Annotated in this window: 43 protein-coding genes and 1 pseudogene; 25 read left to right on the forward strand and 19 right to left on the reverse strand. The window is 62.3% G+C overall.

Features of this window, described 5'->3' with window-relative positions:
- Positions 1-415: pseudogene (locus AB7I51_RS09325) on the reverse strand (PQQ-dependent dehydrogenase, methanol/ethanol family); the annotation flags it as partial.
- 292 nt (positions 416-707) lie between these two features.
- Between AB7I51_RS09325 and AB7I51_RS09330 the strand changes: the two are divergent.
- The 7 genes from AB7I51_RS09330 (at position 708) to AB7I51_RS09360 (ending at position 6,882) form a co-directional block, all read left to right on the forward strand.
- Complete coding sequence (locus AB7I51_RS09330) at positions 708-1,631, forward strand: quinoprotein relay system zinc metallohydrolase 2 (RefSeq protein ID WP_428404022.1); 924 nt, start codon at positions 708-710, stop codon at positions 1,629-1,631.
- A 167-nt stretch (positions 1,632-1,798) separates the two neighbouring features.
- Complete coding sequence (locus AB7I51_RS09335) at positions 1,799-2,584, forward strand: quinoprotein dehydrogenase-associated SoxYZ-like carrier (protein ID WP_428404021.1); 786 nt, start codon at positions 1,799-1,801, stop codon at positions 2,582-2,584.
- Between the two features lie 236 nt (positions 2,585-2,820).
- Positions 2,821-3,114: a hypothetical protein gene (locus tag AB7I51_RS09340; RefSeq protein ID WP_428404020.1), complete on the forward strand. Its 294-nt coding sequence runs from the start codon at positions 2,821-2,823 to the stop codon at positions 3,112-3,114.
- 275 nt (positions 3,115-3,389) lie between these two features.
- Complete coding sequence (locus tag AB7I51_RS09345; RefSeq protein WP_428404019.1) at positions 3,390-3,839, forward strand: host attachment protein; 450 nt, start codon at positions 3,390-3,392, stop codon at positions 3,837-3,839.
- 254 nt (positions 3,840-4,093) lie between these two features.
- Positions 4,094-5,305, forward strand: a complete 1,212-nt coding sequence (locus AB7I51_RS09350) for an alpha/beta hydrolase (protein ID WP_428404018.1) — start codon at positions 4,094-4,096, stop codon at positions 5,303-5,305.
- A gap of 135 nt (positions 5,306-5,440) precedes the next feature.
- Positions 5,441-6,331, forward strand: a complete 891-nt coding sequence (locus tag AB7I51_RS09355) for a hypothetical protein (protein ID WP_428404017.1) — start codon at positions 5,441-5,443, stop codon at positions 6,329-6,331.
- A 47-nt stretch (positions 6,332-6,378) separates the two neighbouring features.
- The gene (locus AB7I51_RS09360) at positions 6,379-6,882 is read left to right on the forward strand and encodes a TspO/MBR family protein (RefSeq protein WP_428404016.1); all 504 of its coding nucleotides are present in this window, start codon (positions 6,379-6,381) and stop codon (positions 6,880-6,882) included.
- Here the strand turns inward: AB7I51_RS09360 and AB7I51_RS09365 are convergent.
- From AB7I51_RS09365 to AB7I51_RS09380, 4 genes are all read right to left on the reverse strand, one after another.
- On the reverse strand, positions 6,879-8,006 hold the full coding sequence (locus AB7I51_RS09365) for an alpha/beta hydrolase domain-containing protein (RefSeq protein WP_428404015.1): 1,128 nt from the start codon (positions 8,004-8,006) through the stop codon (positions 6,879-6,881). The two genes, AB7I51_RS09360 and AB7I51_RS09365, sit on opposite strands and share 4 nt — an antisense overlap.
- Positions 8,007-8,187: 181 nt before the next feature.
- Entirely contained in the window at positions 8,188-9,948 is a 1,761-nt protein-coding gene (locus AB7I51_RS09370; RefSeq protein WP_428404014.1) for a di-heme-cytochrome C peroxidase, read from the reverse strand.
- 238 nt (positions 9,949-10,186) lie between these two features.
- Positions 10,187-10,735 carry an RBBP9/YdeN family alpha/beta hydrolase gene (locus tag AB7I51_RS09375; RefSeq protein ID WP_428404013.1) on the reverse strand — a complete coding sequence of 183 codons (549 nt, stop codon included), beginning with the start codon at positions 10,733-10,735 and terminating at the stop codon, positions 10,187-10,189.
- On the reverse strand, positions 10,735-12,420 hold the full coding sequence (locus AB7I51_RS09380) for a lysine--tRNA ligase (RefSeq protein ID WP_428404012.1): 1,686 nt from the start codon (positions 12,418-12,420) through the stop codon (positions 10,735-10,737). The genes AB7I51_RS09375 and AB7I51_RS09380 overlap by 1 nt, the downstream gene beginning before the upstream one ends.
- A gap of 234 nt (positions 12,421-12,654) precedes the next feature.
- On the opposite strand from AB7I51_RS09380, the gene AB7I51_RS09385 reads away from it, so the two are divergent.
- Together AB7I51_RS09385 and AB7I51_RS09390 are read left to right on the forward strand one after the other, a co-directional pair.
- Positions 12,655-12,981 (forward strand): hypothetical protein, encoded by a 327-nt coding sequence (locus AB7I51_RS09385; RefSeq protein WP_428404011.1) that lies wholly within the window; start codon positions 12,655-12,657, stop codon positions 12,979-12,981.
- A gap of 363 nt (positions 12,982-13,344) precedes the next feature.
- A complete protein-coding gene (locus AB7I51_RS09390; RefSeq protein ID WP_428404010.1) occupies positions 13,345-14,652 on the forward strand; it encodes a carbohydrate porin in 1,308 nt (435 codons plus the stop codon).
- Between the two features lie 100 nt (positions 14,653-14,752).
- Here AB7I51_RS09390 and AB7I51_RS09395 read toward each other — a convergent pair whose 3' ends face one another.
- The 10 genes from AB7I51_RS09395 to AB7I51_RS09440 form a co-directional block, all read right to left on the reverse strand.
- Entirely contained in the window at positions 14,753-15,073 is a 321-nt protein-coding gene (locus tag AB7I51_RS09395) for a hypothetical protein (RefSeq protein ID WP_428404009.1), read from the reverse strand.
- Between the two features lie 157 nt (positions 15,074-15,230).
- Entirely contained in the window at positions 15,231-16,106 is an 876-nt protein-coding gene (locus tag AB7I51_RS09400; protein ID WP_428404008.1) for an NAD(P)-dependent oxidoreductase, read from the reverse strand.
- Entirely contained in the window at positions 16,106-17,143 is a 1,038-nt protein-coding gene (gene moaA, locus AB7I51_RS09405) for a GTP 3',8-cyclase MoaA (protein ID WP_428404007.1), read from the reverse strand. The genes AB7I51_RS09400 and moaA overlap by 1 nt, the downstream gene beginning before the upstream one ends.
- Positions 17,144-17,266: 123 nt before the next feature.
- Entirely contained in the window at positions 17,267-18,271 is a 1,005-nt protein-coding gene (locus AB7I51_RS09410; RefSeq protein WP_428404006.1) for a sulfotransferase family protein, read from the reverse strand.
- 43 nt (positions 18,272-18,314) lie between these two features.
- Positions 18,315-19,964, reverse strand: coding sequence for a methanobactin biosynthesis FAD monooxygenase MbnF (mbnF, locus tag AB7I51_RS09415; RefSeq protein WP_428404005.1), 1,650 nt, complete (start codon positions 19,962-19,964; stop codon positions 18,315-18,317).
- The gene (mbnM, locus tag AB7I51_RS09420) at positions 19,961-21,262 is read right to left on the reverse strand and encodes a methanobactin export MATE transporter MbnM (protein WP_428404004.1); all 1,302 of its coding nucleotides are present in this window, start codon (positions 21,260-21,262) and stop codon (positions 19,961-19,963) included. Before mbnM ends, mbnF begins: the two co-directional genes overlap by 4 nt.
- On the reverse strand, positions 21,259-21,840 hold the full coding sequence (gene mbnC / locus AB7I51_RS09425; protein WP_428404003.1) for a methanobactin biosynthesis protein MbnC: 582 nt from the start codon (positions 21,838-21,840) through the stop codon (positions 21,259-21,261). The genes mbnM and mbnC overlap by 4 nt, the downstream gene beginning before the upstream one ends.
- On the reverse strand, positions 21,818-22,645 hold the full coding sequence (gene mbnB / locus AB7I51_RS09430; protein ID WP_428404002.1) for a methanobactin biosynthesis protein MbnB: 828 nt from the start codon (positions 22,643-22,645) through the stop codon (positions 21,818-21,820). Before mbnB ends, mbnC begins: the two co-directional genes overlap by 23 nt.
- Positions 22,646-22,724: 79 nt before the next feature.
- Positions 22,725-23,531 (reverse strand): methanobactin precursor domain-containing sigma factor, encoded by an 807-nt coding sequence (locus AB7I51_RS09435; protein WP_428404001.1) that lies wholly within the window; start codon positions 23,529-23,531, stop codon positions 22,725-22,727.
- Positions 23,532-23,659: 128 nt separating this feature from the next.
- Positions 23,660-23,995 carry a hypothetical protein gene (locus AB7I51_RS09440; protein WP_428404000.1) on the reverse strand — a complete coding sequence of 112 codons (336 nt, stop codon included), beginning with the start codon at positions 23,993-23,995 and terminating at the stop codon, positions 23,660-23,662.
- Between the two features lie 371 nt (positions 23,996-24,366).
- Between AB7I51_RS09440 and AB7I51_RS09445 the strand changes: the two genes are divergently transcribed.
- From AB7I51_RS09445 to AB7I51_RS09470, 6 genes are all read left to right on the forward strand, one after another.
- On the forward strand, positions 24,367-24,780 hold the full coding sequence (locus AB7I51_RS09445; protein WP_428403999.1) for a DUF2946 family protein: 414 nt from the start codon (positions 24,367-24,369) through the stop codon (positions 24,778-24,780).
- A gap of 172 nt (positions 24,781-24,952) precedes the next feature.
- Complete coding sequence (locus AB7I51_RS09450) at positions 24,953-26,029, forward strand: MbnP family copper-binding protein (RefSeq protein ID WP_428403998.1); 1,077 nt, start codon at positions 24,953-24,955, stop codon at positions 26,027-26,029.
- A complete protein-coding gene (locus AB7I51_RS09455; RefSeq protein WP_428403997.1) occupies positions 26,026-27,204 on the forward strand; it encodes an MbnH family di-heme enzyme in 1,179 nt (392 codons plus the stop codon). The genes AB7I51_RS09450 and AB7I51_RS09455 overlap by 4 nt, the downstream gene beginning before the upstream one ends.
- A 30-nt stretch (positions 27,205-27,234) precedes the next feature.
- A complete protein-coding gene (locus tag AB7I51_RS09460) occupies positions 27,235-29,709 on the forward strand; it encodes a TonB-dependent receptor family protein (RefSeq protein ID WP_428403996.1) in 2,475 nt (824 codons plus the stop codon).
- A gap of 208 nt (positions 29,710-29,917) precedes the next feature.
- Entirely contained in the window at positions 29,918-31,783 is a 1,866-nt protein-coding gene (locus tag AB7I51_RS09465) for an extracellular solute-binding protein (RefSeq protein WP_428403995.1), read from the forward strand.
- Between the two features lie 76 nt (positions 31,784-31,859).
- On the forward strand, positions 31,860-32,234 hold the full coding sequence (locus tag AB7I51_RS09470) for a gamma-butyrobetaine hydroxylase-like domain-containing protein (protein ID WP_428403994.1): 375 nt from the start codon (positions 31,860-31,862) through the stop codon (positions 32,232-32,234).
- A 54-nt stretch (positions 32,235-32,288) separates the two neighbouring features.
- Here the strand turns inward: AB7I51_RS09470 and AB7I51_RS09475 are convergent, their stop codons facing one another.
- Positions 32,289-32,912, reverse strand: coding sequence for a L,D-transpeptidase (locus AB7I51_RS09475; protein ID WP_428403993.1), 624 nt, complete (start codon positions 32,910-32,912; stop codon positions 32,289-32,291).
- A 183-nt stretch (positions 32,913-33,095) separates the two neighbouring features.
- Positions 33,096-34,682, reverse strand: a complete 1,587-nt coding sequence (gene serA / locus AB7I51_RS09480) for a phosphoglycerate dehydrogenase (RefSeq protein WP_428403992.1) — start codon at positions 34,680-34,682, stop codon at positions 33,096-33,098.
- A 176-nt stretch (positions 34,683-34,858) separates the two neighbouring features.
- On the opposite strand from serA, the gene AB7I51_RS09485 reads away from it, so the two are divergent.
- Both AB7I51_RS09485 and AB7I51_RS09490 read left to right on the forward strand, forming a co-directional pair.
- On the forward strand, positions 34,859-35,116 hold the full coding sequence (locus tag AB7I51_RS09485; RefSeq protein WP_428403991.1) for an antitoxin: 258 nt from the start codon (positions 34,859-34,861) through the stop codon (positions 35,114-35,116).
- A gap of 9 nt (positions 35,117-35,125) precedes the next feature.
- Positions 35,126-35,536, forward strand: coding sequence for a PIN domain-containing protein (locus AB7I51_RS09490; protein WP_428403990.1), 411 nt, complete (start codon positions 35,126-35,128; stop codon positions 35,534-35,536).
- A gap of 16 nt (positions 35,537-35,552) precedes the next feature.
- Here the strand turns inward: AB7I51_RS09490 and AB7I51_RS09495 are convergent, their stop codons facing one another.
- On the reverse strand, positions 35,553-36,731 hold the full coding sequence (locus tag AB7I51_RS09495; RefSeq protein ID WP_428403989.1) for a phosphoserine transaminase: 1,179 nt from the start codon (positions 36,729-36,731) through the stop codon (positions 35,553-35,555).
- 33 nt (positions 36,732-36,764) lie between these two features.
- Entirely contained in the window at positions 36,765-37,061 is a 297-nt protein-coding gene (locus AB7I51_RS09500; protein ID WP_428403988.1) for a BolA family protein, read from the reverse strand.
- 86 nt (positions 37,062-37,147) lie between these two features.
- On the opposite strand from AB7I51_RS09500, the gene AB7I51_RS09505 reads away from it, so the two are divergent.
- The 8 genes from AB7I51_RS09505 (at position 37,148) to AB7I51_RS09540 (ending at position 42,818) form a co-directional block, all read left to right on the forward strand.
- Positions 37,148-37,750, forward strand: a complete 603-nt coding sequence (locus AB7I51_RS09505; protein ID WP_428403987.1) for a J domain-containing protein — start codon at positions 37,148-37,150, stop codon at positions 37,748-37,750.
- 66 nt (positions 37,751-37,816) lie between these two features.
- Positions 37,817-38,815: a cobaltochelatase subunit CobS gene (gene cobS / locus AB7I51_RS09510; protein WP_428403986.1), complete on the forward strand. Its 999-nt coding sequence runs from the start codon at positions 37,817-37,819 to the stop codon at positions 38,813-38,815.
- 288 nt (positions 38,816-39,103) lie between these two features.
- Positions 39,104-39,331 (forward strand): FmdB family zinc ribbon protein, encoded by a 228-nt coding sequence (locus tag AB7I51_RS09515; RefSeq protein WP_428403985.1) that lies wholly within the window; start codon positions 39,104-39,106, stop codon positions 39,329-39,331.
- 176 nt (positions 39,332-39,507) lie between these two features.
- Complete coding sequence (locus AB7I51_RS09520; RefSeq protein ID WP_428403984.1) at positions 39,508-39,756, forward strand: hypothetical protein; 249 nt, start codon at positions 39,508-39,510, stop codon at positions 39,754-39,756.
- Between the two features lie 70 nt (positions 39,757-39,826).
- Positions 39,827-41,755, forward strand: a complete 1,929-nt coding sequence (gene cobT, locus AB7I51_RS09525; RefSeq protein WP_428403983.1) for a cobaltochelatase subunit CobT — start codon at positions 39,827-39,829, stop codon at positions 41,753-41,755.
- Positions 41,756-41,843: 88 nt separating this feature from the next.
- Positions 41,844-41,984 carry a hypothetical protein gene (locus tag AB7I51_RS09530; RefSeq protein WP_409980521.1) on the forward strand — a complete coding sequence of 47 codons (141 nt, stop codon included), beginning with the start codon at positions 41,844-41,846 and terminating at the stop codon, positions 41,982-41,984.
- A gap of 261 nt (positions 41,985-42,245) precedes the next feature.
- Complete coding sequence (locus tag AB7I51_RS09535; protein WP_428403982.1) at positions 42,246-42,383, forward strand: hypothetical protein; 138 nt, start codon at positions 42,246-42,248, stop codon at positions 42,381-42,383.
- 36 nt (positions 42,384-42,419) lie between these two features.
- Positions 42,420-42,818 (forward strand): carboxymuconolactone decarboxylase family protein, encoded by a 399-nt coding sequence (locus tag AB7I51_RS09540; RefSeq protein ID WP_428403981.1) that lies wholly within the window; start codon positions 42,420-42,422, stop codon positions 42,816-42,818.
- Positions 42,819-43,157 lie beyond the last annotated feature (339 nt).

Here is a 43,157-nt window from a genome sequence, read left to right on the forward strand (position 1 = left end):
ACATCACCGGCACGACGGACGGGTCCTGCTTGGGCTCAAACTTCCAGAGAATCTTGTGGTCCGGATCCTTCAGGTCGAGCGCATAAACGATGTTGGGGAACGGCGTGTGCAGATACATCACGTCGCCGACGACGAGCGGCGCGCCTTCATGGCCGCGCAGAACGCCAGTCGAAAACTGCCAGGCCGGCGCGAGCTTGCCGACATTCTCGGTCGTGATCTGCTTGAGAGCGGAATGGCGCTGGTTGGCGTAATCGCCCGTCGGCATCACCCACTGCTTCGCGTCCTTCTGCAGAGTCAGCAACTCGTCCGAGCCGCCAGTCGGCGCCGCGCCACTGGGCATGCCCCAGGTTTGCGCATTCGCAGCGCCGGCGAGCGCGAGTACAGCCACCGAAGTCGACAACAACAGTTTGTGCATGAGCTTTTCCTCCTAGCGACGCCCGGCGCGCATTATCGTTGCGCCGCCGCCGACGTCGCGCCTCCTAGGCGCCTCGACATTGGGAAGGCGATTTCCGTTTATGTCTCATGCCAGCAGGACAAAACGTCCGCCAGCGGCGAGAAGCTCCCGGTTCCCGTCCGGGAGACATCTTTTAACTCGGAAACGGCCGGATAATATGTCGCTAAAGCTTGAATCGCAATCGCAAAAAACGTTGGCGCCGCCGGGCGATGCGTCGCATCCTGCAACCCGTAAAACAGCCAAGGCGAACAACATGTTGCGCTTCTTGCTGGGGCTCGTCGGGGCGATCGCGCCGCTCTTTGCCGCGCAGGCGGCGCCCGGCTTCTCCCTAAAGGAAATTGCGCCGGGGGTATACGCGCATCAGGGGAAAACTTCCCTGATGACAAGGGAGAATCTCGGCGACATCGCCAATCTCGGCGCGATCGTCGGCGACGGTTCCGTCGCGGTGATCGACACGGGCGGCAGCCTGATCGAAGGCCGCGCCTTTCTCGCCGCTTTGCGCGAAAAGACGCAGAAGCCGATCCGCTATGTCATCAACACCCATGCCCATCCAGACCATACGTTCGGCAATGGCGCCTTCGTCGAAACCGGCGCGACATTTGTAGGGCACAAGAATTTGCCACGGGCGCTTGCGGCGCGGGGGCCGCATTATCTTTCCGCCTTTCGCGATCAGATGGGCGACGCGCTCGACGGGGTCGCCATCGTGGCGCCGAGCGTGACCGTCGACGAGATGATGACGCTCGATCTCGGGCATCGCGAGATCGTCCTTCAGGCGTGGCGCACGGCGCATAGCGAATGCGATCTGACCATTCTCGACGAAAAGAGCGGCGTGCTCTTTTCGGGCGATCTGCTGTTCCTTCAGCATGTGCCGGTCGTCGACGGCAGCCTCCTCGGCTTTCTCGACGTCGCCGACAGGCTCGCGGCGATCAAGGCGACGCTGGTTGTCGCCGGCCATGGACCGATCCCGGCCCCCTGGCCGAAGGCGCTTGAAGATGAGCGCGCCTATCTGATGCGGCTCACCGCCGATCTTCGCGCCGCGATCAAAAAGGGCGACAGCGTCGCGGCCGCCGCCAAGACCGCCGGCGCCGAAGAGCGCGAGAAATGGCGGCTCTTCGACGATTACAACGCCCGCAACGCCACGGCCGGCTTCGCGGAACTGGAGTGGGAAGGACCGTAAATGACTTTGTCACGTGACGCCGATGGAAGCGGCGCTTATTCTCGTCCGCAGATCAGCGCTCTTGCCGTCATTGCGAGAAGCGCAGCGACGAAGAAATCCAGCTGAGCCTTGCCACTCTGGATTGCTTCGCTTCGCTCGCAATGACGAATTTGTTGGGAGGATGCCGGATGAATAGAGCAGCCCTTTGCGCCGCCGGCGCCCTCTTCGCGCTCGTCGCGACCGGCGCCCGCGCGGAAAGCGGGCCAGACCCCTGGCCGGGTCTCGTCACCGACATTTTCCAAAACCGCCCGATCGCGGCGGCTGACGGCGTCATCGCGCTCGAAGCGCCCGTGCGCGCCGAGGACGCGGCGATCGTGCCGATGACCATGCGCTTTTCAAACCCCGAGCAGATCAAAGTCGCGACGCTCGTCATCGACCAGAATCCGATGCCGATGGCGGCGGCCTTCACGCTCGGCGATAAATCCGGCGTCGGCTTCATCGAGACCCGCGTACGGGTGAATTCCTACTCCAACGTCCATGCGGTGGCCGAGACAAGCGACGGAAAGCTGCGCGCCGACGCCAAATTCGTCAAAGCCTCGGGCGGCTGTTCGGCGCCCGCCGTCAAGGACGAGGACGAGGCGGTCGCCAATCTCGGCAAGATGAAATATCGCGAATTCAAAAGCGCCGATCCGGCAAAGCGGGAAGCGCAGATCATGATCCGCCATCCGAACGCTTCGGGCATGCAGATGGACCCCGTCTCACGCGCCTATCTGCCGGCGCATTTCATCGACAAGGTCGAAGTCTTTCAGGGCGACGCGCCGATTTTCACGATGGAGGGCGGCATTTCGCTCTCAGAAGACCCCACCTTCCGCTTCACCTATGCGCCAAACGGCGCGAAGACGATCCGCGTGGAGGCGCATGACAATAAGGGCGGCGTCTATAAGGGCGAATGGCCGATCGGCGACGCCTCCTGATCGGCGCGCAACGGGTCTCGGCAAGATAATCGACGATAGCCGCCGCGCCGGTAAGCGCGGTCGCGCCGACACGCGCGTTTTCTGCCTAAATTCAAGGCAGTGCGCCAATTTGACCGAGCCGCGCCGATTGACGCGAGACATGCTGCTTCGCACAATCCTTGCAATGTACCTGCGCTACACGATTCGACGGAGGGGCGTGCGCCGCGAATCGCATGCAGGGCGGCAAGGAGGTCTTAATGGAATCGGTCAGGCAGTGGTTTCAGGATTGGTCGGACGCTTGCGAATACGCCAAGGAATGCGCCCCCGACTTCTCCTTCCTCTCATCCTTCACCCTTCGCGAACCCTATACGGCGCTGCTGAGCATTCTGGGCGCGTGCTGGCTTCTCTGGGCTTTCAATGAACGCTCGATCAGGCGGAGCGCCGCCGCCCTGCGCCGGCAAATGGCGCAGAGCGCCGCACTCTCCGGCGCGCGCGACGCGCTGCAGGAGATGAAAGGCCCGACCGGCAAGGAAGAAAAACTCGCCGCATAGACCCCGGTTTTTCGCACAGCATACGCCGCCACAGGCTTTCGAATCGGTTCGCGTCATTTACAATTGGCCGATTGCGACCAATTCAACACGATCCTGTCGCAACGGGCGATTTGAGAGCGCCCGGCGGCGCGCTATCCTTAAACGAGAGCCGACCGGCGCGAACCCGCGCCGGCGGGACAAGTTCGTCCGCCCAAGCGCCAAAAAGGAGCAACCAAGAAGAACAAACCGCCAAGCACCAAGAACAATGCGAACAATGTAGAAGGCGAGGATACATCATGGTCGAATTTTCCGTCGGCAACGGCGCTTGGGTTCTGGTCGGAGACGGCCGCCGCGCGCTCTTTTTCCAAAACCATGGCGACGCCGATCTGCTTGATCTTCGGGTCATCGAGACCCGCATCGACGAAAACCCGCCGACGCATGAGCAGGGAACCGACAAACCCGGCCGCAGCTTCACCTCCTTTTCGCCCGGCCGCAGCGCCGTGCAAAACGTCGATTGGCACGAACTGGAGGAAGAGCGCTTCGCCCGCGCCATGGCGGACCGCATCAATCAGGCGGCGGAATCCGGCGAATTGCACGCCATCGCGATTGTCGCGCCGCCGCGCGCCCTGGGCGAAATCCGCAAGGACCTGTCGGCCAAGGCGCAGAGCAAAGTGGTCGGCGAACTCGCCAAGGACCTCACCCGCCATCCGCTCAAGGACATCGAAAAAGCGCTGACCCGCGGCTGAGAGAGGCAGGGGAAAGTCGTCAAGACTCTCCCCTGCACAGACGGAGGCGAATCGTCCCAGCCCCGCCTCCGACGCTCGACTCTCGTGCGAGCTTGGCGATAATGCCGCATTTCTCCCAAGAAATCAGTGCGCTTTCGCACAATTCAGATAAAAGGCCGAATGTGACGCCGCATTTGCGCCGCAAAAATGACGCAGTGAAGCGTAGTTAGCTTCTGTTCGGCTGCGGCGCGACTATTTTCGAAGACGGCGGTCTTATGGGGCGAAGAAGGATCATAGTGGCGGCGTTTTTCGCGCTCGCCGTCAGCGCTTGCGCCAGCCGTCCGCACGGAACGCTCGTCGCGACCAACCAGGTTGCGCCCGGCGCGAGCGTCGTCGACCTGCTTGTCGTCACGACCAGGGCGCCGGACCCGTCGGAGCCAGGCGTCATCTTCTCCGGCGAACGCGGCCGGGGCGTCCACTTCGCCGACATCGCCGTTTCGATTCCGCCGGACGCCGCCCGCGTTATCGGCGAGGTGCAATGGCCGCAAGCGCCCGTTCCCGATCCCGCCACCCAATTCGTCGCCGTTCACGCCGACGTTCTCAGCAGAGAGGCGGCGATCGCGGCGTTCAACGCCCGCATCCGCAAGACGCCGAAGCGGCAGGTGCTGCTCTTCGTTCACGGCTACAACACGCGTTTCGAGGAAGCCGTCTATCGTTTCGCGCAGATCGTCCATGACTCGGGCGCCGACGTGACGCCGGTGCTCTTCACCTGGCCGTCGCGCGGCCGGCTGCTGCAATATGGCTATGATCATGAGAGCGCCAGCTATTCGCGCGACGCCCTGGAAGGCGTTCTTCAGGCGTTGCAACGCGACCGGGACGTCGGCGAAATTTCGATCCTCGCGCATTCCATGGGCAATTGGGTGACGCTCGAAGCGCTGCGCCAGATGGCGATCCGCAACGGCAAGATCGGATCGAAAATCGAGAATGTCATGCTTGCCGCGCCCGACGTCGATTTCGACGTCTTCAGGCGCCAGATTGCCGAAATCGGGATTCGGCCTTCCGTCTTCACGCTGTTCGCCTCAAGGGACGATGACGCGCTCGCCGCGTCGCGCCGGTTCTGGGGCAATACGCGGCTGGGGGCGGTCGATCCGAACGCGCCGCCCTATCGGGACGTCCTCGATCGCGATCAGGTCAAAGCCATCGATCTGACCAATGTCGCGTCGAGCGATCGTTTGGGGCACAGCACCTTCGCCTCCTCCCCCGAGGTCGTGCGTTCGATTGGCGTGAGACTTGCGCAGGGGCAGCCGCTCAGGGAAGGCCAGGCGGGTGTCGGCGATCGGCTAGGGCTGATGACCTCTGGCGCGGTTTCGGCGGTCGGCGGCGTCGCCGGCGCGGCGGTCGCGGCGCCCTTCGCCATCGTCGATCCGGCGACTCGCGAGAATTTGAGCGAACATCTCAACGCCGCCGGCCAAAGCCTTGATCCGTAATATTAACCGAGCAGCGATTTCGGCTTCGAAAGCGCCTCTATTTTAACGTTCTGTTGCGACAATGTAACAGCCAACGAGGCTGATCGTCGTTAGGGTCAAGCGCTCGCGACGATCATCGCACGGGACATCACTCAAATGTCGTTTAAGCGTCAGCTTCTCGCCGTTCTGGCGGTCGCCTTCTGCGTGTCTTCAGCGCGAGCTGAAAATGCTCCTTCCTGGTGGAAGCCGCCGATATCGGAACGGCCCGCCTCGAAGCGCGCGGTCGACGGCGTCAACGGCAAGCTCGAAGGATTCGGCGGCGGCTCGGACTGGCTCGGCTTCGCGCGTTTGAACAACGCCTCGGCCGGCGGGGCCGGGTCGATTACCGCCCCCGTCGGCGACCGTTTCGGCTTTCAGATCGACACGCTCGCGGCGGCGCATCGCGGCTTCTTCGTCGCCGCCGGCGCCGGGCACGCCTTCTGGCGCGATCCGAGCGTCGGTCTTCTCGGAACTTATGGATCGATCGGCAACGACAAGCGTCTTGACGACACGCGCTTCCGCCTGGGCGCGGAAGGCGCTTATTATTACGGACCCTTTTCGCTCGCCAGCGTCGCCGGCTACGAGGAGAGTTCCGGACATTTTTTCACGCCGCTGGGCTATGGGCCAGGGGTTCTCGCCTATCAATGGCAGCCGCGGCGCGGGCGCTTCTTCGACATGTTCGATATCAGCGTCTATCCGACCTACAACGTTAAAATTTCAGTCGGTCACCGTTACGTCGGCGGGCGTCACGCGGCGGCGCTCAGCGGCGAGGCTCTCGTCTGGAATCTCGGCAATTCAGCGGTCACCGGCTTCGTCGAAAGCCGCGTCGGCGAAAATGATTACAAGGCCGTCTGGGGCGGCATTCGCATCTATCTCGGCCAGAGCGACAAAACTCTCATCAGCCGGCACCGTGAAGACGCCGCGCCGAACTGGCTGAAGGACGACATGTTCGCCTCGCAGAACAGCGTCCGCACCGGCGCGACGCCCGTGTTTTTCCCCAGGCCGTAGAACCGGCTTCTCATTCTCTGCGCTGCGACAACCGCGTGAGGAAGCGCATGAGCGATTCGACGTCTGATCCCGGTCGTATGTCGCCGCGCATCGCGGCGCTCGCCGCCGCGGCGCCAGTGCTCACCGCCGCGCTGCTCGGCAATTTCGCCACGACGCCGAATATCGCGCCCTGGTACGACGTGCTCGCCAAGCCGGCGCTGACGCCGCCGAACTGGCTGTTCGGTCCGGTCTGGACCGCGCTGTACGTCTTGATGGCCTATGCCTTGTACCGCATCCTGCGGCTTGCGCCGGAGACGCCAGGGCGGCGCGCCGCGATCTTCATCTTTTTCGCGCAGCTCGGCTTGAATGCGGCCTGGTCCTTCGCTTTCTTTTCGGCGCGAAGCCCTCTGCTCGGACTCGCTGTCATTCTGCCGATGGAGGCGATTCTCGTCGCGACGACCATCCACTTCTATCGGCTTGACCGCATTGCCGGATATTGTCTCGCGCCTACCGCATTCTGGGCGGCCTTCGCGATCTATCTCAACGCGGGAATATTTGTCCTCAATTCTTAGAAAGGCGCCGATCGCGCGGCCGCGACATAGGCGTCGGCGTCCTTCTGCAAGAGCAGCCGCTCCTTGACGAGCTTGTCGGCGACGATCCGCATCGTCGCGACGAAATAGGCGCGCGATCCATAGCGCTCGACGAGCGACGCGCGCGGATCGGCGTTCTTCTCGCGATCCGCCTTCGTCGCGGCGAAGGGAAGCGCCGCGCCAGCGACACAGCGTCGTCCCTTCTTGTCCCTTTGCGCATTGAAGCCGGCGAAGGTCGCGATCGGGAGTGCGAGATCGGGCAGGCGCAGGCCCGCGATCTCATTGCCGTCGACGTCGATTTTCGCAACGTGGCGGTCGCCTTGCGGCGGCGACGGCAAAGCAGGGATTTTCGGCCATTTCAACTCCTGCGCCGGCGCCAGATCCGAGTCGAGCGGCGCGCGCGAGGCTGGCGGCGCGACGCCCTTCGCCGTCCATTCGTCGAGCGCGACGAACAGCGCGCGCTGCGCCGGGGCCGACGCGCGCGCGTTAATCGGCGCGACGCAATTCGTCGCGGTCGTCGAAGAGACAAGTCCGGCGAGATAGAAGCGTCGGCCATTCGGCGGCGCGCTTTTGACGAATTCGATGCGCGGCTTCTCACGCCAATAGGCGTCGGCGCCCCAGGTCGCGATGAAGCGCGTCGGCGCAGCGGGCTCGCGGGTGGCGTCTTCGAGCAACAGCCCGTCGAACGCCGAAGCCGCGCCCGACATGGCGTCGGCGTCGGCACCTTGCGCCCGGCCGAGGATGCGCTTCATCTTTAGCGCGCCGCGAAGATGGCCGAGGACATCGCGCAGCGCCGGCTCCCTGGCTTTGTCGGGGAGCTTGGCGAGATCGAGGGTCAGCACGGCGAGCCCGTGCTCAAGCGCGAGCGGCTTCACATTGTCGCTTGGCTGCATCTCGATCAGAATCGATTTTGTGCTGGCTAGCGGCTGAGCCGGCTTCAAAAGCGTTCCCGCTATCTCATATGACTCGCCGTCGAGTTTCACCGTCGCGGAAACCGCTTCTTCTGCGCCATTTGTACGGGTCTCGAATTTTACGAACTCGGCATGCGCCCCGCCGGCAAAGGCCAGCGACGCAAGCAGCGCGGCGCGCCTGGCGCGCGCGCGCATGTTTGTCAATCCAGCTCGCGATTTTGCGCAGATCCGCGATGAAGCTTCGCCCTGCTTGGCGCTTATCCGATTCATTCTTCAAGCGTAGCAGAGAAGGCGGATTCCGTCGCCGACGGTCGAACGCGCCTGGGTGGAAGAGCTGATGTCGGATAGAATCGTCTCGGGACGGAAGACGCTCCGGTCAAAGCGTCTTCAAATATTCGAGCAAGGCGCGCTTTTCCGCATCGCTCAGCGCCGTTCCATAGTCGTGGCCGCAATGGCTGACGCCCGAACCTCTATTGCAATCCGTTGTCATCGGGAAAGCCGACGCCGGCTGCTCAGCGGCCAAGCCGACAGCGGAAATATCATAGGCCGGACCGACCTTGAAATCATTGACGCGCGCCTGCGGCGGCTTCAACAATTCTGCGAGCGACGGCACAGAGGCGTTGTGCAGATAGGGCGCCGCGGCCCAAATCCCTTCAAGGACGCGGGCTTCGTATTTGATCTTGCCATCGGGTTGCGGCGCGCGACGGCAGGCCCAACGTCCGGCGCCCGGCGTGCCGGGGATCTTGAAGACGCCCTTCAGCTCTTCGATGAGCGGCTGCAGTATCGCCATCGTCACATCGGCCCTCTTGCGTTCGAGCGCATTCATCGTGATCGGCATGAAATGTTGCAGCATCGCGCCGCGCGTCGCGGTGGCGAGAACCGAGACCGGCGCGTCGTTCTTCTCAAGCGGCTGCGACACGAAGGGGATGGAAGCGCCCGTCAGCACGCCTGTGTCGACCTTCCAGTCGGGCGCGAAATATTGATATTCGCGCGCATCGGTGCCGACGTCCTGAACCGGGGTGCACCAAGTGTCCGGATTGAGCAGTCGCGGCTGTCCCTGATCAATGCCATGGCAATCGGCGCATCCGCCCTTTTCATAGGGACGCTGGTAGATGAGCTTGCCTTGGCCGGCGAGCGTGAGGTCGACGGGCCATGGCCATTTCGGCGGCCCGATCCGCTCGGTGAGATGCTCCAGTTCGATCAGCCCTTTGAAGTCGACTGAATTGGCTTTGACGTAATTGAAGCCGAGGAGATGCGAGGCGTCCTTCTCCGGGAAGAATTCGCCGAAGACGCCATAGACCTGTCCGACGTTTCTCGACATGGCGAGGATAGCGTCGCCATTATCGGCGAACCCCGGCCATTGCGTATGGTCCTGCCGCGGCGCGTTCCAAAGGAACGGCGGCCGCACCGGCGCGTCGGCCTTTCGCATGTTGTCGGGAATCATGTGCGTCGGCCCCGGCCCGATATCGAGGCCGGCGATGCGGTTGAGGATCATGCCGACGGCGTCGATCCGTCCGGCGCCCCAGGGCTTGTCCTTGGGCAGGCCCTTTTCGGTGATGGCGTGATGGCGCGCATACCACAGCTCGACTTCGGCGCGCAGCTTGGCTTCTTTATGCGGATCATAGGCGGTTCCGAGGACGGCCTTAGCGAAGTCCGTAAACGTCGTCGGACTGCCGAGAACTTTCCCAACGGCCGCGTCGAGATCGGCCCAAAGCGCGCCCAGGTCGGCAAGCGATGGGCCGCCGTCGATGCGATAGGCCTTTCCATCGACCTCGATCTGTCTTGTATGGCAGGCGGCGCATGTCGGCCCCAACACGCCATCGGCGACGACGAAACCGACCGGCAGACCCGGGGTCGGGCTCGCAGGATTGGCGAGATAGCCGTAGCGCGCGAATCCGTCCGCAACGAAGGGCTGGCCGTCGGCCTGTTTGAGCGCCTTGATCCAATCCCAGGGAATGAGGCGCGAGCCCTGGTTCAAACTGTAGTAGTCGTTCCAGGCCTTTTCGTCCCAAGGACCGGCGCCAGGAATGGAAGAGGGCTGTTCGACTCGTTCGAACGCCTGAGAGGCAGCAGGCGAGACTGCGGCGAAAATGACCGCGGCAAGCGCAACGGAGCGGAAGCTTTTGGTCATGCTCATCTCAATTCTTCTCAATGAACAGTCGATGCAAAACTCGAAAACGCTGATGCAAAACGCTTGGGGTCGGCGTGGCGCGCGCCGATGGTCGCCAATAAGCAGTCAATAGTTCGAATTGATGACGCACGCTAGAGCGCGGCCCGCGAAAAAGCTGAACCCGATTTTGCGCATGGCGCAGCGCTCTAAATTTTTGACATCGATCACGTCATTTGCATCGGGGCGATACTGCGCAAATGCAGATCTACAGTTTCGCCATGAAATTCGCGAAGGCGAGCGAACCTTCCGGCCAGGGCCCATGGCCGCTGTCGACATTGATGTGGCCGCTCGCCCCGGCGTCGATGAAATCGGCGCCGATGTCCCGCGCGAGATGTCGCGCGAAAAGAAGATCAGCGTATGGATCGTCGCTGCTACCGACCATCGCCGTCGGGAAGGGAAGCCGCGCGCGGGGAACCGGCAGAAAGGCGGAATCGACCGCCGGCAATTCGCGGATCGCTGCTTCCGATGGCGGCGCGACGAGAAAGGCGCCGGCGATCTTGTCGCCGAAAAGTTGCGCGGCATGCAGAGTCGCGATGACCCCGAGCGAATGCGCGACGATCACCACGGGCCGCGCGCTTGCGAGCGCCTCGCGCGCGATCGTCTCTTCCCATTCGGCGCGGATCGGCTTCTCGAAATCGCGTTGCGTCACGCGCCGCGCTGTCGAGAGCTTCGCCTGCCAACGCGTCTGCCAATGATCGGGGCCTGAACCGCTCCAGCCCGGAACGATCAGGATGTCGGCGTCGGCTGCGCGCATCAGGCGGTTTCGCGCGCGACAAAGGCGCCGGTGAGCGCCTCCTCGATCAGCTTGCGCGTCTCGGCGACGCCGTAAAGCGCGATGAAGGAGCCAAAACGCGGCCCCTTCTTCTCGCCGAGCAGCACTTCATAGAGCATGTTGAAGAAATCATTGGAGACGCCGGGACGCTCGGGCGTCGCGCCCTTGGCGGCGAAGTCTTGATAGCGCGGCACGGCGCGGGCGACATCGTAAAGCGCCGTCTGAATCTCTTCCGCGCTGGCCTGCTCCATGCCGGCGAGCGTCACGTCGATCTTTTGCAGCACTTCGCGTTCGACATCGTCGGCGGCGCGGTAGCTCTTCGCCGGCTTCACGAAATCGCGAAAATAAGCGACGGCGTAGCCGACGAGCTTGTCGAGCCGCGGATGATTCTCGGGCGTCACTGAGGGCGCATAGCGGCGCAGGAAGCCCCAGAGCACGGCCGGGTCTTCGGCGTTGGCGACCGCAGCGAGGTTGAGCAGCATCGAGAAGGAGACGCTGGTTCCCTTCGCCTCGCCCATGTGTACGAGTATTTCCGCTTCCGGCGGATCGCCGGCGTGAATATGCCAGACCGGATTGCCGAGACGATTCTTCCAATCCTGGCGCGGATAGGCATCGAGAAAATTCAGATAATCGTCCACGGCGCGCGGGATCACGTCGAAATAGAGCCGCTTCGCCGCCGAGGGCTTTTGAAACATGAATTGCGCCAGACTCTCTGGGCTGGCGTAAGTCAGCCATTCCTCGATCGTCAGGCCATTGCCCTTCGACTTCGAAATCTTTTGGCCCTTTTCGTCGAGGAAGAGTTCGTAGTTGAACCCTTCCGGCGCCCGGCCGCCGAGCGCGCGCACGATCGCGCCCGAGAGCTTCACCGACTCGATGAGGTCCTTGCCGGCCATCTCGTAATCGACATTGAGCGCATACCAGCGCATCGCCCAGTCGGGCTTCCATTGCAACTTGCAATGGCCGCCGGTGACGGGCGTCGTGAATTTTTCTCCTGTGTCCGGATCGGTCCACGAGATCGTTCCGGCTTCAGCGTCATAAGCGTCGAGCGGAACCTGCATGACGATGCCGGTCTTGGGATGTACGGGTAAAAACGGCGAATAGGTCGCGGCCCGCTCCTCGCGAAAGCTCGGCAGCATGATTTTCATCACCGAATCGTAGCGCGCGAGCATGTGCTTCAACGCCGCGTCGAAACGGCCGCTTTTGTAATATTCCGTCGACGAGGCGAATTCATAGTCGAAGCCGAAGGCGTCGAGAAAGGCGCGCAGCCGCGCATTATTATGCGCGCCGAAACTATCATGCGTGCCGAAAGGGTCAGGCACCTGGGTCAGCGGCTTGCCGAGATTGGCGGCGACGAGTTCCTTGTTCGGAATATTGTCGGGGACCTTACGCAGCCCGTCCATGTCGTCGGAAAAGGCGAGGAGACGCGTCGCGATCTTGCCCTCGGTCATGACCTCGAAGGCGCGGCGCACCATGCTGGTGCGGGCGACCTCGCCGAACGTGCCGATATGCGGCAGGCCGGAAGGGCCATAGCCGGTCTCGAACAGCACGCTCTTCTGACCGCTCGCCTCGACCCGCTTGACCAGCTTTCGCGCCTCCTCGAACGGCCAGGCGGGCGAGACGCGCGCGGCGTCGACGAGTTCGGGCGACAAGAAAAGCTGTGCGGACATGGGAGGCGAGCTGGCCGATCTGGAAAGGGGAGCGCGGCACAGTAGGGAGAGGGGCTTAGCGCGTCAACGAAGAAGCCGGCTGGGTAGCGGGTCGATCTCTACAAAGCGCCAGGAGCGGACATTTCGGGGCTCCAAATGACGGCGCAAAGTTGTTGTAACAGAGTTTCAACGCCCTAAAGTAACTTCCACGGTTGCTCCCAAATTTTAGGGAACAGAAAATTCAGGGAGGGTGGCATGTATCCTAAGCCAACCCAAATATGGGGCTTCATTTTGGGGGCAATATCACTGTCTGCGTGCGGCAGTGGAGAAAAAGACGAAGCGCTCGGGCGTTTATTTACGGATTGCCAGATGTCGGCTCAATATGCGATGGCCGATTTGCCTCCAACGGGCGAAAAAAAGCACGCTGCAATTGGAGCGTACGTTGAACGATGCTTGAGAGAAGGCGGACTGCAACCACAGGCGGATGAGTCTTGCATTGAAACTCCTCAATCAGCGGAAGACGGCAAGAGCTTTGTCAAGCCTCTGAAAAAATGTTGGAAAGACAGCAAATCCTCTAACTGAAACCGTTTCGCTCGAATTGTCACCGAGCGGGAGTGATGACGAATAGCTGGCGTCTCTTCCGCCGAGGCGAAACGATCCATTACGCCAACGTCCGCCTACCCGACGCGACGGAGGCCAAGCGTCACAACCTGAAATTCAAACCGACCCGGCGCCGCCGGCTGAGGCCGGCATGCCGACCCAGCCGCAGCGATCGCCTGAGCCGTTTCGGACAGGAAAGCTCGCGACTGTTGCGCGCCGTCAATAGACAAGCGCGGCGGCGCCGATAAGCTCGACTGCGTATCTGACTCACGATCGGGCTTGCGGGGCCGAAGCGAGATGTGGCGACGGAGAGGATCGAGCGGGCCGGCCGCCCCGAAAGGGCGAGTGAGCTGGCGCAGCTTGATCGCCGCGGCTGGCGCCGGCGTCGCCGTCATCCTTGTGGCGACGATGGGCGCGCCGGCCCTGGCCGAAGACGCCCTCGTCTCCCTCGCCAAGCAGAAGTCACTGACCGACACGCCGGACGGCCCCAAGGACCAGTTGCGCAAGTTCGGGATCGACGTCGACGTCTGGATCACCCAGTTCGAGCAGGGCGTCACCTCCGGCGCGATCAAGCGGACGGCGCGCTACGGCGGCATAATGGACGCATTTCTGCACGTCGATGGCGAGAAGCTCGGCTTCTGGAAAGGGCTCAAATTCAACGCGCAATATGAGCATTACTTCGGCCGCAACGTGAACCGGCAGGATCTGGCGTTGCTGCCGGTCAATGTCGCCCAGGCTTTTATCGAGCGCGACGGCTATCACTCGGCCCTGTCGATGACCCTGACCCAGGAATTCAGCGAGCAGTTCTCGATCACGATCGGCAAGTTCAACATGCTGACGCTCGCCGCGCAGACGCCGCTTGTCGGCGGCGGCGGCATCGAGACTTTCATGAACCGCTCCTTCGCCCTGCCCTCGACCGGCATCGGCGTCAGCTCGCCGGAGAGCGTCGCCGACCGCCTGATCGTCGCCCCGCCCTATCTCCTCGGCGGCGTCGGCGCGCTCAAGACCAAATATTTCGACCTCAAGGTCATGGTCGCCGACCCGCGCAACGCGCAGCAGCCGCGCGTCATCCAGCGGCCGTTCGAGCGCGGCGTCGGCGCCGGGCTGATGCTGACCGTCCCCTTCGAGATCGGCGGGCTCCATGGCTTTCATACGGTTCGCGCCGCCTACAGCAGCGCAAGGGGGTTCGACCTCGAAGACATCGGCGAGAGCCAGAGGATCGCCCGTCTCAGGGGGATCACCAAAAAGGGCTATCGCTTCGTTTCCTACGCGGTCCAGCAATATCTGATGCAGAGCGCCGACGACCCCAAAGTCGGCTGGGGCGTGTTTTCGCTCGCGACCCTCTCGGACGGCAATCCCAATCCGGTCAAATGGAGCGTCGTCGCCGGTCTCGCCGGCAATAATCTGATGACGGGACGCGAAGACGATCGCTGGGGCGTCGGCTACTACCATTATCGACTGAGCCCGCTGCTCCTCTCCGGACTGGCGATGCGGCGGATTTACCGCCGCAGCGAGAGCGGCGTCGAAGCCTTCTACAATTTCGCGGTGACGCGATGGTTCCGGCTTTCAGGCGACGTCCAGATCATCGATCCGTGGAATCCGGTGAGAACGCGCGCGAGCTATCTCGGCCTGCGCCTGCAGACGAAATTTTAGGAAATCGGCTCGCCGGAAACAAAAAGGCGAAGCGTCCGTTTCCGAACGACCTCGCCCAAGGATTGCCCTCTGGCCTAATCCGGGAGCGCGACCTGCAGCGTCAATTCGCGCAGGAGACGCTACGCATATAACGGACTCGACCACGCTCATCAGCTTTCGGCGTGATGATGAGCGTGCAATCTTCATCCTCCGCGCCATAGGCGCGCCCCACTCGGATCGCCGGTCCGCGCGCCAGCGGACGCATGCCCACGTCGTTCAGGCTCACGGCGGCTTGGACGCCAGTGGCGACGGATCGGCTCTTCGGCTCGGATGTCGCCGAGGGCGCGGCCGCGACAGCAGCAACCGCGCAAATGGCGACGGTGAATCCGAGTACGATCCTTGACGTACGGCTTGCGAAAGGGCTTTCGCGCGAAACGGCCATTTAGGGCTCCCCACAGGGTGACCGGGAATTCAACCGCGGATCGCTACGCGAACACTGCGACCCTGGACGTTTCCTCTTTTTGCCGGGGAGAAACGCCGCACCCTGAGAATGGTTCCGCCGCAGTCATGAAATTTTAAGAATTCGCCTTAAATCCGCCTTATCGTTCAAGCCGCGCGATGAGGCTCGACGTATCCCAGCGCCGTCCGCCCATCTTCTCGACCTCGGCGTAAAACTGGTCGACCAACGCCGCGACCGGCAGGCGCGCGCCATTGCGCCGCGCCTCGGCGAGGCAGATCGCCAGGTCCTTGCGCATCCATTCGACCGCGAAGCCGAAGTCGAACTCTCCAGCCAGCATTGTTTTCGTTCTATTTTCCATCTGCCAGGATTGCGCCGCGCCATTCTTCAAGAGATCGATGACGTTTTCGGCGTCGAGTCCCGCGGCGCCGGCGAAATGCAACGCCTCGGCGAGACTCTGAACGAGGCCGGCGATGGCGATCTGATTGACCATCTTGGTGAGCTGCCCGGCGCCGGGCGGCCCCATCAGCCGGCAGGCCCGCGCGTAACAGGCGATCACCGGCTCAGCCTTGGCGAAGATCGACGGATCGCCGCCGCACATGACGGTCAGGGCTCCTTTTTCAGCCCCGGCCTGCCCGCCGGAGATCGGCGCGTCGATGAAGCCAAACCCGCGCTCGATCCCCGCCGCGTGGAGTTCGCGCGCGACCTCTGCCGACGCCGTCGTATGGTCGACGAAGATCGCGCCCGCCGACATTCCTGCGAAGGCGCCCTCCGCGCCGATCGTCACCGCCCGGAGATCGTCGTCATTGCCGACGCAGGAAAAGACGAAATCGGCGCCGAACGCCGCCTCGCCAGGGGTCGAGAACCGCTCCGCGCCGGGGTAGTCGGCGGTGAATTCTTCAGCCCTGGTATGGGTGCGGTTATAGACCCGCACTTTATGGCCGGAACGATGAAGGTGGCCGGCCATGGGATAGCCCATGACCCCAAGGCCGAGGAAAGCGACCGACGCAGATTCCATCAGCCGCCCGTCGTGCTCATGTGGCGGGGGACGGCGGCGGCCGGTGCCGCGCGGTCGATGATGAAGTCGTGGCCCTTGGGCTTGCGCAGGATCGCGGCTTCGATGGCCTCATGCAGCAGCGCGTCGTCGAGGCTTTCGCGCAGCGGCGCGCGCAGATCGGCGGCGTCCTCCTGGCCGAGGCACATGTAAAGCGTCCCGGTGCAGGTGACGCGCACGCGATTGCAGCTTTCGCAGAAATTATGGGTGAGCGGCGTGATGAAGCCGATGCGCCCGCCGGTCTCTCGCGCCCGCATATAGCGCGCCGGCCCGCCGGTGCGATCGTCGATCTCATCGAGCGTGAAGGCTTGGCTCAGACGGTCGCGAACCGCCTGCATCGGCAGATATTGGTCGGCGCGCTGTGGCCCCTCGAGTTCGCCGAGCGGCATCACTTCGATGAAGGTCATGTCCATCCCGCCGCCATGAGCGAAACGCACGAGCGGGACGAATTCGTCTTCATTGATCCCCTTCAGCGCCACGGCGTTGAGCTTCACCTTTAGGCCGGCGGCGCGGGCGGCGTCGATCCCCGCCAGCACCTGTTCATGGGCGCCGGTTCTGGTCAGCGCCCTGAACCGGCCGGAGTCGAGCGTGTCGAGCGAGACATTGACCCGCTTGACGCCGCAGTCGGCGAGTTCCCCGGCGAAGCGCGAAAGTTGCGAGCCATTGGTGGTGAGCGTCAGCTCCTCCAGCGCGCCGGTCGCGAGATGGCGCGACAAAGCGCGAAATAGTTTCATCACGTCGTGGCGCACCAGCGGCTCGCCGCCAGTGATCCGCAGCCTTTTCGTCCCCCGCGCGACAAAGGCGGCGCAGAGCCGATCGAGCTCCTCGAGCGTCAGCAGGTCGCGCCTCGGCAGGAACTGCATGTGTTCCGACATGCAATAGACGCAGCGGAAGTCGCATCGGTCGGTGACGGAGACGCGCAGATAGGAGATCGTCCGCCCGAAGGGGTCGACAAGCGGCGCCGGCGCGAGTGGCGCAGGCATCCTGGCGTGGGCGTTCATCCTCTCCTCGAACCGGCGGAAGTCTCGGGGTCTTCCATATATTGCCGGAACGCGGGCGCGTGAAGCCCGCACGCCGCCGAGCCGCCAGCCAGAGACCAGGATCGAGGCTCGCCAAGCGCCTCTCTATCGAGCGCCCCAGCCGAAATCCTTGTCGAGCAGGGCGTAGAGCTCCTCGTTATAGGGCTGGAAAAACGCGGCCAAATCCTCCCGAACACCGTCATCGAGTTCGCCGGAAGGTCCGGGATTGCGCTCTTCGATCAGGAGCGGCTCGACCTCAGGCAGGCCGAGGAAGGCGTAAATCCGCTTCGCGGTCGATTGAGGATCTTCGAAAAAATCAGCCGCGTCGACGATGAAAACCCGGTCTCTGCCGAATTGCTCAAAAAGAATTCGCATGAAGGGGGCGTAGATGCTGTGGCGCAAATAGCCGGCGCGCGCGCCCGAGAAGGCGTGCGGCTCCATCCCGCCGCCTCGTATCGTCGCCATTTCCGTTTCGATGAAAGTTTCAAAATCGGGAAAGCCCTTCCAATGCGGATCCTTCCCCCTGCGGTTCATGAATCGCTTCCGATCCCACCGCCAATGCGAAAAGGTGCGCTCGACCGGATCGCGCAGAACGCAAACGATGCGCAAATTCGGAAACATCGACTTCGCCAGAAATATCCAAAGGGGATTGCGCATCACTGGCGTGCAATAGCCGGTGACGGCGCCGCCATTGCGCCGCTCCGCCGCTTTTTGCGCCGCGAGCGTCGGGAAATGCGCCATCAGTTCGCGCATCGTGTCGGTGAAGGAGATTTCCTTCGACAAGGGCAAGACGACGTGCGGATGCTGAAGAATATAAGAGGAGAGAAAAGACGTGCCTGAGCGCACCGCGCCGATCGACGCGAAGGACGGCTCCATGCGCTGGCTGGAGCCAAGAGTCCGCGCCCACACCCGCCACTTCGGCGGATTGAAAAAATAATAGCGTCTGAACTGATGCGCGACTTCCAAGGGCAGATTCCGCCATGCGCCGCCGCCGTCGGATCGCCGCCGGAAGTCCTGATAGGGACGGTGGAGCGTCTCAAGCCTTTTCGGATCGACGGCGAGACCGGAAGAGGCCCCCTTCATCGGCATGTTGGGCGCGAGAACAGTCATGCGTCATTCTCCAATCGGACGGACGCCGCAGCAGCCAGCGGCTTCAAACCGACGCTCCGGCGAGAGCCGTCTCGATACGCGCCGAGCCCTCGGCGATCTTTTCGCCTCTGGCGCGCGCGAAACTCGCTTGAAGCGTCGCGAGCGCGTCGGGGCTCCGGCCTTGCGAACGCCAGCAGATGAATCCGTCAGGGCGCACGAACAGCGCGCCTTCAGGCGAAACCCCGAGACGCGGCAGAAAAAGCCCTTCGGGATCGTCGACGTCAAATCCCAGGCGACAGACGCCGAGCGGCGCGCCGGAGCGACGGCCGACTCGCAGCGCCGCTTCGATCCAGTCGCCGCCATCCGGCCCCGCGAAGAGCATGAATGTGCGTCCGATCAGATCGTGAGAGGAGATCGTCTCCTCTCCCCGCCTCAGCCAGACGTGCGCGAGGCGTGTTCCCGGCGCGCCAGTCGGGCGCAAAGGATCTTCGACCGGCGCGCCGCTGTCGACTCCGTCGGCGATGATCGCGTCCGAGCGATATCGATAACCCATCGCGGTTTCGAGCACGCCATATTCGTCTTCCCGAATACGCAAGTCCTGGCGCTCGGGCAGCATGCGTTCGACGTAATTGGCGATGGATCGCGCGATCGCGATCCGCGCCACCGGCCGGCGCTCGGTCTCATAAGAATCTAGCAGCGCGGGAGCGGCCTGGTTGTTCACCACCAGGGCCAGCTTCCACGCCAGGTCCGCGGCGTCCTGGATCGCGGTCTGTCCGCCGAGTCCGCCGACCGGCGGCGCGATATGCGCGCAGTCGCCGGCAAGAAACACCCGGCCGAAGGCCATGCGATCAGCGAGAAGCGCGGCCATCCGCCAGGGACGAATGTCGAGAATCTTCACCGCAACGTCTTGGACGCCGAGAGATTGTCGAACGAGTTCCTGGCATCGTTCCTCGTCGAAATCGGTCTCCCGATAAAGGGAGGAATCATATTCTATGTTGATCTGGGCATGGTTGGGTTCGTCGCAGGTGACGAAGGCGCCGCAGAACGCCGCGCCGCGAAAATAATAGAGCGCGAACCCATCGCTCGGCAGGATGGCGTCGAGATCGGCCTCGAACAACACCGCGATCGTGTCCGCGATGAATCCCGGGCCTTCCATCTTCACGCCGCCGGAGTCGCGGATCGTTCCGCCGGCGCCGTCGGCGGCGATCATATAGTCGGCAAGAACGGCGGTTTCCTGTCCCGAAGCTTCGTCGCGCAAAATTGCCTCGACGCCGTCATTGCGTTGAGAGAAGCGCGCCAGCGCCGTCGAAAATCTGATGTCGGCGCCATGCTGGCGGGCGAAGCGCAGCAGCACAGGTTCGACCCGGTCCTGGCCCGCGGTGCAAATCTTGCTCGGCGACACACCCGTCATGTCGAGCGAATTCTTGGTCACGAGCGTCTCGATCGGCGGACTTGTGACGGAATCCGCAATGACCACCGTCGTATCATTGGCGCCGGTGCGGCTCGCCGCGAACAGCGCGTCCTCCAAACCTTCGACGACGCGAAGAACCTCCATGCTGCGCCTGTTCAGCCCATGCGCTTTCGGCAGTCGCGACGTTGACGGGCGACGCTCCACGAGAATGCAGGGGACGCCGCGCCATGCGAGCAGAGTGGCCGCCGACAGACCGGCGTAGCCGGCGCCGACGATAAGAACAGGGACGCGCTCCACGCTCATGAGACATGTCCTTTCAAGCGCAACGGGACGCCAGCCGACTCCTCGGGCGCGGATCGAAGGTTGAGCCGGATCAAGAAAACGGCGAGGGCTTCCGGCCAGATCAGAGATTGATAGGCGATCTCCGGACGGTTCACGGCGAGTCCGAATAGAATGAACAGCGGCGCGATGAGCCACTGCGTAAGCACGTCAACAGAGGTCAGTTCCGCGAACGACTTCCGCGCGAGCGTCAGTCCTCGAACGATACTGCCGACGAAGCGGATAGGCAGGGAGAGCGCCAAGCAGGCGACGAATACGGACCACCAGCCTCCATGTTGACGGTAAAGGGTCGCGCCGATCCAATCGCGCCCGAACAGCAGTAGGACTGCGGCGGTCAGTGCGATTGGGGCGCCGACCCGCACCACTGGCGCGAGCGCCGGCGTCCAGTCGCCCCGAGCTTTCGCCGGAAGGCGGATGGCGATAAAGCGCGTCAGCGTAATCAGCGGACCAAGTACGAACAGCATGAAAGTTTGGGCGGCGGCAAATGAATCGAGACGCTGACCGTCGGCGCTGTTTTGCCAAGGGAGCGAAAAAAGGGTCAGCATGAAGAGCATCGCCGCCCGCGGGGAGAGCACGCGCAACGCTTCCCAAAAGGTTCCGCTCAGAAAAGAGCGGACGAATGCGATTTCCGGGACGCGCATTCTACGCGCGCCATGCGCTTCCAGCCGGCTCCACAGCCAAATCGAGGCGATGGCCGAAACGATGCAGCTCGCGAGAAAACATCCGGCGAAACCAAAGCCGAGGGCGTTCATGAAAAGGACGTTGGCCCCGGCTTTCGCGGGAATTTCCGCGAGTTTCCATGTGAGCGCCGAACCGCCGCGTCCGAGGGCGTGCAACAAGAATCCTTGCGTATTCGAAAGAACGCGAAAAGGCGTGCCGGCAACGAGCCAAAAGATCGGCGCGCCGACAAAGGGCGCCGCCGCGGCGTCGCCCATTAGCGCGCTGAGCAAGGCCGGGTAGGCGAATAAGCCGAAAATCGCTGTTGCGACTCCAAGCGCGAGGGAGAGCGCGCAAGTCTTTTCGACGGCCTCGGCGGTTTCGCCATTCCTTTGCGCATGGCCAAGCGCAATCGCCGCGACGGCGGCGCAAGCGATAGTGACGGCGACATCGAGCAGCGCGATGCGCATCAGAATCGCATAAGCTCCCAACGCGCGTCCGCCCAGTCTCGCGACCATGGCGAGATCGATTTGCATAATGAAGGCGGCCACGGAAGTGCTGGCGAACAGCAACCAATATCCGCGCCACAGCGGCGCGCTAGTCATCGCGCCAGGCTCTGCCATCCCGGAAACATGTCGAGTTCAAAGGACTGTAGCGTAAAGTAACCAAAAATATTCGGCGGGGCCGGCAGCGGCTCCTCGGGTTCGATAAGTTCGATCTCACGTCCCAAACGAACGCTGCGGCATTTCCAGCCGATGACAAGATCAGTCGTGTCTGCGCAGCCGATGACGATTCCGCAATCTCTACCGCGGTCGAGAATCGCCCAACGGGCGGCTGACGCCGCCATCATCGATCGCAAATATTTGTCGTCCGCGAGCAACCGCTCTTTGAACGGCGATTGGCGCATCCAAGCGTAGACCCACAGATAATAGGACCAGTCGAAGGCGAGCTTCTTCTCTCCGGCCCAGGCCATGAACGGCCGGAAGATGGACATCCCGTCGAGACCGGAAAGCTCCAACAGTTCGGGGCAGATGTCGAAGAGCGTGTGCCAATACATGCGCAGGCTCACGTCGATCCGCACGAAAGCCTTATGGTCCGTAAGATATTTTGCGTTCAGTTCCGGCGACATCAGCGCCGGGTAAAGGTCGCGATCAGTCCGACTAGGCAGAGAGAGCAAGATCATGACGCCTTTCTTCCGGTTGACCGAACAGATCTCGCAACAACTTCAGATCGGCGACGACATCCTCAAATTCGATCCGGTCGTCGCGCTCATAGGTCATCGTCACGCCCGGCTTGTCGAAGACCGATTGGAAATCTCTTAGGAAGGCGAGCGTGTCCGGCGCAAGCGCCTCGGCGTGAGTGTCCAGGGAGATGAAAGGCTCGACCAGGGAATGCCTGTAGCCCGCGACATGAAAATGCTGGGCCTCGGCGATGACGTTGCGCCAGGCTTCGAACGGCGTCCCGCAATTGCGAAGGGAGCAGACCGCATTGGACGCGTCGAACAGCACGCCTGCGCCGGTTTCTTTCATGAGGCGCTCAAAAAAAGCCGGCGCCTCCAGCCCCCCGTCCATGATGGAGGGATAATTTTCAAAATGAATGCGCTGGCCGACAAGCTCCTGCCACTGCAGGACCTTGTCGCGCGTGAATTCATATTCCGTGGAATAATCTATTTCGCCCAAGTAAAAAAAAGCGCGCCCTTCATGAGTGAAGCGCAGAATGTGGTCCGAGACGTAAATCGGATTCAGCGCGTCAATATAATCTCGAAGCCGAGCGGCGAAATCGACGAGCGTCGGCCGATCGGCTTCAAGAAACTTGGAATACATGACGTGCAAGCCGATAGGACAATCGAACGACCTGGCCAATTCGTCTGGCTCGACGCAAAAGAAATTGTCGATGAGAAATTCGCAGTAATCGATGTGTCGTTCGGCGATGAGCCTTTGGACCATGTCAAAGGTCTCGCCGAGCGTGAAATTGAAGCCAAGCCGCATTTAGTGTCGCCTTCGTCCTGTCGCGCCGAACCTCGACCGCGCCGCCCGCCGGGGAGCCGGCGGCGCGAGCCGATCGTGCTTAGCCGTTGGTGGCGGCGCAGGTCGAAGCGCAGCCGGCGCCGGCGCGGCCGATAACGTTAAGAGTAATGCGCTTGGCGATACGGATGGTCATGATGGCCTCCCTCTTAGAGTTCGTCTGGAAAGTCCAGACGGGGTTCGCAGCACGCGGGACCCGAATAGTAGGACGAGCGAGGCCGCAAAAATCGGACAGACTGCGATGAGAATTTTTTCGAGCCGGCGGGATTTTTATTTCCGTCACCTTGCGGACGACAGAAGGCGTGGCCAAGAACTCGGTCGGCGTGGTCGACGTCTTGACGCTCGGGCCTGAGAGTTCGAAGGCGCGATCAAAGTGCTCCAGCGCCTGACCGAGTTTGCGATTGACCGTCCTAAGGGAAACGCCGATTTCCTGCGCGATCTCCGAATGGCTGAAACCCAATATTCGGTTCATGAAAAAGATCTGACGACAGCTTCGCGGCAGCTGCGCCAGGGCCGCTTGAAACTCTAACGCCAGCCCCAACGCCTCTATCGCCGGCGCGATCCGCGCCTCTCGGGCGGCGGCCTGAAACCAAGCGCTATTTTCAGCTATTGCCCGGGCATGCGTCCTTTGTCTTCGCAGCGCATCGATGGCGAGCGTGCATGTCATTTTCGACACATAGCCGCGCGTGTTGGCGACCAGGTCGCCATGGTCGCTTTCAAGCATTTTGAGATAGGCTTCCTGGACCATGTCTTCGGCATCGTCCGAGCCGATTACCCGGCGCGCCCGCGTGATCAGATCGCGGTGATGGCTTCGAAACAGTCGGTTGATCGTCTCATGAGATTTGGCCATCAGCGCATTCCCTCCCAAGCGCGCCGCCAACGAAACGCATCGATCGCAAACGGCCGGAAGGGCCTTCGGCGATGCGTTGACTTAATGATAATCCGCGACGATTCGCTGCCGAATTGCGTCGCCTGGACTTAGGCGGGAGGGCCGCGCGCCGGCGGCGATTCCGAATGCTTCGGCGGCGCCGGAAGAACAGCGGGGGTAAGAATGACGCTTTGGCCGGTCGGACGGATTAAGCGCGAAACGAGTTCGAAAACGCATAAATCGGGCGGGTGGGAGTTGCAGCAGGAGACGCAGTCGACGCAGGAGCCGGCGCGGTCCGTCGGCGAATAAGGATTTGCCGGACTCGCGTCATTCTTGCAGATGGGGGCGGTAAAGGTCGGATGCTGAACGCGAGCGTGCGCCGCGCCGGTCGACACGACCGCCGCCTGCAGTAATGTCGCAAGCAAAAGAAATAGCCGAATGAGCATGGATGCCGCCAACCCCTGCTTACGGTCTATCGATCATAGGCGCTAAACGCGCTAGCGGCAACACGAAAACTCCTTATGCGCCGAGCACATGGCGCAACGCCCGCTAAAGGCGTTACTGTCGACAATCAAACCGTCGACGCTCCATCTCTATATTTATCAGCGAGACTCCCAACGATGCCGAGCGGGTTCGAAAGCCCTGCGTCGGTCGTCGCTTCGTCGATTTCGACGCATGTAGAAGTCGTCGGTCCGCGACGAACCAACCGCAAAGACGCAAAGACCAAGTGTGGCGGAAGCGCAACAATTACAAATATTGAAACAAGTCGACGCCAAACTTCATTGACAAATGAATTGCTGTGTAAGCAGAATTCACTATGCGGCAAGGTAGACAAAAAATAGGGCGCTATGTACGTCCGTTTGTGGCGGCTGTCGTCGCATGTCTGCTGTTTCAGCAAGCTTTGGCGCTTGTTTTTTCTCATGTTCGTTACAGCGGCGACATCGGAGCCTTCATCAGCTCCCCTGTGGCGCTTTCCAGCGAAATTTGCGCCGACAAGGGCGACGGCGACGGCAAGGCGCCCCATGTCCAGCACATGCACTGCCTGGCCTGCTACCTGAACGAGCAAGGCGGCGACTCTAGTTCAAAAGTTCTATTGACCGCTGTGGTTCTCGTGCTGGCGCCGCAGTCGGACGATCCTCCTTTCTGGATTGAGCGGAACGATCTCGCGCCGCCAGTCGTTCAGTGGCCAAGTAACAGGCTTTCGCGCGCGCCGCCGACGCTTCTTTCCTAAAGAAGCGCGTTAACGGTCGGCCACCGGGTCTTCGACCCCCGCTCGCCCTTTCTCCATCGCGTCTGATTTTTGCGCGCGTGTTCGCACACGCCGCCGATCGTCGTCGCCTGCGCGCGCGGCCAACGCGCCGCCAAGACACATCTCAATGCTCGTCGTCGACAGGAGAGGAATCATGAGCGCATTTAACCGTTTTGCCATCGCCCTCGGCGGGCTTGCGGCGATAGGCGTCGCGCATGCCGCCAATAAATCGAATGCGAGCGACAGACAGCCGGTTGAGATTCGCTTTGCGCTTACGGCGGGCGATCAACCGGTCGCATGCGGCCGCGACATCGCCGGACTCGGAACCGGCGGTCAGCCGGCCCAACTCCGCGACGCGCGCTTCTACATCTCGGCGCCGGCGCTGATCGACGCCGCCGGCCGCGAAGTTCCGATCGAACTCGAACAGAATGACTGGCAATACGCCAATCTCGCTTTGCTCGATTTCGAGAACAAGACCGGCAAATGCATTGGCAGCGCCGATGTCAACGAGACGATCAAAGGTTCAGCGCCACGCGGCCGCTACAAGGGGATAAGCTTCGTCATCGGCGTCCCAAGTCTCGTTCAGGACAAGGACGGAAAAGACGTCATCCTCAACCACTCGAATTTCGCCACCGCGCCCGCGCCGCTCGATCTGCAGTCGATGAGTTGGAATTGGCAGGCGGGCCGCAAATTCATGAAGATCGAAGTCGATCCGGAAGGCGGCGTGACTCGCCCGCCGCTCAAGCCGAAAAAACCGGCGAACGCAGCGAATGACGCCGGCGCGCAAGGCGGCCCCGGCGCGGCGCCCGATGGCGGCGCGCCGGCGATGGCCGACGCGCCCAAGGCCGCGCCGCTGCGCGTCAATGAGGATGGCACGATCACGGTCTCGACCTGGATGCTTCATCTGGGCTCGACCGGCTGCCGCGGCGACGCCGTCAAAGGCGAAATCGCCTCCTGCACCAATCCCAATCGCATTCCCGTCAAGCTCGCTTCCTTCGAACCAGCGCGACAGCGCGTCGTGCTCGATCTGAAGGCGCTCTTCGCCGGCATCGATCTTGGCAAGGACAAGGGATTTTCGACCGGCTGCATGAGCGGTCCGGCCGATCCGGAATGCGCGCCGATGTTCGAAAACCTCGGGCTGCGGCTCAAAGAGACGGCGCCCGACGCCAATGACGCCGGCCAGGCCAAGGGCGCGCCGACGAAAATCTTCCGCTCGGAGGCCGGCAAATGAAGCGCGGAACTCTTCTGCCCCTCTTCGCCGCGATTCTGATCGCAACCGGCGCGCAAGGCGAAACCAACCAGAGCGCGGATTCATGGAGCTGGACCTTGCCGGAGTTCATGCCGCCGCCGCGCGTTCCGCCGGACAATGCGATGTCGGAGACGCGCTTTGAACTCGGGCGCAAGCTCTTCTATGACGCGCGCCTCTCGGGAAACGGCAAGGAGAGCTGCGCCTCCTGCCATGAGCAGCGCCTGGCTTTCACCGACGGAAGGCCGGTCGGCGTCGGCGCCACCGGCCAGCATACGCCGCGCAATTCGCCGAGCGTCGCGAACGCCGCCTGGCGCGCCACGCTGACCTGGGCCAATCCGGCGCTGGTCACGCTCGAAAAGCAGATGGAGGGGCCGCTCTTTGGCGAAGAGCCCATCGAAATGGGCGTCAATGATGAGAACCGCAAGGAGATCCTCGCGCGCTTTTCCGGCGACGCGGATTATCGCCGCGATTTCGCGGCGGCGTTTCCGGGCGAAGCCGATCCGATCAACTTCGGCAACATCATCAAGGCGATCTCGGTCTTCGAGCGCGGCGTCGTGTCGACCTCCTCGAAATATGATCGCTATCTTCTCGGCAAGGCGACGCTCACCCCGGAAGAGACGCGCGGCAAGGATTTGTTCTTTGGCGAGAAGGCGGAGTGCCATCACTGCCACGGCAGCGTGAATTTCGACGATCAGTTCTATCACGCGAAAACCCGCGAGATCGAGACGCCGTTTCACAATACCGGCCTTTATGATCTCGACGGCAAGGGCGCTTATCCGGAGCCCAATCGCGGGGTGTTCGAGAATACCCACAACCCTGCCGAGATGGGCGCGTTTCGCGCGCCGAGCCTGCGCAACATCGCCGTCACTGCTCCCTATATGCACGACGGCAGCGTCGCGACGCTTGAAGAAGTGATCGACATTTACGCGGCCGGCGGCCGCAACGTCGCCAGCGGTCCGTTGAAGGGCGACGGCCGCTACAATCCGAACAAGAGCGCGCTGATCGTGCCGATCGATCTGTCGCCCCAGGAAAAGAGCGATCTGATCGCCTTCCTGAAAACGCTGACCGACGACTCCCTGCTGACCTCCCCCCGCTTCGCCGACCCCTGGAAAAAGGCGTCGACCGCAAGCGGCTCAACGCGTGCGCCTACTCAATGAGTTTCAACCCCAGATAGGAAAGATAAGAAGATGCGGACTCGATCGAAATTGATGCACGGCGTGGCGCTCGGCGCTCTCGCCGTCTTGTCCTCCCCGTCCGGCGCCCATGCGCAGCAGGCGCTTCCGCAAATCACCATTGGCGCCGCGCAGCGGGCGCCCGCCACGCCTCCGGCCGTAGAGGAATCGACGACAGGCGAACACGGATATGCGCCGGGCTTCAATCCCGTCCGCGCGAAATTGCCGATCTACCGCGATCCGCCGGGCGAGACGGCGACGACCGTCAACACCAAATTCTTAAGGCCGACGCCGCTGGTCGATGTCCGGGGCGTGCTGAATTACAGCCCCGGCGTCTCCATACAGCAGGGCAATAATGCGCGCGATCTGATGATCTCGATTCGCGGGTCCGGCAATCGTCTCGGCGTCGGGTTCCCATTTGGTATTCGCAACATCATGCTCTGGGAAGACGGCTTTCCGATCATGACGGCCGACGGCAATGGCCGTTCCGACCTGCTCGATCCGCATTCTTACGCCGCCGTCGACGTCTATCGCGGACCCTCATCCGCGCTCTTCGGCAATTACGCTTATGGCGGCGCGATCAATTTCCGCACCTTTACCGGCGCCGAAATCGACGGCGTCCACACAGGTTCGGAATTTGGCAGCTTCGGCTATGTCAACAATTACATTCGCGTCGGCAAGGCCGTGAAGGACAGCGTGCTCGGCGGCTTCGATCTGGCGTTTTTCGCATCCGACGCCAACAGCACCGGCTGGACCCGCAATTCTTTCTCAGGCAAACAAGCCAAGTTTCTCGGCAGATGGGACGTGACCCCGGCCGATCGCGTCACCGTGAAATATATCGCCAACAACTTGAGATCGGAGTACATCAACCGAGAAAATATAGGCGTGTTCTATCTTAATCCTTTTCAACAAGGCTGCGCCATCCCCACCGTTTGGAACGCCCAATTGTGCAACAATCTAAACGTGCCGGCGAACGGCGCGTACACGGATGGTCGTGTGGCCCCGCCTCCACCGAAAACCTTTGCGCCTTTGGTCAAGCAGAGCGTGTGGCAGCTCGGCACTCACACGAATACGCTCAGACAGATCGGCGGCGTTCAGTTCGAGCATGATTTTGATAAGGACACGACGTGGCGGTCACTATTCACTTACGACTATCTCGATAACATCAACGGCACTTGGACGCCGCCGAAAGTCGGGCCCACGTTCGTCGGCGGGCTCGGCGGACCTGTCGGGATCAGAGGCCCGACCGTCGGCATTACCGCACAGACTGACATCACCAGTCACGTTCCAATCTTTGGGTTTCCGGCGACGCATTTTCTCCAGTTCTTCTATAACAACGCCAAAACCACCAACCCGCTCTTTAACCAGATCCCGAATACTTGGTATAGCGGCGCAACCGGCGCGCAGGTCAGCAAGATCGATTCTTACACGTCAAACATCAGTTTGCGCGCGCGCGAAGAAATTGCGCTCGCGCCAGGCCTGACCGGCGTCATCGGCTTCAGCGCCAACTGGAACCGGGTCTGGGGCGTCAACACCGTTTACAACTACGCCATCAACCAAAAGCCGGCCTTTCCTACTCAGATCGCGGTCGACAATGACTATTGGAACACAGCGCCGGACGCATCGCTCACCTATCGCTATGGCCCAGAGTGGCAAGTGCGGGCGCGCTATGCGACCGGCTACAGCACGCCGACATTCGTGTTCCTCACCAATACGCGAAACGGAGTCGGACAAAATCCGCTGAAGGCTCAGACCAACATGGGCGTCGATCTCGGAATCGACTGGACGCCGCGCTCTGACCTCACCGTCAGCGTGACCGGTTTCAATGAATGGCACCGCAATGAAATTTTGACGTTGAGCAACGCACTTGTCTCATATCAGCAGAACATTCCCGCCTCTCTCCACCGCGGCGTCGAGCTGAACGCCGATTGGCGGCCCTTTGAGGGATGGCGGCTCATCACGGCCTATACGTTCAACAATCAGTTCTTCACCAATTATTGGGACGATCTCGGAGCGGTCAGTGGCGTTCCTGCGCTGGCCAAAGTTCCTGTTCTTTACAATCGCGCGGGCAACAGAATTCCCAATGTGCCGGCGCATACGCTGACAACGCGCTTCGGATATGATCAGCCTTTCGGCGATCTCGCGGGTCTCGGCGCCTATGTCGAATATATCTTCAAGAGCGATTATACGATCGACAACGCTAATTACACCACCATCCCAAGCTACAGCGTGGTCAATCTCAACGCTCATTATAATCACGACCTGACAAACTTCTATATCAAGAACATCGAACTCTATTTCGATGTCCAGAACGTCTTCAATCGGACCTATGTCAACGGCGCAACCGTGCTTGGCAATTCGCTCATCCCCGGCACCGCGCTACAAACGCCGATCGTCTGGCCGACCGGCGGCCTGGTGCTGGCGCAAGGCGCGGGAATTATCGCCGGCCAGCCGCGTGGATACACGGCAGGCATCAAGCTCAAGTTTTGATGCGATCGGGCGCCGCCCCCGTTTGTGGGGCGGCGCCCGCTAGGCAAGCGCTTCGCAGCCAAGCTTCGAAAACGCTCACAACAGCGATATCCACACTGAACCAATAATGCGCCGGGCGATGCGGCGACGACGAATAACAGTTCTTGGAATTGGAGATTGCCCAAGCCGGACAGCTTCTGTCCGCGAAATTTGCGAAGGAGGCGATGCAATGCTTCGCACTGACCACGCAATCGGACGCATGATCGCCGCCGCGGGTTTCGTGGCGCTCCTCCCTGCCGTCGCGGATTTGCCGTCCGTTTCGGCGCATGCGGAAAATCTTTCGAACGCTCCCGCTGCGCATGGTCTTGCGCTCTATGGCGAACCGGCGCTGCCGAAGGATTTCGCTCATTTTCCTTATGCCTATCCCCGCGCGCCAAAAGGCGGCGCACTGCGGCTCGGCAAGCGTGGGGGATTCGAAAGTCTCAATCCGTTCAATTCCAGATTCGGGGATGCGCCGCAGCTCATCATCGGCAATGTGCTGCAAAGCCTGATGACCCGATCGCAGGACGAGCCCTATTCGCTTTATCCGCTGATCGCGCAGTCGGTCGATATCGACGACGCACGCGAACACGTCACCTTTCACATCGATCCTCGGGCGCGCTTTTCCGACAAGACGCCGATCTTCGCCTCCGACGTACTATTCTCCTTCGAATTGCTGAAGTCGAAAGGCCGACCGGGCCATCGCGCCACTTTCGCGTTGGTGAAATCCGCCGTCGCGGTCGACGACCATGCGGTGCGGTTCGATCTGACCGGCGTGCAGGATCGCGAAGCGCCGCTTATTCTCGCGGCCATGCCGGTGCTGTCGAAAAAGACCATCAATGTCGAGCGTTTCGACGCGCTCGACATGACGATACCTCTCGGTTCTGGTCCTTACGTGATTTCAGAAGCGAAACTCGGCGAGCGTCTTGTCCTGCGCCGCGACCCCGACTATTGGGGCCGCGACATTCCGAGCCAGCGCGGCCTTTATAATTTCGATGAAATCGGTCTGGATTTCTACCGCGACGAAGCCGCGCTGTTCGAGGCGCTGAAGGCGGGACTGATCGATTATCGCGAGGAGACGAGCGCCGCGCGCTGGTCGAGCGGCTATGACTTCCCCGCCATTCGTGACGGCGCCGTCGTGAAGGAAGTCCTGCGGCCCGGCCGACCGACGGGAATGGAAGGCTTCGTCTTCAATCTGCGTAAACCAATCTTTCGCGATGCGCGGCTGCGCGAGGCGATTGCGATGATGTATGACTTCGAGTGGATCAACGCCAATTTTTACAGCGGACTCTACGTCCGCACGCAAAGCTATTTCGGAGAGTCGGATTATGCTTCGACGGGGCGGCCTGCGAGCGCCGCCGAGCGCGCCTTTCTCGCGAAGTTTCCCGGCGCCGTTCGCGACGATATTCTCGAGGGCCGCTGGAGACCGGTTCGTCACGACGGTTCGGGACGCGATCGCGCGGTCGCGAAGCGCGCGCAGGAGCTTCTCGCTGAAGCTGGTTATGTTCTCGTCGGCGGACGACTCCAGAAGGACGGCGTTCCGGTCACGTTCGAAATCATGATTCGCGACCGCGACGAAGAGAGGCTGGCGCTCAATTTCGCAGGCTCGTTGAAGCGCATCGGAATCGAGGCCAATCCCCGCCTATATGACGACGTCCAGTATCAGCGCCGGCGGCGACGCTTCGAATTTGACATGATGACTGGGCAATGGCTGGCGACGGCGGTGCCAGGACAGGAGCAGCTGAATCGCTGGACCACGGAAAGCCTCAACCGGGAAGGCTCAGTCAATCTGGCCGGCGCCGCCTCGCCGGCGCTCGACGCCGCGATCGCGAATCTGATCGCATCGCGCACCAGCGAGGACAGCATTTGGGCGGGGCGCGCGCTCGATCGCATCTTGCTTTCCGGATTCTATTTCGTGCCTCTCCAGCATGCGAACGCCATCTGGTGCGCGCATAACGCCGCCATCCGCCATCCTGAACGCACGCCGCTCGTTCCGATGTATCCCTTCGGCTTCAGCTTGGAGAATTGGTGGAAGCAGAGCGCTCAGTCTCATTGAGAATCGTGTTGGCGGCCTGCGTCGGAAAGCGGTAGGGATGATTGTAAACCGCTCGAGCAAAAGCCAGAGACGCAACATGGGGCAAGAGCCCTGGCCGACTGAACTCCGCCTCCTGGAAGGCGGACGCACGCTGAACGTCGCCTTCGACGACGGCGCGCAATTCGCGCTCAGCGCCGAGCTGTTGCGCACGCAAAGCCCGAGCGCCGAAGTTCAGGGACATTCCGAGCGGGAGCGAAAGACCGTCGGCGGCAAGCGCAATGTCGCGATCATCGGCGTCGCGCCGGTCGGCAATTACGCCGTGCGGCTCGACTTCGACGACATGCATCGCACCGGCATCTACACTTGGCGATATTTGCGAGAACTTGGGGAGACGGCGACGCAGCGATTCGACGCCTATGTCGAAGAGCTTGCGGCCAAGGGGCTCGATCGCGATCGACCCGGAGAAAAATAGTCAAAATGAAACGGCCGACGCGCGCGCCGGCCGTTTAAACCGCGCTGCCGAGAGTTACCGCGTCACGACCACGCGGGTGCCGACCTTCACTCGATTATAGAGATCGACGACGTCGTCATTGGTCATGCGGATGCAGCCTGACGACACGGCCTGACCGATCGTCCAGGGCTCGTTCGAACCATGAATGCGATAGAGCGTGCCGGAAAGATACATGGCGCGCGCGCCGAGCGGGTTGCTCAATCCGCCAACCATGTGCCTTGGCAGGTCGGGGCGGCGGCGCAGCATCTGCGCCGGCGGCGTCCAATCCGGCCACTCGCGCTTACGCGAAATATAGCGCGTGCCCGCCCATTCGAATCCCGGGCGGCCGACGCCGACGCCGTAGCGGATCGCCTGGCCATTGCCGAGCGTGTAGTAGAGGTGCCGCTCATTGGTGGCGATGATGATCGTGCCCGGCGCATATCTCTCGCCAAAGGCGACGACCTCGCGCGGAACCGCGACCGCCTGAGGACGGCCATCGCTCGACTGGGGCGCGAAACCGCCGCCGCCGAAAAGCGCGCCGAAAGGGTCGAACGCCGGCGCCGGCGCCGGCTGCGGCGCGCCGCTGCGCGCAAATCCCTCAGAAGAAACGCCGCAAAGCGCGCCGATTGCGCAAACTAACGCAAGAGCAAGACGCCGCATGATGGTCCCTTTGTCTAAGAGTGGGCGTGCGCCGCGCCGACTCGGAAATCGTCGCGGGCACCGCGACGATTAGTCTCGCAGCAGGTGCGCGCGGGCAAGCGGACAAGTCCCGCGAGGCGGCGTTTCTCCAGCGATTGTGGCAGAGTTGCAACAGTAAGCGTGAGCGTAACAGCGGTAATATGCTCAGAATTTTAAAGTGGTCGCCTGTTTGACGCCGGGCAGGCTCTTCAGGCCCGCCAGCGCATGCGTCGGCAATTCGCCGTCAATGGCGACGAGCGCGACAGCCACGCCTCCAGGCCTGTCTCGACCGAGCGCAAAGGTCGCGATATTGACCTCGGCGTCGCCCAGCGCTCCGGCGAATCTGCCGATAAAGCCAAGCCGGTCCTCATTCGTCACATAGATCATCGAAGGCGAGAATTCGGCGTCGACGCCAATCTCGCCGATGCGGATGATGCGCGGCTTGCCGTCGTGAAAAACGGTGCCCGAGACGCAGATTTCGCCCTGCGCCGTATGCGCGCTGAGCGTGACGAGCGATTCATAATCGCCCTGCGCCTCGCGGGTGATTTCCTCGATCGCCAAGCCGCGCTCCTTGGCGAGGATCGGCGCCGAGACCGGATTGACGTCTTCAAGAATCGGCCGAAGCAATCCCGATAGAGCCGCGGACGTAATCGCGTGCGTCTTTTGGAAAGCGACGACGCCTTCATAGACGATCGATAATTTCTCGACGCCGACGCGCGCGATCTGACCCACGAAGAGGCCGAGCTTCTCGGCAAGCTCGACAAAGGGTTTGAGCTTCGGCGCCTCTTCGGGGCTGATCGAGGGAAAATTCACGGCGTTGGCGATCGCGCCGCGCGTCAGATAATCCGCCATCTGCTCGGCGATCTGCAGCGCCACCTTTTCCTGCGCCTCGCTCGTCGAGGCGCCGAGATGCGGCGTGCAGACGACATGCGGATGACCGAACAGCGGATTTTCGGTCGCCGGCTCCTGAGCGAAGACATCGAACGCCGCGCCGGCGACATGTCCCTCATCCAGCGCTTTGCGCAACGCTTCTTCATCGACGAGTCCGCCGCGCGCGCAATTGACGATGCGCACGCCCTTGCAGGTCTTGGCGATGTTTTCCGCCGAGAGAATGTTTTTCGTCTGCGTCGTCAGCGGCGTATGCAGCGTGATGAAATCGGCGCGCGCCAAAAGCCCGTCAAGTTCGACCTTTTCGACGCCAAGCTCCTCGGCGCGTTCTTCGGTGAGATAGGGGTCGAAGGCGATAACGCGCATCTTGAGGCCGAGCGCGCGTTCGGCGACATTGGCGCCGACATTGCCGCAGCCGATGACGCCGAGCGTCTTGCCGGTGATCTCGACGCCCATGAAGCGGTTCTTCTCCCATTTGCCGGCCTGAGTCGAGGCGTCTGCGGCGGGGATTTCGCGCGCCAGCGCGAACATCAGCGCGATCGCATGTTCGGCGGTGGTGATGGAATTGCCGAAGGGCGTGTTCATGACGATGACGCCGCGCGCCGTGGCAGCAGGCACATCGACATTGTCGACGCCGATGCCGGCGCGACCGACGATCTTGAGACGCTTCGCACGCTCGAAAATGTCGGCGGTTACCCTCGTCGCCGACCGGATGGCCAATCCGTCATAGTCGCCGATCGCGGCGGCGAGCTTGTCCTTGTCCTTGCCGAGGGTCGGTTCGAAATCGACGTCGAGCCCGCGCAGCCGAAAAATCTGCGCGGCGGCGGGCGAAAGAGAATCTGAGATGAGAACGCGCGGCGGCATGTGTTCATCCTATGAAGAAAGGAGCCACGAGCGTAGCTTGGTTGGAAGGCCGCCGAGCGATCAGCTTATTCGAGATTTCGCCAGCGCGGTATGACGCGGGACCCTCTTGAAATGTTATCGGTGGAAAATGGCCTGAAGTTTGATATCTATCGCAAATAGATATCAAAGGACGCGACATGACCGCCACCGCGAAATTATTCAAGCACGGCCGCAGCCAAGCCGTCCGGCTTCCCAAGGAATTTCGGATGCCGGGCACGGAAGTGCGCGTCAGTAAAGTCGGCAACAAGGTCATTCTGGAGCCGATCGAAGTCCCCGCGTTCGACGTCGACGCCTGGCGTGCAAGATTGAACGCCATGGGGGCGGAAGACTTCCTGCCTTCTGGGCTACAAGAAGATTCGCCGCTCGCGCCCGACGAGTCGATCTCGTTCGATTGAACCGCGTCGATGTTTTGCCTCGACACCAATGTCATTATTTTCGCCCTGAACAAGAGGAAGCCGTGGATCGGCGAAAGACTCGATGCGGAATTGAGGGCGGGAACGCCTCTGATCGTTCCGGCTCTCGTCATTTTTGAACTCACCTACGGAGTCGCAAAGAGCAATCGCCCCGAAAAAGCGTGCGCGCTCCTTGATGAGTTTCTTTCCGCCGGTTTCGATCTGCCTTCCTTCGATGGCGAAGATGCGCGCGAAGCCGGCGACATCAGAGCCTTCCTGGAGGAGCGCGGAACGCCGATCGGGCCGTTCGATTATCTTATCGCTGCGCAAGCCCGTCGACGGCGGGCTGTTCTGGTGACGACGAACCGCCGTGAGTTCGAACGGATTCCGAACCTCATCGTGACGGACTGGAGCGATTCATAGCGCCGCGATCAAGGGTTCACGCCGCCTGCGCAGCCTCGGCGCATGCCGCTGCATAGGCCCAGTCGAGCCATTGCGTCAGCAGCGTCACGTCCGACGCCTCGACCGTCGAGCCGCACCAGATGCGGAAGCCCGGCGGCGCGTCGCGATAGGCGCCGAAATCATAGCCCGCGCCCTCCGCTTCGATCATCGCGACCATTTTTTTGGCCAGCGCCGCCTTGGCGTCGGCGCCCGTCGCCGCGCTGTCGCCGGTAAAAACGAGGCAGACGCTGGTGTTGGACCGCGTCGCCGGATCCTTTGCGAGGAAATCAATCCAGGGAGTTCTTTCCACCCAATCGGTCACGGCAAGCGCATTGGCGTCGCAGCGCGCGAACAGCGCCTCAAGTCCGCCGATCGATTTCGCCCATGACAGCGCGTCGAGATAGTCTTCGACCGCAAGGAGCGACGGCGTATTGATCGTCTCGCCTTGAAAAATCCCTTCGTTGAGCTTGCCCTTCTTGGTCAATCTGAAAATCTTCGGCATCGGCCGGGACGGCGTGTAGCTTTCCAGCCGCTCGACGGCGCGCGGCGAGAGAATGAGCATGCCATGCGCGGCCTCGCCGCCGAGCACTTTCTGCCAGCTGTAAGTCGTCACATCGAGCTTGGCGAAATCCAAAGGCTGCGCGAACGCGGCCGAGGTCGCGTCGCAAATCGTCAGACCTTTGCGGTCCGACGGAATGAAATCGGCGTTGGCGACGCGCACCCCGGAAGTCGTGCCGTTCCAGGCGAAGACAACGTCATTGTCGAAATCGATCCGCGCGAGATCAGGCAGTTCGCCGTAAGGCGCCACAAGGCTTCGCGCCTTGTCGATCTTCAGCTGGTTGAGAACGTCATTGACCCAATCTTTTGAGAAGCTTTCCCAGGCGACGACATCGACGCCGCGCGGGCCGAGCAACGACCAGAGCGCGATCTCGACGGCGCCGGTGTCCGACGCCGGCACGATGCCGATGCGATAATCGGCGGGAACTTGCAGAATCTCTCGCGTCAGCGCGATCGCCTGCGCCAGTTTCGCCTTACCGCTCTTCGAACGGTGCGAGCGGCCGAGCGCCGCTCCGGCGAGATTGGCGAGCGCCCATCCCGGACGCTTGGCGCAGGGACCGGAAGAAAAACACGGGTTCGCCGGCTTGGCGCTTGGTTTCGCCACTGTATCGGCGGCCATGACGAATCCTTTGCGGCGTTTCTTGCGATCGCGCTAAGCGCGCGCGGCTTCCTGCGGCGTCTTGGCGCTGATCGCCAGCGCGTGAACCCGATCTGCAAGCTCCTGGGCGAGAAGCGCATTGACCAGACGATGCCGCTCGATCAAGCTCTTGCCCTCGAAAGCCGCGCTCACCACTTCGACGGTGAAGTGGGTTTCGCCGTCGGGATGGTGATGCCCATGCCCGGCGTGGTGATGAGAATCGTCGATCACGTTGAGCGCCGCCGGCGCGAGGCCTTCGGTGAGTTTTTGGGCAATGCGCGCCTTGACGACGCCTTTACTCTGATCCGTCATTGTTCATCTCCCCGTCGGCGCCGTATCTGCATATCGGGCGCCGGTTGTGCTTGCGGCGTGCTGCGGCGCCATCATAATGGAACGACATGAACCTCAATTCGCCCCTGTTCGATCGCATCCGAACGCAGCGCGAGCCGCGCGAAGCCCCGCGCGAGAGCGTGATCCGCTGCGATTCGCCGGGCTGCGAGGCGGAAGGCACCTATCGCGCGCCGATGGGCCGGCTGCGCGAGGGGCAGTATTTCTGCTTCTGCCTTGAGCATGTTCGGGAATACAACGCAACCTACAATTATTTCAACGGTATGGATGACGCTTCGGTCGCCCGCTACATGAAGGACGCGACCGTCGGCCATCGGCCGACCTGGTCGATGGGAACGCGTCGCGGACAGGCCGGCTTTCGGGAGGACCCGATGGCGGCGGCGGCCGATCCGCTTGGCGTGTATCGCCAGCGCTTCCGCCGTCCGCCGCCCGCCCCCGAGCGCCGAGGTCGGACCCATTCGCCGGTGACGATCAGGGCCTTCGTCGCCATGGGGCTCGAGGAGACGGCGGATAAAGAGGCGATCCGCGCGCGCTACAAGGAACTGGTCAAGCGCCATCATCCCGACGCAAATGGCGGCGACCGCTCCCGCGAGGAAAAATTGCGGGAAATCATCCATGCCTATAAGACGCTGAGGGCCGCACGGTTGGTCTGAGCGCTCGATTGGGGCGGGGCTTTTGGCCCCCGCTGGCTTAGTTTCGGCGTAACGAAAGGACGCATTTTGGTCGCTCTAGAACATGCCGCAACCGGGCTCGACAGCACGCCGGACATGAAGATTTCCGTGCGCCAGGTGTTCGGAATCGACTCCGACATGGAGGTTCCGGCCTTCTCCGAGCGCAATGAACATGTGCCCGACCTCGATCCCGACTATCTGTTCGATCGCCAGACGACGCTCGCCATCCTCGCCGGCTTCGCCAAGAACCGTCGGGTGATGGTGACCGGCTATCACGGCACCGGAAAGTCGACCCATATCGAGCAGGTGGCGGCGCGGCTCAACTGGCCCTTCGTGCGGGTCAATCTCGACAGCCATATTTCGCGCATCGACCTTGTCGGCAAGGACGCCATCGTCCTCAAGGACGGCAAACAGGTCACCGAATTTCGCGACGGCATCCTGCCCTGGGCGGTTCAGCATAATATCGCGCTCTGCTTCGACGAATATGACGCCGGCCGCCCCGACGTGATGTTCGTGATCCAGCGCGTGCTCGAAGTCTCGGGCCGCCTCACGCTGCTCGATCAGAACCGGGTGATCCGGCCTCATCCGGCGTTCCGCCTGTTCGCCACCGCCAATACGGTCGGGCTTGGCGACACGTCCGGCCTTTATCACGGCACCCAGCAGATCAATCAGGCGCAGATGGACCGCTGGTCGATCGTCGCGACGCTGAATTATCTGCCGCATGACGCCGAGACCAATATCGTGCTCGCCAAGGTGAAATCCTATGGCGCGTCGAAGGAAGGGCGCGATGTCGCCAACAAGATGGTGCGGGTCGCGGATCTCACCCGCAACGCCTTCATGGCCGGCGATCTCTCGACGGTGATGAGCCCGCGCACCGTCATCACCTGGGCCGAGAACGCCGAGATTTTCGGCGACATCGGCTTCGCCTTCCGGATGACGTTTTTGAACAAATGCGACGAACTTGAGCGCCCGCTGGTCGCCGAATTCTACCAGCGCTGCTTCGGCAAGGAACTGCCGGAAAGTGCGGTGAATGTGGTGATGACATAGAGAGGGCTTGGCCCTCTCTCTCACCCTCCCCCACTAAAGCGGGAGAGGGGGCGGCAGGCGTTACGCGCAATCTCTTGTGAAACGCGCAATCTTCTCACTCTCCCGCGAAGCGGGGGAGGGCCGGGGTGGGGGCATGGCGGCGTTCAACCGAGCAGCCGCTACATTAGAAAAATGCCGACGCTAAGCTTGAAAGGCTCACCGACACGTCGCGGGCGCGAAAGCATGAAGCCGGCATGCGGAACGGAAATTGCTCGCGTCGCAGGCAACTGTATCCGACGCGAGGGGTTCATGCCGCTTTACGCCTATGTTTGCGACGCCTGCGCGGCGGAATTCGAACTGCTGGTGCGCGGCTCGGACGTCCCGGCCTGTCCCCAATGCGGGAGCGAGAAGCTGCAGCAGCAGATTTCCCGCATCTCCAAGGAGATCAAATACCCGGCCATCGCCAAATCCTGGCGGAAGCGCGCCGCGGCGGAAGGCGATCTCTCCAACTTCAACAAGGCCGAACGAAAATTGTAAGGAATCGCGCAATTCATGCCTTTCGGGCTGAAACCGCGCGTCAGCTGCGCCCTCCGGGCTTTGCGCAAATTTAAGCGATTTGAACCACTCTCGCTCTGACGCGCTTGCCAAGCGGCCAGGCGGAAAACGCTATCGACCGCCCAATAATCGCCCCGGACCGGGCGGAGAATCGCGATATGCGGATCGGAAGAATATTCGCCATAGGCATATTGGCGCTCTTCTTGGGCGCATGCGCCTCGACCGCCGAGCTGCGCGCCGCGGACGAAGTCCGCTGCCGCGGCTATGGCTTCCGCAAGGGGACCGACGCCTTCTCGAAATGTCTGCTCGACATCGACCTTAATCGCGACGCCGACCGCCGCGCCAGTCTCAACTATTCCTATGGCCCCGGGCTGGGCTGGTACGGCCGCCCCTGGAGATATTGGTGAGGCGTCGGCCCGGCGCATCGCGTGAGGCTTTTCCTTCCTGCGCCAGAGCGAACTGGTCTATATTGGGCGGATGCCTCCAGCTCCCACGAACCGCCGTCCCGCCTCGCCAAAGGAGGCGCCGCAGGAGCCGTTCAAACGCGCCGTCGCCGGCGCGATGCGCGCCATGGCCCGCGCGCCGGCGCTCGACGTCACCTTCGCGCCCGAACGGCCGTCGCTCATTGCCGCCAATGAGGGCGCCAAGGCGCGGCTGACCGAGCCGCCGCGCAAGCTCACCCTGAAAGACGCCTCGATCCTGCGCGGACAGGCGGATTCGCTGGCGCTGCGTCTTGCCTGTCATGACGACGCGCTGCATCGCCGCTATGCACCCGAGCCCCCCGACGCCCGCGCCGCCTTCGACGCCATGGAACAGGCGCGCTGCGAATCAATCGGCGCGATGCGGATGACGGGCGTCGCCGCCAATATCGGCGCGATGCTCGACGACCGCTATCAACGCAGCCACGCCGGCGAGATTTCAAGCCGCGACGACGCGCCGCTCGAAGACGCGCTGGCGCTGCTCGCCCGCCAGCGCCTGACCGGACTCGCGCCGCCGCCGCACAGCGAGAAAATCGTCGATCTGTGGCGCGACACGATCGAAGAGCGCGCCGGCGCCGATCTCGACCGTCTGTCCGGCGCGGTGGAGGACCAAAAACTCTTCGCCCAGATCGTGCGCGACCTGCTCTCGCATCTCGACATGGCGAGCGGCGAGGCGCCGGACGAGACCAAAGCCGACGAGGAGAGCGAGGAAGCGCCGCAAAATCCCGATCAGAACGAGAGCGACGATCAGGACGACGAGGAATCGAAAAGCGCGACTGAATTGGACACCGCGCTCGCCGCCGAGGATGCGGAGCAGGAAGGCGAAAGCGATTCGGCGGAAGCGCCCTATGGCGAGACCGAGCGCGAGGCCGACGCCGGCGACGCCGAGGAAGCCGCCGAGGCGCGCCGCCCGGCGACCAACGCCGCCGAGCGCGCCGGCGCCGATTATCACGCCTATACGACGCGCTTCGACGAGACCATCCGCGCCGAGGAGCTCTGCGACGCCGAGGAGCTTGATCGGCTGCGCGCCTATCTCGACAAGCAGCTGCTGCATCTCTCCTCGGTGGTGGGGCGGCTCGCTAACCGGCTGCAGCGCCGGCTGATGGCGCAGCAGAGCCGCTCCTGGGAGTTCGACCTCGAAGAAGGCATGCTCGACCCGGCGCGCCTGCCGCGGATCATCATCGATCCGCAGCAGCCTCTGTCCTTCAAGCGCGAAAAGGACATGGATTTTCGCGATACGGTGGTGACGCTGCTCTTGGACAATTCCGGCTCGATGCGCGGGCGCCCGATCACCGTCGCCGCCACCTGCGCCGATATTCTGGCGCGCACGCTGGAGCGCTGCGGCGTCAAGGTCGAGATACTCGGCTTCACCACCCGCGCCTGGAAGGGCGGCCAGTCCCGCGAGGCCTGGATTGCCGAGGGCAAGAAGCCCAATCCCGGCCGCTTAAACGACATCCGCCACATCATCTACAAGGCCGCCGACGCGCCTTGGCGGCGCGCCAGGCGCAACCTCGGCCTGATGATGCGCGAGGGGCTCTTGAAGGAGAATATCGACGGCGAGGCGCTGGACTGGGCGCATCGCCGGCTTTTGGCGCGCACCGAGCAGCGGCGCATTCTGATGATGATTTCCGACGGTGCGCCGGTCGATGATTCAACGCTGTCGGTCAATCCGGGGAATTATCTCGAACGGCATCTGCGCCAGATCATTCACGAGATCGAGACCAAGTCGCCGGTGGAGCTGATCGCCATCGGCATCGGCCATGACGTGACCCGCTACTACCGCCGCGCGGTGACGATCGTCGACGCCGAAGAGCTTGGCGGCGCCATGACCGAAAAGCTCGCCGAACTCTTCAGCGAAAGCGCCGCGCCGGCGTCGCCGCCGAGCCAGCGCTCGTCGCGCGCTCCGCTCGCCGCCGCCCGCCATTAACCTTTCGGCGCTTGCTCTTAACTTTTTTGCAACGATTCCGTTCGTCGTGCGTTTCCTCAAAGCGTCGGTTGAACCTTAGGGGATCGTGATGGCGTTCATTCAGTGGCAGGACAATGCGCCTCGCAGAGAGGCAAGTGAAACTGAGCGGTTCATGTGCGTGTCGGCCGTGGTCGCGCTCGCTTGGCTGCCCTTCGCGCTCTGCGCCGCGCTGACGATCTGGGGCTCGTAAGCCCGCCTGTCGGTCGCCGAAACGATTTCGACATCCGCTTTCGCAGGGAGGGCCGCGCGTCGCCCCAAGAGGCGCGCGCGGCGGCGCAAGGCAGATGATGCATTAAGCGCGTGGCCGGCGTTTTTGGTCGGCGCGCGCAATCTTTTTGGGATTTGAGGTCATTCGCGAACGCAAATTCGTGAAGATTCCATCGGCCTCGATTTGCGCCTATAAGGCTTGAGGACTTTAAAGTCCGCCGCAACTCTTCCCCATGGACGGCTCTTGCGCCTCGCCCCGCTTCCAAAATCGATGCTCTTCTTCCTCGCGATGGCGCTGGCGCTCTCGGGCTGCGGCGTGAATTATCACGTCAATCCGGGCCCGCGCACATGGCCCGCCGCGCCGAGCGCGCCCGACAAGTGACGCTCCTCGCGCCCTCGCCATCACACGAGAGAGAACATGGCCACGGTCCGATTGCTCGCCGACGAAGACCTTTCGCCCGTGGCGCAGGAAGTCTTCGCCGACATCCGCGCGACGCGCAAAAGCGATTTCGTCAATAATTTTTGGCGCGCGTTGGCGCATGATCCCGTCACGCTGAAACGCACCTGGGAGAGCGTCAAGCAAGTGATGGGTCCGGGCGTTTTGGACCCCAAGGTCAAGGAGATGATCTATATCGCCGTCTCCATCGCCCATGCCTGCCCCTATTGCATCCATTCGCACACCGCGAGTGCCCGCACCAAGGGAATGAGCGAAGAGGAATATCGCGAGTTGCTGGCGATCGTCGGCATGGCGTCGGAGACGAACCGACTTGTGACGGCGCTCGGCGTGCCAATCGACGAGGAGTATCAGGTGGGGTGAGCGCTGTTTGAGCAGGGTGTTAAGTGGATTACTCGCACCCGTTCCACGTCATGCCCGGCCTTGTGCCGGGCATCCACGCGGCGCCGCCGCGCCAATCTCGCGCGTTGCGCCGCCTCTCGACGTGGATGGCCGGGACAAGCCCGGCCATGACGGAGAACACTTGCCTCAATTCTCTGCTAACCGCACCATGCGCTGATGCGCGGCGGCTGGGTTTAGTCATCCGTGAAGAACTCGCAAGGCGTTGACGTGACGAAGTTTTGAGACCTGCGGAAGTAATCGTTTCCGCAGGTTTTCGCTGCGCGGGATGCTGTTTGCTTGCAAATTGATCCGGCGCCGCTG

The sequence above is a fragment of the Methylocystis sp. genome, from assembly GCF_050246715.1.
In the GTDB taxonomy this organism is placed as follows: domain Bacteria; phylum Pseudomonadota; class Alphaproteobacteria; order Rhizobiales; family Beijerinckiaceae; genus Methylocystis.

Excerpts from the sequence above, each read along its gene's own strand:
- AB7I51_RS09330 (WP_428404022.1), top strand. The coding sequence starts at position 708 with ATGTTGCGCTTCTTGCTGGGGCTCGTCGGGGCGATCGCGCCGCTCTTT.
- AB7I51_RS09355 (WP_428404017.1), top strand. The coding sequence starts at position 5,441 with ATGTCGTTTAAGCGTCAGCTTCTCGCCGTTCTGGCGGTCGCCTTCTGC.
- AB7I51_RS09410 (WP_428404006.1), bottom strand. The coding sequence starts at position 18,271 with ATGACTGTTCTCGCGCCCAACATGCCGATGAAGGGGGCCTCTTCCGGT.
- AB7I51_RS09400 (WP_428404008.1), bottom strand. The coding sequence starts at position 16,106 with ATGGAATCTGCGTCGGTCGCTTTCCTCGGCCTTGGGGTCATGGGCTAT.
- AB7I51_RS09450 (WP_428403998.1), top strand. The coding sequence starts at position 24,953 with ATGAGCGCATTTAACCGTTTTGCCATCGCCCTCGGCGGGCTTGCGGCG.
- AB7I51_RS09435 (WP_428404001.1), bottom strand. The coding sequence starts at position 23,531 with ATGGCCAAATCTCATGAGACGATCAACCGACTGTTTCGAAGCCATCAC.
- AB7I51_RS09335 (WP_428404021.1), top strand. The coding sequence starts at position 1,799 with ATGAATAGAGCAGCCCTTTGCGCCGCCGGCGCCCTCTTCGCGCTCGTC.
- AB7I51_RS09365 (WP_428404015.1), bottom strand. The coding sequence starts at position 8,006 with ATGCGCGCGCGCGCCAGGCGCGCCGCGCTGCTTGCGTCGCTGGCCTTT.
- AB7I51_RS09395 (WP_428404009.1), bottom strand. The coding sequence starts at position 15,073 with ATGGCCGTTTCGCGCGAAAGCCCTTTCGCAAGCCGTACGTCAAGGATC.
- AB7I51_RS09370 (WP_428404014.1), bottom strand. The coding sequence starts at position 9,948 with ATGAGCATGACCAAAAGCTTCCGCTCCGTTGCGCTTGCCGCGGTCATT.
- AB7I51_RS09440 (WP_428404000.1), bottom strand. The coding sequence starts at position 23,995 with ATGCTCATTCGGCTATTTCTTTTGCTTGCGACATTACTGCAGGCGGCG.
- AB7I51_RS09540 (WP_428403981.1), top strand. The coding sequence starts at position 42,420 with ATGGCCACGGTCCGATTGCTCGCCGACGAAGACCTTTCGCCCGTGGCG.
- AB7I51_RS09360 (WP_428404016.1), top strand. The coding sequence starts at position 6,379 with ATGAGCGATTCGACGTCTGATCCCGGTCGTATGTCGCCGCGCATCGCG.
- cobT (WP_428403983.1), top strand. The coding sequence starts at position 39,827 with ATGCCTCCAGCTCCCACGAACCGCCGTCCCGCCTCGCCAAAGGAGGCG.
- AB7I51_RS09500 (WP_428403988.1), bottom strand. The coding sequence starts at position 37,061 with ATGACGGATCAGAGTAAAGGCGTCGTCAAGGCGCGCATTGCCCAAAAA.
- serA (WP_428403992.1), bottom strand. The coding sequence starts at position 34,682 with ATGCCGCCGCGCGTTCTCATCTCAGATTCTCTTTCGCCCGCCGCCGCG.
- AB7I51_RS09460 (WP_428403996.1), top strand. The coding sequence starts at position 27,235 with ATGCGGACTCGATCGAAATTGATGCACGGCGTGGCGCTCGGCGCTCTC.
- AB7I51_RS09465 (WP_428403995.1), top strand. The coding sequence starts at position 29,918 with ATGCTTCGCACTGACCACGCAATCGGACGCATGATCGCCGCCGCGGGT.
- AB7I51_RS09490 (WP_428403990.1), top strand. The coding sequence starts at position 35,126 with ATGTTTTGCCTCGACACCAATGTCATTATTTTCGCCCTGAACAAGAGG.
- AB7I51_RS09530 (WP_409980521.1), top strand. The coding sequence starts at position 41,844 with ATGGCGTTCATTCAGTGGCAGGACAATGCGCCTCGCAGAGAGGCAAGT.
- AB7I51_RS09345 (WP_428404019.1), top strand. The coding sequence starts at position 3,390 with ATGGTCGAATTTTCCGTCGGCAACGGCGCTTGGGTTCTGGTCGGAGAC.
- mbnM (WP_428404004.1), bottom strand. The coding sequence starts at position 21,262 with ATGACTAGCGCGCCGCTGTGGCGCGGATATTGGTTGCTGTTCGCCAGC.
- mbnC (WP_428404003.1), bottom strand. The coding sequence starts at position 21,840 with ATGATCTTGCTCTCTCTGCCTAGTCGGACTGATCGCGACCTTTACCCG.
- AB7I51_RS09485 (WP_428403991.1), top strand. The coding sequence starts at position 34,859 with ATGACCGCCACCGCGAAATTATTCAAGCACGGCCGCAGCCAAGCCGTC.
- AB7I51_RS09505 (WP_428403987.1), top strand. The coding sequence starts at position 37,148 with ATGAACCTCAATTCGCCCCTGTTCGATCGCATCCGAACGCAGCGCGAG.
- AB7I51_RS09495 (WP_428403989.1), bottom strand. The coding sequence starts at position 36,731 with ATGGCCGCCGATACAGTGGCGAAACCAAGCGCCAAGCCGGCGAACCCG.
- AB7I51_RS09340 (WP_428404020.1), top strand. The coding sequence starts at position 2,821 with ATGGAATCGGTCAGGCAGTGGTTTCAGGATTGGTCGGACGCTTGCGAA.
- AB7I51_RS09470 (WP_428403994.1), top strand. The coding sequence starts at position 31,860 with ATGGGGCAAGAGCCCTGGCCGACTGAACTCCGCCTCCTGGAAGGCGGA.
- AB7I51_RS09520 (WP_428403984.1), top strand. The coding sequence starts at position 39,508 with ATGCGGATCGGAAGAATATTCGCCATAGGCATATTGGCGCTCTTCTTG.
- AB7I51_RS09350 (WP_428404018.1), top strand. The coding sequence starts at position 4,094 with ATGGGGCGAAGAAGGATCATAGTGGCGGCGTTTTTCGCGCTCGCCGTC.
- AB7I51_RS09475 (WP_428403993.1), bottom strand. The coding sequence starts at position 32,912 with ATGCGGCGTCTTGCTCTTGCGTTAGTTTGCGCAATCGGCGCGCTTTGC.
- AB7I51_RS09445 (WP_428403999.1), top strand. The coding sequence starts at position 24,367 with ATGCGGCAAGGTAGACAAAAAATAGGGCGCTATGTACGTCCGTTTGTG.
- AB7I51_RS09380 (WP_428404012.1), bottom strand. The coding sequence starts at position 12,420 with ATGTCCGCACAGCTTTTCTTGTCGCCCGAACTCGTCGACGCCGCGCGC.
- AB7I51_RS09455 (WP_428403997.1), top strand. The coding sequence starts at position 26,026 with ATGAAGCGCGGAACTCTTCTGCCCCTCTTCGCCGCGATTCTGATCGCA.
- mbnF (WP_428404005.1), bottom strand. The coding sequence starts at position 19,964 with ATGAGCGTGGAGCGCGTCCCTGTTCTTATCGTCGGCGCCGGCTACGCC.
- mbnB (WP_428404002.1), bottom strand. The coding sequence starts at position 22,645 with ATGCGGCTTGGCTTCAATTTCACGCTCGGCGAGACCTTTGACATGGTC.
- moaA (WP_428404007.1), bottom strand. The coding sequence starts at position 17,143 with ATGAACGCCCACGCCAGGATGCCTGCGCCACTCGCGCCGGCGCCGCTT.
- AB7I51_RS09385 (WP_428404011.1), top strand. The coding sequence starts at position 12,655 with ATGTATCCTAAGCCAACCCAAATATGGGGCTTCATTTTGGGGGCAATA.
- AB7I51_RS09375 (WP_428404013.1), bottom strand. The coding sequence starts at position 10,735 with ATGCGCGCAGCCGACGCCGACATCCTGATCGTTCCGGGCTGGAGCGGT.
- AB7I51_RS09515 (WP_428403985.1), top strand. The coding sequence starts at position 39,104 with ATGCCGCTTTACGCCTATGTTTGCGACGCCTGCGCGGCGGAATTCGAA.